General features: G+C 63.0%; 50 protein-coding genes and 3 pseudogenes (1 of these 53 only partly in view). 31 read left to right on the forward strand and 22 right to left on the reverse strand.

Translation table 11 applies throughout. The annotated features are described in order from the left end of the window. Positions 1-306: 306 nt before the first annotated feature. Positions 307-1527, reverse strand: a complete 1221-nt coding sequence (locus ACGLHT_RS00005; protein WP_274079005.1) for a CaiB/BaiF CoA-transferase family protein — start codon at positions 1525-1527, stop codon at positions 307-309. A 14-nt stretch (positions 1528-1541) separates the two neighbouring features. Beyond that, entirely contained in the window at positions 1542-2723 is a 1182-nt protein-coding gene (locus ACGLHT_RS00010; protein WP_003252907.1) for an acyl-CoA dehydrogenase, read from the reverse strand. A gap of 161 nt (positions 2724-2884) precedes the next feature. Between ACGLHT_RS00010 and ACGLHT_RS00015 the strand changes: the two genes are divergently transcribed. The 10 genes and pseudogenes from ACGLHT_RS00015 (at position 2885) to ACGLHT_RS00060 (ending at position 12712) form a co-directional block, all read left to right on the forward strand. Next, entirely contained in the window at positions 2885-3784 is a 900-nt protein-coding gene (locus tag ACGLHT_RS00015; protein ID WP_274119900.1) for a LysR family transcriptional regulator, read from the forward strand. Between the two features lie 437 nt (positions 3785-4221). Next, positions 4222-5343 (forward strand): Re/Si-specific NAD(P)(+) transhydrogenase subunit alpha, encoded by a 1122-nt coding sequence (locus ACGLHT_RS00020; protein WP_015268506.1) that lies wholly within the window; start codon positions 4222-4224, stop codon positions 5341-5343. Between the two features lie 11 nt (positions 5344-5354). After that, the gene (locus tag ACGLHT_RS00025; protein ID WP_003256966.1) at positions 5355-5669 is read left to right on the forward strand and encodes an NAD(P) transhydrogenase subunit alpha; all 315 of its coding nucleotides are present in this window, start codon (positions 5355-5357) and stop codon (positions 5667-5669) included. Between the two features lie 2 nt (positions 5670-5671). Then, positions 5672-7108, forward strand: coding sequence for an NAD(P)(+) transhydrogenase (Re/Si-specific) subunit beta (locus ACGLHT_RS00030; protein WP_015268505.1), 1437 nt, complete (start codon positions 5672-5674; stop codon positions 7106-7108). Between the two features lie 186 nt (positions 7109-7294). Then, positions 7295-8788 (forward strand): acetyl-CoA hydrolase/transferase family protein, encoded by a 1494-nt coding sequence (locus ACGLHT_RS00035; RefSeq protein ID WP_013970344.1) that lies wholly within the window; start codon positions 7295-7297, stop codon positions 8786-8788. A gap of 392 nt (positions 8789-9180) precedes the next feature. Further along, positions 9181-9396 (forward strand): DUF1127 domain-containing protein, encoded by a 216-nt coding sequence (locus ACGLHT_RS00040; protein WP_003256968.1) that lies wholly within the window; start codon positions 9181-9183, stop codon positions 9394-9396. 307 nt (positions 9397-9703) lie between these two features. Next, positions 9704-10021 (forward strand): annotated as a pseudogene (locus tag ACGLHT_RS00045) (DUF2388 domain-containing protein). An 88-nt stretch (positions 10022-10109) separates the two neighbouring features. Continuing rightward, positions 10110-10403: a DUF2388 domain-containing protein gene (locus ACGLHT_RS00050; RefSeq protein WP_137162728.1), complete on the forward strand. Its 294-nt coding sequence runs from the start codon at positions 10110-10112 to the stop codon at positions 10401-10403. A gap of 36 nt (positions 10404-10439) precedes the next feature. Next, entirely contained in the window at positions 10440-10760 is a 321-nt protein-coding gene (locus ACGLHT_RS00055) for a DUF2388 domain-containing protein (RefSeq protein ID WP_003256970.1), read from the forward strand. Next, a complete protein-coding gene (locus ACGLHT_RS00060) occupies positions 10757-12712 on the forward strand; it encodes a DUF4105 domain-containing protein (RefSeq protein WP_025337245.1) in 1956 nt (651 codons plus the stop codon). Before ACGLHT_RS00055 ends, ACGLHT_RS00060 begins: the two co-directional genes overlap by 4 nt. A gap of 126 nt (positions 12713-12838) precedes the next feature. Here ACGLHT_RS00060 and ACGLHT_RS00065 read toward each other — a convergent pair whose 3' ends face one another. Beyond that, complete coding sequence (locus tag ACGLHT_RS00065) at positions 12839-13240, reverse strand: GFA family protein (protein ID WP_085619023.1); 402 nt, start codon at positions 13238-13240, stop codon at positions 12839-12841. 267 nt (positions 13241-13507) lie between these two features. Here ACGLHT_RS00065 and ACGLHT_RS00070 point away from each other — a divergent pair, with 267 nt between their 5' ends. The 9 genes from ACGLHT_RS00070 (at position 13508) to ACGLHT_RS00110 (ending at position 23939) form a co-directional block, all read left to right on the forward strand. Beyond that, positions 13508-14815: a CitMHS family transporter gene (locus tag ACGLHT_RS00070; protein ID WP_015268498.1), complete on the forward strand. Its 1308-nt coding sequence runs from the start codon at positions 13508-13510 to the stop codon at positions 14813-14815. Positions 14816-14886: 71 nt separating this feature from the next. Further along, entirely contained in the window at positions 14887-15657 is a 771-nt protein-coding gene (locus ACGLHT_RS00075; protein ID WP_137162727.1) for a TerC family protein, read from the forward strand. 345 nt (positions 15658-16002) lie between these two features. Continuing rightward, positions 16003-17661 (forward strand): Na/Pi cotransporter family protein, encoded by a 1659-nt coding sequence (locus ACGLHT_RS00080; protein ID WP_274079001.1) that lies wholly within the window; start codon positions 16003-16005, stop codon positions 17659-17661. A 30-nt stretch (positions 17662-17691) separates the two neighbouring features. Further along, complete coding sequence (locus ACGLHT_RS00085) at positions 17692-19098, forward strand: pitrilysin family protein (protein WP_274079000.1); 1407 nt, start codon at positions 17692-17694, stop codon at positions 19096-19098. 123 nt (positions 19099-19221) lie between these two features. Next, positions 19222-20244: a DUF5924 family protein gene (locus ACGLHT_RS00090; protein ID WP_015268494.1), complete on the forward strand. Its 1023-nt coding sequence runs from the start codon at positions 19222-19224 to the stop codon at positions 20242-20244. A gap of 217 nt (positions 20245-20461) precedes the next feature. Continuing rightward, the gene (locus tag ACGLHT_RS00095; protein ID WP_137162723.1) at positions 20462-21595 is read left to right on the forward strand and encodes an ABC transporter permease; all 1134 of its coding nucleotides are present in this window, start codon (positions 20462-20464) and stop codon (positions 21593-21595) included. After that, on the forward strand, positions 21592-22383 hold the full coding sequence (locus ACGLHT_RS00100) for an ABC transporter ATP-binding protein (protein WP_015268492.1): 792 nt from the start codon (positions 21592-21594) through the stop codon (positions 22381-22383). The genes ACGLHT_RS00095 and ACGLHT_RS00100 overlap by 4 nt, the downstream gene beginning before the upstream one ends. A gap of 3 nt (positions 22384-22386) precedes the next feature. Further along, positions 22387-23325, forward strand: a complete 939-nt coding sequence (locus ACGLHT_RS00105) for an MlaD family protein (RefSeq protein WP_025337238.1) — start codon at positions 22387-22389, stop codon at positions 23323-23325. After that, on the forward strand, positions 23322-23939 hold the full coding sequence (locus ACGLHT_RS00110; RefSeq protein WP_137162722.1) for an ABC-type transport auxiliary lipoprotein family protein: 618 nt from the start codon (positions 23322-23324) through the stop codon (positions 23937-23939). The genes ACGLHT_RS00105 and ACGLHT_RS00110 overlap by 4 nt, the downstream gene beginning before the upstream one ends. Before the next feature lie 142 nt (positions 23940-24081). On the opposite strand, the gene ACGLHT_RS00115 is transcribed toward ACGLHT_RS00110, so the two are convergent. The 6 genes from ACGLHT_RS00115 to ACGLHT_RS00140 form a co-directional block, all read right to left on the reverse strand. Further along, a complete protein-coding gene (locus ACGLHT_RS00115; protein ID WP_085619011.1) occupies positions 24082-25311 on the reverse strand; it encodes a nucleoside recognition domain-containing protein in 1230 nt (409 codons plus the stop codon). 270 nt (positions 25312-25581) lie between these two features. Continuing rightward, the gene (gltP, locus tag ACGLHT_RS00120; RefSeq protein WP_025337235.1) at positions 25582-26910 is read right to left on the reverse strand and encodes a glutamate/aspartate:proton symporter GltP; all 1329 of its coding nucleotides are present in this window, start codon (positions 26908-26910) and stop codon (positions 25582-25584) included. Positions 26911-27655: 745 nt separating this feature from the next. After that, on the reverse strand, positions 27656-28126 hold the full coding sequence (locus tag ACGLHT_RS00125) for an inhibitor of vertebrate lysozyme family protein (protein WP_025337234.1): 471 nt from the start codon (positions 28124-28126) through the stop codon (positions 27656-27658). Positions 28127-28128: 2 nt separating this feature from the next. Then, entirely contained in the window at positions 28129-28290 is a 162-nt protein-coding gene (locus ACGLHT_RS00130) for a DUF1328 domain-containing protein (RefSeq protein ID WP_003252966.1), read from the reverse strand. 41 nt (positions 28291-28331) lie between these two features. Continuing rightward, positions 28332-28622 carry a hypothetical protein gene (locus tag ACGLHT_RS00135; RefSeq protein ID WP_025337233.1) on the reverse strand — a complete coding sequence of 97 codons (291 nt, stop codon included), beginning with the start codon at positions 28620-28622 and terminating at the stop codon, positions 28332-28334. 174 nt (positions 28623-28796) lie between these two features. Then, positions 28797-29618 carry a BON domain-containing protein gene (locus ACGLHT_RS00140; RefSeq protein ID WP_137162721.1) on the reverse strand — a complete coding sequence of 274 codons (822 nt, stop codon included), beginning with the start codon at positions 29616-29618 and terminating at the stop codon, positions 28797-28799. 213 nt (positions 29619-29831) lie between these two features. On the opposite strand from ACGLHT_RS00140, the gene algB reads away from it, so the two are divergent. Beyond that, complete coding sequence (algB, locus tag ACGLHT_RS00145) at positions 29832-31178, forward strand: sigma-54-dependent response regulator transcription factor AlgB (RefSeq protein ID WP_025337231.1); 1347 nt, start codon at positions 29832-29834, stop codon at positions 31176-31178. Further along, positions 31175-32956 carry a KinB sensor domain-containing domain gene (locus ACGLHT_RS00150; protein WP_137162720.1) on the forward strand — a complete coding sequence of 594 codons (1782 nt, stop codon included), beginning with the start codon at positions 31175-31177 and terminating at the stop codon, positions 32954-32956. Before algB ends, ACGLHT_RS00150 begins: the two co-directional genes overlap by 4 nt. 161 nt (positions 32957-33117) lie before the next feature. Here the strand turns inward: ACGLHT_RS00150 and ACGLHT_RS00155 are convergent, their stop codons facing one another. The 7 genes and pseudogenes from ACGLHT_RS00155 to ACGLHT_RS00185 form a co-directional block, all read right to left on the reverse strand. After that, positions 33118-34722, reverse strand: a complete 1605-nt coding sequence (locus ACGLHT_RS00155) for an EAL domain-containing protein (RefSeq protein ID WP_084785317.1) — start codon at positions 34720-34722, stop codon at positions 33118-33120. Positions 34723-35107: 385 nt separating this feature from the next. Further along, positions 35108-35896 carry an N-acetylmuramoyl-L-alanine amidase gene (locus ACGLHT_RS00160; RefSeq protein WP_025337228.1) on the reverse strand — a complete coding sequence of 263 codons (789 nt, stop codon included), beginning with the start codon at positions 35894-35896 and terminating at the stop codon, positions 35108-35110. 80 nt (positions 35897-35976) lie between these two features. Further along, positions 35977-37920, reverse strand: a pseudogene (locus tag ACGLHT_RS00165) (diguanylate cyclase). Between the two features lie 27 nt (positions 37921-37947). Then, a pseudogene (locus ACGLHT_RS00170) lies at positions 37948-38780 on the reverse strand (endonuclease/exonuclease/phosphatase family protein). A 34-nt stretch (positions 38781-38814) separates the two neighbouring features. After that, positions 38815-39447: a thiol:disulfide interchange protein DsbA gene (dsbA, locus tag ACGLHT_RS00175; RefSeq protein ID WP_025337225.1), complete on the reverse strand. Its 633-nt coding sequence runs from the start codon at positions 39445-39447 to the stop codon at positions 38815-38817. A gap of 284 nt (positions 39448-39731) precedes the next feature. Continuing rightward, positions 39732-40349 carry a cytochrome c gene (locus tag ACGLHT_RS00180; RefSeq protein ID WP_003256951.1) on the reverse strand — a complete coding sequence of 206 codons (618 nt, stop codon included), beginning with the start codon at positions 40347-40349 and terminating at the stop codon, positions 39732-39734. 31 nt (positions 40350-40380) lie between these two features. After that, complete coding sequence (locus tag ACGLHT_RS00185) at positions 40381-40683, reverse strand: cytochrome c5 family protein (RefSeq protein ID WP_015268479.1); 303 nt, start codon at positions 40681-40683, stop codon at positions 40381-40383. A gap of 201 nt (positions 40684-40884) precedes the next feature. On the opposite strand from ACGLHT_RS00185, the gene yihA reads away from it, so the two are divergent. Further along, positions 40885-41517, forward strand: coding sequence for a ribosome biogenesis GTP-binding protein YihA/YsxC (gene yihA / locus ACGLHT_RS00190; RefSeq protein ID WP_015268478.1), 633 nt, complete (start codon positions 40885-40887; stop codon positions 41515-41517). Between the two features lie 422 nt (positions 41518-41939). Here the strand turns inward: yihA and polA are convergent, their stop codons facing one another. Then, on the reverse strand, positions 41940-44687 hold the full coding sequence (gene polA, locus ACGLHT_RS00195) for a DNA polymerase I (protein ID WP_085588937.1): 2748 nt from the start codon (positions 44685-44687) through the stop codon (positions 41940-41942). A gap of 75 nt (positions 44688-44762) precedes the next feature. Between polA and ACGLHT_RS00200 the strand changes: the two genes are divergently transcribed. Together ACGLHT_RS00200 and ACGLHT_RS00205 are read left to right on the forward strand one after the other, a co-directional pair. Then, a complete protein-coding gene (locus ACGLHT_RS00200) occupies positions 44763-45050 on the forward strand; it encodes a DUF2782 domain-containing protein (RefSeq protein ID WP_013970316.1) in 288 nt (95 codons plus the stop codon). Between the two features lie 69 nt (positions 45051-45119). Then, positions 45120-46070, forward strand: coding sequence for a homoserine kinase (locus ACGLHT_RS00205; protein WP_137162717.1), 951 nt, complete (start codon positions 45120-45122; stop codon positions 46068-46070). A gap of 101 nt (positions 46071-46171) precedes the next feature. Here the strand turns inward: ACGLHT_RS00205 and ACGLHT_RS00210 are convergent, their stop codons facing one another. Next, a complete protein-coding gene (locus ACGLHT_RS00210) occupies positions 46172-47128 on the reverse strand; it encodes a zinc ABC transporter substrate-binding protein (RefSeq protein WP_137162716.1) in 957 nt (318 codons plus the stop codon). Positions 47129-47146: 18 nt separating this feature from the next. On the opposite strand from ACGLHT_RS00210, the gene zur reads away from it, so the two are divergent. The 4 genes from zur to ACGLHT_RS00230 all read left to right on the forward strand — a co-directional run bounded on the left by zur (position 47147) and on the right by ACGLHT_RS00230 (position 50015). After that, positions 47147-47632: a zinc uptake transcriptional repressor Zur gene (gene zur / locus ACGLHT_RS00215; protein ID WP_025337220.1), complete on the forward strand. Its 486-nt coding sequence runs from the start codon at positions 47147-47149 to the stop codon at positions 47630-47632. Continuing rightward, positions 47629-48405: a zinc ABC transporter ATP-binding protein ZnuC gene (gene znuC / locus ACGLHT_RS00220; RefSeq protein ID WP_025337219.1), complete on the forward strand. Its 777-nt coding sequence runs from the start codon at positions 47629-47631 to the stop codon at positions 48403-48405. Before zur ends, znuC begins: the two co-directional genes overlap by 4 nt. Further along, positions 48398-49180, forward strand: a complete 783-nt coding sequence (gene znuB / locus ACGLHT_RS00225; RefSeq protein ID WP_003253007.1) for a zinc ABC transporter permease subunit ZnuB — start codon at positions 48398-48400, stop codon at positions 49178-49180. The genes znuC and znuB overlap by 8 nt, the downstream gene beginning before the upstream one ends. A gap of 127 nt (positions 49181-49307) precedes the next feature. Then, positions 49308-50015, forward strand: coding sequence for a PA5502 family lipoprotein (locus tag ACGLHT_RS00230; protein ID WP_274078994.1), 708 nt, complete (start codon positions 49308-49310; stop codon positions 50013-50015). A 109-nt stretch (positions 50016-50124) separates the two neighbouring features. Here the strand turns inward: ACGLHT_RS00230 and katE are convergent, their stop codons facing one another. After that, positions 50125-52260, reverse strand: a complete 2136-nt coding sequence (gene katE / locus ACGLHT_RS00235) for a catalase HPII (protein WP_137162714.1) — start codon at positions 52258-52260, stop codon at positions 50125-50127. A 226-nt stretch (positions 52261-52486) separates the two neighbouring features. On the opposite strand from katE, the gene ACGLHT_RS00240 reads away from it, so the two are divergent. From ACGLHT_RS00240 to ACGLHT_RS00250, 3 genes are all read left to right on the forward strand, one after another. After that, a complete protein-coding gene (locus ACGLHT_RS00240; RefSeq protein ID WP_003256960.1) occupies positions 52487-53494 on the forward strand; it encodes a methionine ABC transporter ATP-binding protein in 1008 nt (335 codons plus the stop codon). Further along, entirely contained in the window at positions 53494-54165 is a 672-nt protein-coding gene (locus ACGLHT_RS00245) for a methionine ABC transporter permease (protein ID WP_013970307.1), read from the forward strand. The genes ACGLHT_RS00240 and ACGLHT_RS00245 overlap by 1 nt, the downstream gene beginning before the upstream one ends. 64 nt (positions 54166-54229) lie before the next feature. After that, positions 54230-55000, forward strand: coding sequence for a MetQ/NlpA family ABC transporter substrate-binding protein (locus tag ACGLHT_RS00250; RefSeq protein WP_085588927.1), 771 nt, complete (start codon positions 54230-54232; stop codon positions 54998-55000). 123 nt (positions 55001-55123) lie between these two features. On the opposite strand, the gene ACGLHT_RS00255 is transcribed toward ACGLHT_RS00250, so the two are convergent. The 3 genes in view from ACGLHT_RS00255 to ACGLHT_RS00265 are tightly spaced (each overlapping or abutting the next) and all read right to left on the reverse strand, a layout consistent with a single transcriptional unit that may run on beyond the window. Further along, positions 55124-55756, reverse strand: a complete 633-nt coding sequence (locus ACGLHT_RS00255) for an SCO family protein (protein ID WP_013970305.1) — start codon at positions 55754-55756, stop codon at positions 55124-55126. Then, positions 55753-56646, reverse strand: a complete 894-nt coding sequence (gene cyoE, locus ACGLHT_RS00260) for a heme o synthase (RefSeq protein WP_025337214.1) — start codon at positions 56644-56646, stop codon at positions 55753-55755. The genes ACGLHT_RS00255 and cyoE overlap by 4 nt, the downstream gene beginning before the upstream one ends. Next, positions 56631-56811, reverse strand: partial view of a heme A synthase gene (locus ACGLHT_RS00265; protein ID WP_274119899.1) — the end only. It continues 899 nt past the right edge of the window; 181 of the gene's 1080 nt are visible here — the last part of the coding sequence; its start codon lies off the right edge, out of view; its stop codon occupies positions 56631-56633. Before ACGLHT_RS00265 ends, cyoE begins: the two co-directional genes overlap by 16 nt.

A 56811-nucleotide genomic window follows, 5' to 3' on the forward strand; every position in this document is an offset into this window, starting at 1 on the left:
AGCTTCAAACACTTGACTCGCTGCGATCTCTCGTAGCGGGAGGCGAATCATACAGCGTTTAGAAGCGCTGTCAACCACCATTTCAACCGCTGCCGATCATTCGACCGAAGCACTCCTGATACTACCTGAACCGCTTAACTAATTGATTTTCAACAAGTTTTGCGCTTCGACCACGTCAGAAGTGGGGCGCATTATAAGGGGATTCGAAACCGCGTCAACCCTTAATTTCAAGAAACCTTGATATCGCTGAAAAGCTAAGCGGGGAGGCCTGACGGCCTCCCCGCTTTTCACCAAGGCCAAACGCCCTTAAAGCACACCGGTACTGCGCAGCCGCTGCACCTCACCGGCATCCAGCCCCAATACATCCTCCAGCACCACCTCGGTATGTTCACCCAGCAACGGCGGCGCCCGACGGTACTCAACCGGCGTCTCCGACAACCGTATCGGGCTCGCCACCTGCGGCACACTCCCCGCCAACGGATGCGGAATGCTCACCGCCAATCCGCGCGCCAGCACCTGCGGGTCCTGGAACATCTGCGCCAGGTCATTGATAGGCCCGCACGGCACCCCTGCAGCCTCCAACTGACTCACCCACTGCGCTGTGGTCTTGAACACCGTGGCCTGGCGAATCAGAGGAATCAGCTCGGCCCGGTTGGCAACCCGCAGCTTGTTGGTAACGAAACGCGGGTCGTCCGCCCACTGCGGCTGCCCGGCCACCTCGGCGAACTTGCGGAACTGGCTATCGTTGCCCACGGTAAGGATGAAGTCGCCATCCGCCGTTGGAAAATCCTGATAAGGCACGATATTAGGGTGCGCATTACCCAGGCGACGAGGCGGGTTGCCCGTGGTCAGGTAGTTCATCGCCTGGTTCGCCAGGCAGGCCACCTGCACATCGAGCAACGCCATGTCGACATGCTGGCCCACTCCGGTCTGCTCTCGATGGGCGAGGGCAGCGAGGATCGCCACCGTGGAATACAACCCGGTAAGGATGTCGGTCAGCGCCACCCCTACCTTGACCGGCCCCGCACCTTCTTCACCTTCCGGGCGGCCGGTCAGGCTCATCAGCCCGCCCAACCCCTGGATCATGAAGTCATAACCCGCGCGCCTTGCATAAGGCCCGGTCTGGCCGAACCCGGTGATGGAACAATAGATAAGCCGCGGGTTGATCGCCTTCAGGCTCTGGTAGTCCAGGCCGTAGGCAGCCAACCCACCTACCTTGAAGTTTTCGATGACGATATCGGACTTCGCCGCCAACTCACGTACCAGGCGCTGCCCCTCGGCCTGGGTGAAGTCGATGGTAACCGAGCGCTTGTTGCGGTTGGCCGACAGGTAATAGGCCGCCTCACTGGTGTTCTCACCCTCGGGATCCTTGAGGAAGGGCGGCCCCCACGAGCGGGTATCGTCACCACTGCCAGGGCGCTCGACCTTGATCACATCAGCACCAAGGTCAGCGAGAATCTGGCCAGACCATGGGCCGGCCAACACGCGAGAAAGGTCCAGCACCCGCAGATGTGATAGCGCGCCCATGGGCTGGCTCCTTATCAATAGAAGGCCTGGATGCCGGTCTGCGCACGCCCCAGGATCAGTGCATGCACATCGTGAGTACCTTCATAGGTGTTGACCACCTCCAGGTTGACCAGGTGACGAGCCACGCCGAACTCATCGGAAATGCCATTGCCACCCAGCATGTCGCGCGCCATGCGGGCAATATCCAGCGCCTTGCCACAGGAGTTGCGCTTCATGATCGACGTGATCTCCACTGCAGCCGTGCCTTCGTCCTTCATCCGCCCCAGACGCAGGCAGCCCTGCAGCGCCAGGGTGATTTCGGTCTGCATGTCGGCCAGCTTTTTCTGGATCAACTGGTTGGCAGCCAACGGGCGACCGAATTGCTGACGGTCCAGGGTGTACTGACGCGCGGTGTGCCAGCAGGCTTCCGCAGCGCCCAGCGCCCCCCACGAGATGCCATAGCGGGCGGAGTTCAGGCAGGTGAACGGGCCTTTGAGGCCGCGTACATCCGGGAAGATGTTTTCCTCCGGCACGAACACGTTGTCCATGACGATTTCGCCAGTGATCGAGGCGCGCAGGCCAACCTTGCCGTGAATCGCCGGCGCACTGAGACCTTGCCAACCCTTTTCCAGAACAAAGCCGCGGATATCACCCGCATCGTCCTTGGCCCAGACCACGAATACATCGGCGATCGGGCTGTTGGTGATCCACATCTTGCTGCCGGTCAGGCGGTAGCCGCCGTCGACCTTCCGGGCACGGGTGATCATCGAACCCGGGTCGGAACCATGGTTGGGCTCGGTCAGGCCGAAGCAACCGATCCACTCGCCGCTGGCCAGCTTGGGCAGGTACTTCTGCTTTTGTGCCTCGGTACCGAATTCGTTGATTGGCACCATCACCAGCGACGACTGCACGCTCATCATCGAGCGGTAACCCGAGTCGATGCGCTCTACCTCGCGAGCAATCAGGCCGTAGCACACATAGTTCAGGCCACTGCCACCGTATTGCTCGGGAATGGTGGCGCCCAGCAACCCGACCTCACCCATTTCACGGAAGATTGCCGGGTCGGTCTGTTCATGACGGAAGGCCTCGAGCACACGCGGGGCCAGCTTGTCCTGGGCGAACTGATAAGCGCTGTCACGCACCATGCGCTCTTCTTCAGTGAGCTGCTGATCGAGCAGCAGCGGGTCGATCCAGTTGAAGCTTGCTTTACCGGCCATGAGAGAAATCCTCGAAATAGGGGGCAGTTTCTTGTGCCTTTGAGCCTAGGCCTGATCGGCCGCCGGGACAAACGAGGATTGCGCACCAATTAGTGATAATTTGTCACTTCGTAAATCGGCAAAACGCCATATTGACAGCCTTACGAGTGAGGTTGACGTACATGCGCCGCAAGATCCCCAGTACCGCCGCCCTGGTTTGCTTCGAGGCGGCGGCGCGCCACGAGAGCTTTACCAAGGCCGCCCAGGAACTCGCCCTGACCCAGGGTGCCGTCTGTCGGCAGATAGGCGGCCTGGAAGCCTTCCTTAATGTGGAACTGTTCCGCCGCTCGCGCCGCGGCGTGAAACTGACCGAAGCCGGCCTTTCCTACAGCCGCCAGGTGGCCGCCCAACTGGACGCGGTAGAGCGCGACACCTTGTCGGTAATGCGCCAACAGGGCGCCAACGTGATCGAGTTGGCCGTGGTGCCCACCTTCGGCACCCAATGGCTGCTACCGCGACTCAAGGACTTCCAGCAGCGCCACCCGGAGGTCACGGTCAACCTCACCAACCGCACCCGGCCATTCCTGTTTGCCGACACCACCTTCGATGCCGCTATCTACTTCGGCGATGCCGACTGGTCCGGCACCCAGTCGCACCGGCTGATGGGGGAAAACCCGGTACCGGTGTGCAGCCCGGCGCTGCTGGGCGGGCAGGGCACACTCGACGCGCAGCGTATTGCCCAACTGCCACTGCTGCAGCAGAGCACGCGCCCCTATGCCTGGCGGCAATGGTTCGGCAGCGTCGGCATGAATGTGGAACGCGACATGACAGGCCCGCGCTATGAACTATTCTCGATGCTCGCCCAGGCGGCCATGCATGAGATGGGCATCGCCCTGATTCCACCGTTCCTGATCCAGCGCGAGTTGGAGGAGGGTAGGTTGGTGGTCGCTAACAGGCATGCCCTGAGTAGTGACAAGGCCTACTATCTGATGATTCCGGAGCGCAAGGTGGAGTCGGCTTCGCTGCGCGCCTTCCGCGACTGGCTGGTGAGCCAGGCCCAGGCGTATACGGCGAAGACGTAGGCAAGCGCGACAAATTGACTCCGTAGTCAATTATTTTGAACACCTACAGATATATGTATTTGTCGCATCTACATAAACTGTTATGCAGGGTGCAAAAATCTGCTTTAACCCTGCTTACGGCGCGGCTTTGCGGGTTATTTTGCGACATTCACCAAGCCGTAAGCGAATTGACCGCAAAATTTTTGTTTTTTTCTCATAATCTGCCAATAGCCTATGTTTGACAGGCTGCAGCCTGACCGTTGCGACATACGGTCACAGGGTGACTTGTAGTTTTGACTTCGTTTCGCTCCAGAACCGGTTGAAGGCCTCTGGCTTCGTCTGCAAAATGCTTCGCCCGCCCGGGATTCGGCGGGTCGGCGCTCCACAGCCGCCCCAGCGCACCATCCGAAGTACGCTGGCTTTTAAAAAGACAAAAGGTCACCGCAGGAGAAATAGTCGTGCACATTGGTGTTCCTCTCGAGACGCAGACCGGTGAGACAAGGGTCGCTGCGACCCCGGAAACCATCAAGAAACTGATTGGCCAGGGCCATCAGGTCACCGTCCAACGGGGGGCAGGGCTCAATGCCAGCATTCCGGACAGTGCCTATGAGGCCGTGGGTGCTTCCCTGGGGAGTGCAGCCGATGCCTACGGCGCCCAATTGGTGCTCAAAGTGGTCGCCCCCAACGACCAGGAACTGGCCCTGATCAACAGTGGCAGCCTCCTGGTGGGCATGCTCAACCCCTTCAACAGCGAGCTGATCGGCAAGATGGCCGAGCGCGGCATTACCGCGTTCGCCCTGGAAGCCGCGCCGCGCACCTCGCGGGCGCAGAGCCTGGACGTGCTGTCGTCGCAGGCCAACATCGCCGGTTACAAGGCGGTGTTGCTGGCTGCCCATCACTACCCACGCTTCATGCCCATGCTCATGACCGCCGCCGGTACCGTCAAGGCCGCGCGCGTGCTGATCCTGGGCGCGGGCGTTGCCGGCCTGCAGGCCATTGCCACGGCCAAGCGCCTGGGCGCAGTGATCGAGGCGTCCGACGTACGCCCGGCCGTGAAGGAGCAGATCGAGTCGCTGGGCGCCAAGTTCATCGACGTACCCTACGAAACCGATGAAGAGCGCGAGTGCGCCGAAGGTGTCGGCGGTTACGCCCGGCCGATGCCGGCCAGCTGGATGCAACGCCAGGCCCAGGCCGTGCACGAGCGCGCCAAGCAGGCGGATATCGTCATTACCACTGCGCTTATCCCGGGGCGCAAGGCGCCGACCCTGCTCAGCGCCGAAACCGTCGCGCAGATGAAGCCCGGCTCGGTGGTCATCGACCTCGCAGCAGCCCAAGGCGGCAACTGCCCACTGACTGTCGCCGACCAGGTGGTACAGGAGAACGGGGTGATCATCGTCGGCCCGACCAACCTGCCGGCCCAGGTGGGCGCCGATGCCTCGGCACTGTATGCACGCAACCTGCTGGACTTCATGAAGCTGCTGTTCGACAAGGACGGCGCGCTGGTCATCAACCTCGAAGACGACATCGTCGCGGCCTGCCTGATGTGCCGTGATGGTCAGGTCGTCCGCAAGAACGGCTAAGGAGCACGACAATGGAAGACATGCTGATTTCCCATGGCATCTACAACCTGATCATCTTCGTGCTGGCCATTTATGTGGGCTACCACGTGGTGTGGAACGTCACCCCGGCGCTGCACACGCCGCTGATGGCCGTGACCAACGCCATCTCCGCGATCGTCATCGTCGGCGCCATGCTGGCCGCCGCCCTGACGGTGACCCCGGCCGGCAAGCTGATGGGCACCCTGGCGGTGGCCCTGGCCGCGGTCAACGTGTTCGGTGGCTTCCTGGTCACCCGTCGCATGCTTGAGATGTTCAAGAAGAAAACCAAGAACGAGGCGCAGAAGTAAGCATGAGCATGAATCTGGTAACGCTCCTCTACCTCGTCGCCTCGGTGTGCTTCATCCAGGCGCTCAAGGGCCTGTCGCACCCGACTACCTCGCGGCGCGGCAACCTGTTCGGCATGATCGGCATGGGGATCGCCATCGTCACTACGGTCGGCCTCATATATAAGCTCGGGGCCGAGCTTGCTACCGCTGGCATCGGCTACGTCCTCGTTGGCCTGCTGGTCGGCGGCACCGCCGGTTCGATCATGGCCAAGCGCGTCGAGATGACCAAGATGCCGGAACTGGTCGCCTTCATGCACAGCATGATCGGCCTGGCAGCGGTGTTCATCGCCATCGCCGCGGTGCTGGAACCGCAATCGATGGGCATCGTTGCCGCCATGAGCGACCCGATCCCCACCGGCAACCGCCTGGAACTGTTCCTCGGCGCAGCCATCGGTGCCATTACCTTCTCCGGCTCGGTGATCGCCTTCGGTAAGCTGTCGGGCAAGTACAAGTTCCGCCTGTTCCAGGGCGCACCGGTACAGTTCGCCGGCCAGCACAAGCTGAACCTGATCCTCGGCCTGACCACCATTGCCCTGGGCCTGCTGTTCACCTTCACTGGCCACTACAGTGCCTTCACCCTGATGCTGGTCTTGGCCTTCATCATGGGCGTGCTGATCATTATTCCGATCGGGGGCGCCGACATGCCGGTGGTGGTGTCGATGCTCAACAGCTATTCGGGCTGGGCAGCGGCCGGTATCGGCTTCTCGCTGAACAACTCGATGCTGATCATTGCAGGGTCCCTTGTCGGCTCGTCCGGTGCCATTCTCTCGTACATCATGTGCAAGGCAATGAACCGTTCGTTCTTCAACGTCATCCTCGGTGGCTTCGGTGGTGATACCGATGCCGGCGCGGCGCAAGGCTCCAAAGAGCAGCGCCCGGTGAAGTCCGGCTCTGCCGACGATGCCACCTTCCTGCTCAGCAACGCCGACAGCGTGATCATCGTCCCGGGTTACGGTCTGGCGGTGGCTCGCGCCCAGCACGCGCTGAAGGAGCTGACCGAGAAGCTGAGCCACAACGGCGTGACCGTGAAGTACGCGATCCACCCGGTGGCGGGCCGTATGCCCGGGCACATGAACGTGCTGTTGGCCGAGGCCGAAGTGCCATACGACCAGGTATTCGAGATGGAAGACATCAACGCCGAGTTCGGCCAGGCCGATGTGGTGCTGGTGCTGGGCGCCAACGACGTGGTCAACCCGGCGGCGAAGAACGATCCCAAGTCGCCGATCGCCGGCATGCCGATCCTCGAAGCGTTCAAGGCCAAGACCATCATCGTCAACAAGCGCTCCATGGCCAGCGGCTATGCCGGCCTGGACAACGAACTGTTCTATCTCGACAAGACCATGATGGTGTTCGGCGACGCCAAGAAGGTCATCGAAGACATGGTCAAGGCGGTGGAGTGACAACGGCCGCTGCAAACCAGCTGATATAAAGGAAGCCCCGGTCAGAATCTGCCGGGGCTTTTCTTTTATTGATCCGGATCAACGGCTCTATTCCAAGGCTTCTCATACGACCATGGTCGTGGGACGGCAAGGGGCGAAGTCTCTAGACTGCGCTGCAGTAGTTTCAGTAGCCCGAGATAACAATCCATGTACCGTGATCGTATCCGCTTGTCCTCCCTGCACAGCAAGGTAATGAGTGCGGCTGATGCCGCTGGTCTGATCGAGGACGGCATGACCGTCGGCATGAGCGGTTTCACCCGCGCCGGCGAAGCCAAGGCCGTACCACATGCACTGGCCGAACGTGCCAAGCAGTCGCCACTGAAAATCAGCCTGATGACCGGCGCCAGCCTGGGCAACGACCTGGACAAGCAACTGACCGAGGCCGGCGTGCTGGCTCGCCGCATGCCGTTCCAGGTCGACAGCACCCTGCGCAAGGCCATCAACGACGGCCAGGTGATGTTCATCGACCAGCACCTGTCGGAAACCGTCGAGCAGCTGCGCAACCAGCAGCTGAAGCTGCCGGACATCGCGGTCATCGAAGCCGTGGCCATCACCGAGCAGGGCCACATCGTGCCAACCACCTCGGTGGGCAACTCGGCCAGCTTCGCGATCTTCGCCAAACAGGTGATTGTCGAGATCAACCTCTCGCACAACACCAACCTCGAAGGCCTGCACGACATCTATATCCCGACCTACCGCCCGACCCGCACGCCAATCCCGCTGGTCAAGGTCGACGACCGTATTGGCAGCACCGCCATCCCGATCGACCCGGCCAAGATCGTCGGCATCGTCATCAGCGACCAGCCGGACTCGCCGTCCACGGTATTGCCGCCGGATGACGAAACCCAGGGCATCGCCGACCACCTGATCAACTTCCTCAAGAAAGAAGTCGAAGCTGGCCGCATGACCAACAAGCTTGGCCCGCTGCAGGCCGGTATCGGCAGCATCGCCAACGCAGTGATGTGCGGCCTGATCGAGTCGCCGTTCGAAGACCTGACCATGTACTCCGAAGTACTGCAGGATTCGACCTTCGACCTGATCGACGCCGGCAAGCTGAGCTTCGCCTCGGGCAGCTCGATCACCTTGTCGACCCGCCGCAACGCCGACGTGTTCGGCAACCTGGAGCGTTACAAGGACAAACTGGTTCTGCGCCCGCAAGAAATTTCCAACCACCCGGAAGTGGTCCGTCGCCTGGGCATCATCGGTATCAATACCGCGCTGGAGTTCGACATCTACGGCAACGTCAACTCCACCCATGTCTGCGGCACCAAGATGATGAACGGCATCGGCGGCTCGGGTGACTTCGCCCGTAACGCCCACCTGGCCGTGTTCGTCACCAAGTCGATTGCCAAGGGTGGCGCGATTTCCAGCGTGGTGCCGATGGTCAGCCATGTCGACCATACCGAGCACGACGTTGACATCCTGGTCACCGAGCAAGGCCTGGCCGACCTGCGTGGCCTGGCGCCACGTGAGCGCGCCCGGGCGATCATCGACAACTGTGTGCACCCGGACTACCGCGCAGCGCTGAACGACTACTTCGATCGCGCCTGCCAGCGTGGCGGCCACACCCCGCACATCCTGCGCGAAGCCCTGAGCTGGCATGAGAACCTGGAAGAAACCGGGCGCATGCTGGCTAGCTGATCCAGATGTGGTACGGAACGGCGGCCCTGCTTCCGCTGTTCCGGTCTGTATTCTGTAATCCTGGGGCCGCTTTGCGGCCCTTTCGCGACACAAGGCCGCTCCTACAGGGGCAAGCATTACAGCCATCACTTATTTTTGAACAAAACTGTACTACTGTACTGGTAATTTTCAGCGCTTCCGCCTGAAAAAACCCTTCTCCGAAGCCAGAGCGCACCAAAAAAGGGCGTACCAGTACAGTTACGCCAGTTTCGAGTGCAACAGTAGGCTTACACAGTTAACTGGACCATCGTCTTTCAACCGAACTGTATCTACTGTTATGGACGACAGAGGAGGATCATTGGCATCAGTTAAATCACTACCTAATCCCGCCATAAGCGGAAGGATGAAACATCATGGAACGTACCCTCAGTTCCGGTCTGGTTTTTGAAAGCAACGCCCAACAATCCAACGCTTCGCTGCCTCTGCGCGCTCTGTCCACCTTGCTGCTGTGGCAGCGCCGCATGGCCAGCCGCCGTCAACTGGCTCGCCTGGACGCCCGCCTGCTGGCCGACGCCGGTATCAGCGAGTCGCAGCGTTACGAAGAGCTGAGCAAGCCTTTCTGGCGCTAAGCTCCGGCTTGCCGGCTTCGGCCGGCACCGCGAATTCCCGAAACCCGTTGCAGGTGACTGCGACGGGTTTTTTGTTTGCAGGCGGCATGGTAGAGCCTTTTGCAAGCACACCTGTACAGTTTAAAAAATCCAAAAACTAACCATAACAGTTTATTGGCACGCCGTTCATTAACATCCAGAAACACCGGCGCGTGATACGCTTGCCGTAACAGTCTGGTAGAACGCACTGTTGAAAAAGTACCGCGACGAGCTGTGCGAGCGTCCGATAAAGCAGAACCACCCGACCCTAGTCCAGGAGTCCACGATCATGTCCCGTAAATACCTGATTGGCGCCGCCCTGATGCTGAGCCTGGCCGGCACCGCAAACGCCACCAGCTTCGTTGTCACCACCGACGCCGTCGTTGGCGCAGTGGCCGCGTCCACCGATGCCACTTCCGATATTTCCTCCTCGTTCCGTGACGACAAGATTGTCTAGGCCGCCCGTGACGACGCCGCCAGCTTCGTTGGCAGCCAGGGCGACATCCGCGGTGCCAAGCTGGAAAGCGCTTTCCTGCACATCCGCTCGCAGATGCCAGCCCTGCAGGCCAGCGACGCGCAACTGGCCCAGGCCATCCTGGCGCTCTGACCCCGGCTGAGCCGTTCAGCTGTGCTGGTCACCACCAGCACAGCCGTACTCACCATTGCCGCCCACGTTTCCAGCTGTTGTAGAGCCCATGCGTTATCTGTTGCCGTTGCTGTTCTGCGTTGTTGGCATGGCCAGCGCCCATGCCATGGATACCACTACGCAAAGCCTGGTCATCACCGGCTATGTCACCAGCCAGGTCACCACCGCACCGTTCGACCGCAAACTGGTCCGCCAGGCCCAGGACGATGCCGCTGCCTTCGTCGCCAGCGACGGCCAGATCCGCGGTGCGCGGCTGGAGGCAGCACTGGAATCACTACGCCACAATTGCGCACGGCATACCGTCGGCGATCTGGAACTGGCGCAGGCAATTCTCGTCCAATAATTACATCTGACTCCCTGTATTTTTCGGAGATGCTCCATGCGTAAACCGCTGATTGCCGCTACCCTCGGCATGCTGCTGCTGGCCGACCTGGCCCAGGCACAGACCCTGGTGGCCACCAGCAATATCATCGTGCGAGCCTTTGGCCGTTCGATCGATTTCACCTCTGACACCACCACCTCGATCCGCGATTCCAAAGTGGTGCGCGAAGCCCATGACGACGCCGCCAGCTTTGTCGCCAGCAACGGTGACATCCGCGGCGCCCAGCTCGAGGCCGCCTTCAACACCCTGCGCGAGCGCGTGCCGCAAGCGCGCGACGCCAGCGACCAGGTACTGGCTGAAGCCATCCTCGCGCTGTGAACCGCGTGCGCGCCTGGCTGCTCGGCTGCGCCCTGACGCTGCTCGGCACGCCCGCCCTGGCCGACCTGCAGCTCGAGCTGCAGGCGTCCGGCCTTGACTCGCAGCAGGCCCAAGCCACTCAGGCTCTGCTCGACGAAGCCATGGGCAAGCTGCCCCCTCGCTTCAAGCAACAGCTGAATCGCCGGGTGCGGGTCAGCTGGAGCGACAACATGCAGGCCGACGCCTATGGCCAGGCATCGCTGGTATCTACCCTCGAACTCAATCGCCGCCTGCTGCCCAGCCTCACCGATGGCAGTGCTGCCACCGAGCGCACCAACCGCCCGCATGGCACGGTGCGAGAAGAACTGCTGGCCACCGTGCTGCACGAACTCACCCATATCTACGACCGCGCCCGGCTGTGGCCCAGCGCCGAGAACGCGCTGATCGCCCGTTGCAAGCGCCAGCAAGGTACGTTGGGCAAGGTCGGCCTGCCCGAAGCATGCCGTGGCCAGGCCGAGCGCCGCTTCACCCTCAGCGACGACCCGCGCCTGCTCGACCTGGCCGGCTGGCAGCAGTACGTGGGCCGACGCGGCGAGCGCGAGCAGCACAACGGCCAGTTCGTGCGCAGCCCCGACAGCTATGAACTGAGCAGCCCCAAGGAGTACATCGCGGTCAACATGGAGTACTTCCTCCTCGACCCGAGCTACGGCTGCCGCCGTCCGGCGCTGAACCAGTACCTGCGCGAACACTTCGGCTGGGCACCGCAGCAGGACAGCTGCGCCAAGGGCCTGCCGTTCATCAATGCCGGCAGCGACTTCGCCCGCCAACCGCTGGGCGAAATCGACCCCGAGCGGGTCTATGAGGTGGACTACCTGCTGGCCGAAGCCAACCAGAACCTGGTCAGCCGCTGGGGCCACAGCATGCTGCGCCTGGTGATCTGCAAGCCGGGCCGCCCACGCGGGCCGGACTGCCGCCTGGACCTCGACCAGAGCCTGGTGCTGTCGTACCGCGCCTTCGTCAACGATGTGCAGCTTTCCAGCTGGGACGGCCTGGTCGGTGCCTACCCCTCGCGCCTGTTCGTGCTGCCGCTGGGCCAGGTGATCGACGAGTACACCAAGACCGAACTGCGCAGCCTGGCCTCGGTGCCCTTGCGGCTCGACCGCGACGAGATCGAGAACCTGGTGCGTCAGGCCGCCGAAATGCACTGGAGCTACGATGGCAACTACTGGTTCCTGTCCAACAACTGCGCAGTAGAGTCGTTGAAGCTGCTGCGCAGCGGCACCGCCAACCCACGCCTGAACGACCTCGACAGCATCATGCCCAATGGCTTGCTGGCTGTGCTCAAGGGCAGGGGGCTGGCCGACACCAGCGTGCTCGACGACCCCCGCGAGGCGCTGCGCCTGGGTTATCGCTTCGACTCCTACCGCGACCGTTACCAGGCCATGTTCGAGGTGTTGAAGAAGCAGTTGCCAATCAAGCAGGACAAGGTCGAGGACTGGCTGGCCCTGGACGCCGAGCAACGGCGGGGCTGGTTCGCCCAGGCCGACCTGCGCACCAGCGCCGCCTTGCTGCTGCTTGAACAGGCCAGCTTGCGCCGGCAACTGCTGCTGGCCCAGGACGAAGTCAAGCAGCGCTACCTTAACGCCGCCGCGCTGAACGATGGCAGCGTCAGCAAGGCCGATGCGACCCTCAGGCAGATGCTTGCCAACAGTGGCTTCCTCAGCCGCCCGGCAGAATTGCTCGATAGCAAGGGCTACGGGCTGCCGCAGCCGCAGGAGCGCAAGCACCTGGAGCAAGTCAGCAGCGAGCGGCAAGCGCAATTGCTGCGCTTGAGCACGAGCCTGGACAAAGAGGTGAGGGCGCTGCTGGAGCCGTCGCGGGCCAGGGAGATTGCGGCGGTGGAAGCCAATGTGAAGCAGGTGGGCGAGCATCTGCGGGCATTGCACAAGGCTGCAGGTGGCCTGCAGTTGTAAGTACGGCTGTACCGGCCCTATCGCCGGCAAGCCAGCTCCCACAAGATCCCCACAGGTCTGAAGGTGGTGGGGTACCTGTGGGAGCTGGCTTGCCGGCGATAGGGCCAGCAGCACCAACACAATCTCTTACAGGTTCTCCTCCGCCTCCGAAGGCAAATCCTCGTCCAGATGCAACCAAGGCAACCGGCTACCCACCCAGATATGCCGGTTGGCCCTGACGCGTTCCGGGTGGTCCAGCGTCGCCACCGTCACATCCACCGTCTCCGGGCTATGTGTAGTCACCAACGCCACATGCGCCCCGCAATGCCCGCAGAAGTACCGGCTGCAACTGGCCGGCGCCACATAGCAGTTCGGCTCGCCCGCAAGCCACCGGAACCCCGAGCGGGGCACGGTGAGCCAGGTCACCACCAGCCCGCCGCTGACCCGCCGGCAGATCGAGCAATGGCAATGGGCAATGTCCGTCAGGTCGCCCTCCAACCGATAACGTAAGGCGCCACAATGGCAGCCACCCTCGGTCACATCCTGCATCACCTACCTCTCGTCGCCTTTGCTTCGGCGAAAGCTGGCTGAAAGCTTGCCCTCATAGGATAGCCCCCACTACCGGCACAAGACCGGTCAGCCAGGGCACCCGGTATCCACCGCGCCCGGCCCAATCAACAACAACAATGGTGATTCTGATGTATTCCTGTGCCCGACTTTCCGTAGCCCCCCTCCGCATGCTCCCAGCACAGCGCCAAACGCGCTGATCCGCCCGAATCGACGTTCCTTTCGCCGCGCCACGCCTGGAGTATTGCCATGCTGACCTTCCTCGGCTTTGCCATGGTCATCACCTTCATGTACCTGATCATGACCAAGCGCCTGTCGGCCTTGATCGCGCTGATCCTGGTACCGATCCTGTTCGCCCTGTTCGGCGGTTTTTCCGCCAAGATTGGCCCGATGATGCTCGAGGGCATCAGCAAGCTCGCACCTACCGGCGTGATGCTGATGTTCGCCATCCTCTATTTCGCCCTGATGATCGACTCCGGCCTGTTCGACCCGGCCGTGCGCAAGATCCTCAAGCTGGTCAAGGGTGACCCGCTGAAAGTCTCCGTCGGCACCGCAGTACTGGCCCTGGTGGTCTCGCTCGACGGTGACGGCGCCACCACCTACATGATCTGCTGCGCCGCCATGCTGCCGATGTACAGCCGCCTGGGCATGAGCCCGCGGATCATGGCCGGCCTGATCATTCTCGCCGGCGGGGTGATGAACATGACCCCCTGGGGTGGCCCGACCGCCCGCGCCGCCAGCGCCCTGCACGTGGACCCGTCGGACATCTTCGTGCCGATGATCCCGGCCATGCTGTTCGGCGTGCTGGCGATCCTGGCCATCGCCTACATGTACGGCAAGCGCGAACGTGCCCGCCTGGGCGAGTTGCACCTGCCCACCGACGACATCGACCACAGCGAAATCACTGTTTCGCAGTACCCGGACGCGCGCCGGCCAAAACTGCTGTACTTCAACGGCGCCCTGACCGCTGCCCTGATGGTCGCGCTGATTGCCGGCGTGCTGCCGCTGCCAGTACTGTTCATGATCGCCTTCAGCATCGCCATGATCGTCAACTACCCGTGCCTGCAGCAGCAGAAAGACCGCATCGCCGCCCACGCCGGCAGCGTGCTGGCGGTCACCGGGCTGATCTTTGCCGCCGGCATCTTCACCGGCATCCTGTCGGGCACCGGTATGGTCGACGCCATGTCCAAGAGCCTGCTGTCGGTCATCCCCGAGGCGCTGGGCCCATACCTGGCGGTGATCACCGCGATCGTGAGCATGCCGTTCACCTTCTTCATGTCCAACGACGCGTTCTACTACGGCGTGCTCCCGGTGCTGGCCGAAGCTGCCAGCCACTACGGCATCAGCCCGGTGGAAATGGCCCGTGCGTCGATCGTCGGGCAGCCGGTGCACCTGCTCAGCCCCTTGGTACCCTCCACCTACCTGCTGGTGGCCCTGGCCGGCATCGAGTTCGGCGATCATCAGCGCTTCACCTTGAAGTGGGCAGTGCTGGTGTGCCTGTGCATAATGCTCGCCGCGCTGCTGATGGGCATTTTCCCGCTGTTCAGTAGTCTTTAATAAACGCGTATTTCCCTAACGCGACGCGCCCTGATCCGGGCGCGTCGCCTTTACCGTTCGAAGGAAAACACATGGAATGGCTGACCAGCCCGGAAATCTGGGTTGCCTTTTTCACCCTTACCGCGCTTGAGATCGTCCTCGGTATCGACAACATCATCATGATCTCGATTCTGGTCAGCCGCATGCCCAAGCACATGCAGCCGCGCACCCGGATCTTCGGTCTGGCCCTGGCCATGGTCACCCGTATCATGCTGCTGCTGTCGATCACCTGGGTCATGCGCCTTACCGCCGACCTGTTCGTGGTCCTGGGCCAGGGCATCTCCGGCCGAGACCTGATCCTGTTCTTTGGTGGCCTGTTCCTGCTGTGGAAAAGCTCGCAAGAGATCTACCACGGCCTGGAAGGCGAAGACGAGAACCCGGAAGAGCCGAAAGGCGCGGGTGGCAAGTTCTTCTACACCATCATCCAGATCGCCATCATCGACATCGTGTTCTCGCTGGACTCGGTGATCACTGCGGTGGGCATGGTGTCCCACGTACCGGTGATGATCGCCGCGATCATCGTCGCCGTGCTGGTGATGATGCTGTGCGCCGGCACCATCAGCGACTTCATCGACAAGCACCCGTCGCTGAAGATGCTCGCACTGTCGTTCCTGATCGTGGTCGGTACCGTGCTGATCGCCGAAGCTTTCGACGTGCATGTACCAAAGGGCTACGTCTACTTCGCCATGGCGTTCTCGCTGGCGGTGGAAGCCATCAACATCCGCATGCGCACTGCCTTGGCCCGCAAGAACGGCAAAGACCATGAACCGGTGAAACTGCGCAAGGACATTCCGGGTCAATAAGATCAGGAAGTGCAGGACACAAAGGGCCCTTCGCTGGGCCCTTTTTCATGCCCGGATTACTGAATTCTGCCATTTGCTGTACTGGCCTCTTCGCGGGCACGCCCGCTCCCACAGGGATATCACAGGCCCTGAGGGTGGTGTGGTATCTGTGGGAGCGGGCGTGCCCGCGAAGAGGCCGGCACAGGCAATCATTCATTTCCAGTGTGTTTCAAATAAATGGCAGCCATGCGAAGCTGGCGACAGCTCCGCAAAACAACTAAAGCTTTGAGTGAGCACTGAAAATTCTTCAAACGCTCACGCTTCGTCTCTTGGCCCTCTGGGCCAATGCAACAGGGGGCCGTCGCCATGCTGACCCTGCTCAACCTGCTCTCGGCCGTTACGCTTCTGGTCTGGGGCACCCACATCGTGCGTACCGGCATCCTTCGGGTATTCGGCTCGAGCCTGCGGCGCATCATCAGCCACAACATGAGCAAACGCCCGCTGGCGTTCGTCGCCGGCATTCTGGTCACGGCCATGGTGCAAAGCAGCAACGCCACCGCCATGCTCGTCACCTCGTTCGTCGGCCAGGGCCTGATGGCCATGACCCCGGCCTTGGCAATCATGCTCGGCGCCGACGTGGGTACCGCGCTGATGGCCCGGGTGCTGACCCTGGACCTGTCCTGGCTGTCGCCGCTGCTGATCTTCCTGGGTGTTATCTTCTTCCTCTCACGCAAACAGACGAGGGCCGGCCAGCTGGGCAGGGTAGGCATCGGGCTTGGCCTGATCATCCTGGCATTGGAGCTGATCGTGCAGGCAGCTACGCCGATTACCCACGCCCAAGGCGTGAAGGTGCTGTTCGCCTCGCTGACCGGTGACATCATGCTCGACGCCTTGGTCGGCGCTCTGTTCGCCATGATTTCCTATTCCAGCCTGGCGGCCGTGCTGCTCACCGCAACGCTGGCCGGTGCCGAAGTGATCAGCCTGCCGGTGGCCATCGGCCTGGTGGTGGGCGCCAACATCGGTAGCGGGCTGCTGGCCTTCATCAGCACCAGCATGCAAAACGCCGCCGGACGCCGGGTGGCTTTGGGCAGCCTGCTGTACAAGCTGATCGGTCTGCTGCTGATCATCCCCGTGTTGCACCCGCTGGTGGGCTGGATGGACTCACTGAGCTTCAGCCCACAGGAGCTGGTCATCGGCTTCCACCTGCTCTACAACACGCTGCGTTGCCTGATCATGCTGCCCACGGTCAAACCCATGGGCCGGCTGTGCAACACCCTGCTGCCCGAACGGGAAAACGGCAACGGCCAGATTCGCCCGCGCCATCTCGACACCTCGGCGCTGGAAACACCCAGCCTGGCCCTGGCCAACGCCTCCCGCGAAACCCTGCGCCTGGGCGATATCGTCGACAGCCTGCTCGAAGCCATGCTCGGTGCCCTGCGCGGTACCCAGGCCGCCTTGCCGCAGCAGGTTCGCGCCCTCGGCGAGGACGCCGAAGCCTTGTACAGTGCGATCAAGCTGTATCTGGCGCAGATGTCGCGTGAAGACCTCAGCGAACAAGACAACCGCCGCTGGGCAGAAATCATCGAACTGGCGATCAACCTCAAGCTGGCCTGCGACCTGATCGAGCGCATGCTGCGCAAGGTCCAACAGCAGAAAACCAGCCAACGCCGGGAGTTCTCCCAGGTGGGCCTGGAAGAGCTGACCGGCTTGCAGGAACAGCTGCTGGCCAACCTGCGCCTGGGCTTGTCGGTGTTCCTCAGTGCCGACCCGGAAAGCGCCCGCTTGCTGCTGCGGGAAAAACGCCGTTTTCGCGCCCAGGAACGGCGCCTTGCCCACGCCCATGTCAGCCGCTTGCAGCGCAAGGTAGTGCAAAGTATCGAGACCAGTTCGCTACACTTGGAGCTGATCGCCGACATGAAACGGTTGAACTCTTTGTTCTGTAGCAGTGCCTATGTGGTACTGGGCGGCTCGGACACGGGCGGGCTGATGCTCGACAGCGTGCCGGACGAAGCCCGTCTGCCGTGATTTCGCCTACCTGAGGACCCAAGCTCGCCCATGCGTTGCCTGATGTTCGTTTGCCTGCTGATCTGCAGCCTGCCCTCATTCGCCCTCGACCGCTCGCGGGTTGAAGGTTACCTGTTGCCCAACGGCCTGCAGGTCATCCTGAAAAACGGTTATGAACGTGACCATGTGGCGATTCGCCTGGTGGTCGGCGTCGGCCTGGATGACTTCAATTGCGAGCAGAAAGAGCTGCCGCACCTGCTCGAACACCTGCTGTTCAGCGGCATCGACGAAACCGGCGAGGGCGGCCTGGAAGAGCGCCTGCAATCGCTGGGCGGCGAGTGGAATGCCTACACCAGCAGCGCCGACACCACCTTCGTCATCGAAGCCCCGGCGCGCAATCAGCGCAAAATCCTCGACCTGCTGCTGGCGGTGATCCACGACACCCGCATCGATGCCAAGGCCCTGGCCACCGCCAAGCGCATCATCGAGCGCGAGGATGGCGGCCACTATGGCCACCTGCAGCGCTGGCTCGACCGGCAGGACATCGGCCACCCCGCCAGTGACCAGCTGGCCACCGAGCTGGGCCTGAAATGCCCGGAGCGCTCCAACCTTGACGACATGACCCTGGAGCAGGTGAACACCTTGCGTGACCGCTGGTACGCGGCTAACAACATGACCCTGATCGTGGTCGGCGGCCTCGACCGCCTGCTGCCGGCCTACCTGGAGCGCACCTTTGGCGAACTGCCCGCCACCGAGCCGGAGGAGCGCCGCACCCTGGAAAGCATTGGCCAGCAAGCTGCACAGCGCCGCGACCTGACCCGCGGCTGGCTGGGCGACAGCGTCAAGCTGCACTGGCTGTTCGTCGAGCCGGTGCTGGACAACGACCACCAGGCCACCCTCGACCTGCTGTCGCACTACCTGGACTGGGCGCTGTACGACCAGCTGCGCCTGCGCAACGGGTTGTCCTACGGCCCTTCGGCAAAACGCGAAAGCTTCGGCGACACCGGCCTGCTAAGCCTCAATGCCGACCTGGAGCGCGATGATATCGACCAGGCGGTCGAGGTGATGCAGAAATTGTTCGACCACCTGCGCAAGGAAGGCCTCGACCCGGATACCTTCGAGCGCATCAAGTACGCCAGCGTCGCCAAGGAAAGCTGGAGCACCCAGGGCAACAGTGCCTTGGCCGACTACTACTGGGGCGCGCTGAACGACTATAGCGACGGGCGTTTCGTCAACCCGGTGCGCAAGCTGCGCCAGGTCAGCCTGGCGCAGGCCAACGAGGCGCTGAAGGAACTGCTCAAGGAAGATGGCTATGTGCGTATCGAGAAACCATTGCTTGGCTATGATGAGCTCTACGGGCTGGTTGCCTTGCTGTTGGGGCTGATCCTGGCAGCGGGGCTGTTGCGCTGGCGTCGGCATGGTCCGGAAAAACCGAGCGGTGCTACACGCGAGCAGTGAAACGACGGTATCCTTTTGCCAGTACCGGCCCCTTCAAGGGTATCGCAACGCGGTCCCTGTAGGAGCGGGTTCACCCGCGAAGAGGCCGGCACAGCCACCATATCCTTTCTGTTGTAGCCCCCAATGCCCCAAATCCCCCACATCGTCCAGCGCATCATCGAACTGCTCAAACGCTACCCCGGCATCATCGCGCTCGGTGGTTTCCTCTCCGGCATCGGCAGTTTCATCTTGGTCGATCGTCAGGCTGGCCTGGCCAGCTGGGTAGCTGTGCTCATGCTGGTCAGCTGGCTCTGGCTGATGCTGGAAAACACCCTCACCGGCCTGTTCGCGCGCACCTTCAACCGCGAAATACCGCAGCCATTGCTGCGCTACGCGACGCAGATGATCCACCAGGAATCACTGTTCTTCGTACTGCCGTTCTTCTTCATCACCACCACCTGGAACAGCGGCCAACTGGTGTTCACCGGCCTGCTCGGTGCCGCTGGGCTGATTTCGATCATCGACCCGCTGTACTACAAGTGGCTGGCACCGCGGCGCTGGCTGTTCCTGGCGCTGCATACCCTGACCCTGTTCGCCGCCCTGCTGACCGCGCTGCCGATCATCCTGCACCTGACCACAGCGCAAAGCTTCAAGCTGGCCCTGATTGCAGCCATGGCCCTGTCGTTCCCCAGCCTGGCCAGCAGCTTCCCGATCAACAACTGGCGCCGCGCCGTGGCCCTGGTGCTGGTCACCCTGTCGGTCGGCGGCGGGGGCTGGCTGCTGCGTTCCTGGGTGCCGCCAGCGACCCTGTGGATGACCGAAGTGGCGGTCAGCACCGAAGTGCTGAACCGCCAGCCGGGCGATTCGCTGCACGAAATTGCCGCCAGCCGCATCCGTAGCAGCGGCCTGTACGCCTACACCGCGATCAACGCGCCACGCGGCCTGAACGAGCGGATCTACCATGTGTGGCAAAAGGACGGCCAGGAAGTCGACCGCATTGCCTTGGACATCCACGGCGGGCGCAAGGAAGGCTACCGGGCCTGGACCCACAAGCAGAACTTCCCGCCGAACCCGGTGGGCAAGTGGCAGGTGAGGGTACTGACCGAAGATGGGCAGGTCATCGGCGTGCTGCGCTTCAAGGTGGTCGATGACGCGCCGGCTGGGTAGTTATCCCTGCCTTGCGCAATCCCTGTGTAGGAGCAGCCTTGTGCTGCGAAAGGGCCGGTACAGCCAGACCATTCCAGTCGGCGCTTGCGGCCCCTTCGCAGCACAAGGCTGCTCCTACAGGTCCCTGCTGCAGATACGCACACAGCACATAATCACCAAACAGCCCATGCACGCTGCGCTATGATCAGGCCCTAAGCCTTAGCGCCGAGTCAGTAGCATGGAGCCGATGACCACCCCCAGCGCCACCCTGGACACCAGTAGCCAACCAGCCTGCCTGCGCATTACCGGTGACTGGACCCTGGCGCACTACGCCAGCCTCAAGCGTGAGAGCGAGCACCTGCGCGCCCAATACGCTGCCGATACCGTCGCCGACCTCAGCCAACTGGGCCGCCTGGATACCGCCGGTGCCTCGCTGCTGGCCGAACTGCTCGGCTCCGAGCGCCTGTCGCGCTGCACCCACGGCCTGCCCGAAGCCAGCCGCGCCCTGCTCAAGAACGTCTACTGCTCGGTGCAGGACTACTGCATCCCGGTCAAGGAGCCCGAGCGTAACGTGCTGCTGTTGCTGCTGGAACGCATCGGCTGCGCCGTCGGTACCTTGTGGCAAGACACCATGCAGGTGCTCGGCTTCGTTGGCCTCATCCTCGAAACCCTGCTGCGCCGCGCCCTGCAACCTCATCGTTGGCGCTTCACCCCGGTCGTGGCGCACATCGAACAGACCGGCCTGGACGCCGCGCCCATCGTCGCCCTGCTGACCTTCCTGGTGGGCGCGGTGGTGGCCTTCCTCGGCGCCACGGTGCTGGCAGATTTCGGCGCGACCATCTTCACCGTCGACCTGGTGGCATTCTCGTTCCTGCGCGAGTTCGCCGTGCTGCTGACCGCTATCCTCATGGCCGGCCGCACCGCCAGCGCGTTCACCGCGCAGATCGGCTCGATGAAGGCCAACGAGGAAATCGATGCCATCCGCACCCTTGGCCTGAACCCCATGGAGATGCTGGTGGTGCCGCGCGTGCTGGCGCTGTTGATTTCGCTGCCCTTGCTGACCTTCATCGCGATGATTTGTGGCATCGTCGGCGGTGCGGTGGTGTGCGCGCTGTCACTGGATATCTCGCCAGCCATGTTCCTGTCGCTGCTGCAAAGCGACATCGGCGTGCAGCACTTCCTGGTCGGCCTGGCCAAGGCACCGTTCTTCGCCTTCCTGATCGCCGCCATCGGCTGCCTGGAAGGCTTCAAGGTCAGCGGTAGCGCCGAATCGGTGGGCACACACACCACCTCGGCGGTGGTGCAGTCGATATTCGTGGTCATCGTGCTGGATGCGGTGGCCGCACTGTTCTTCATGGAGATGGGCTGGTGAGTGGCCAGGAACGCGTGATCGAGGCCCGCGGCATCTGCAACCGCTTCGGCCGCCAGAGCGTGCACGAAAACCTCGACCTCGACCTGTATCGCGGCGAGATCCTCGCCGTGGTCGGCGGGTCGGGCAGCGGCAAGTCGGTGCTGCTGCGCAGCATCGTCGGCCTGCGGCGGCCCGACGAAGGGCAGATCAAGGTGTTCGGCCAGGACCTGGCCGGCCTGCGCGAAGAGCAGCGCTCACTGGTCGAGCGGCGCTTCGGCGTGCTGTTCCAGAAGGGCGCGCTGTTCTCTTCGCTGACCGTCACCGAAAACGTGGCGTTGCCGCTGATCGAGCACGCCGGGCTGTCCCGCGCCGATGCCGAGCACCTGGCCGGAGTGAAGCTGGCCCTGGCCGGGCTGCCGATCTCGGCCGCCGACAAGTACCCGGCCTCGCTGTCGGGGGGCATGATCAAGCGCGCCGCGCTGGCCCGTGCCCTGGCACTTGACCCGGACATCCTGTTCCTCGACGAACCCACCGCTGGCCTGGACCCGATCGGCGCCGCCGCCTTCGACCAGTTGATCCTGACCCTGCGTGACGCCCTGGGCCTGTCGGTGTTCCTCATCACCCACGACCTCGACACCCTGTACACCATTACCGACCGCATCGCCGTGCTGTCGCAGAAGAAGGTCCTGGTGGCCGGCCCACTGGCCGAGGTCGAGCAGACCAACGACGCCTGGATTCAAGAATACTTTCATGGCCCACGCGGGCGCGCAGCCGAGCAGGCCGCCACCCGTGCCGGGCAGGAGCGCTGAGCAATGGAAACCCGAGCCCATCACGTTCTTATCGGCCTGGTCACCGTCCTGGTGGTGGCCGGTGCCATGCTGTTCGGCCTGTGGCTGGCCAAGTCCAGTGTCGACGACGCCTTCAAGGACTACGAAGTGGTATTCAACGAAGCCGTCTCCGGCCTGTCCCGTGGCAGCCCGGTGCAGTACAACGGCATCAAGGTAGGCGACGTGTCCACCCTGCGCCTGGACCCGAAAGACCCGCGCCGGGTACTGGCACGGGTGCGCCTGAGCGCTGACACCCCGGTGAAGGAAGACACCCAGGCCAAGCTGACCCTGGCCGGCGTGACCGGCAACTCGTTCATCCAGCTCAGCGGGGGCACCCCACAAAGCCCCGAGCTGAAAGGCAAGGACGGCAAGCTGCCGGTGATCATCGCATCGCCCTCGCCAATCTCGCGCCTGCTCAATGACAGCAGCGACCTGGTGACCAACATCAACCTGCTGCTGCACAACGCCAACCAGATGTTTTCCGAGGACAACATCGACCACCTCAGCAACACCCTGTCCAACCTCGACAAGACCACCGGCGCCTTCGCTGGCCAGCACGGCAGCATCACCCAGGCCATCGAACAACTGGTGCAGGTGGGCAAGCAGGCCAGCGCCACCCTGGCCGAAACCCAGGCACTGATGCGCAATGCCAACGGCCTGCTGGGCAGCGAAGGCAAGCAGGCAATCGGCAGCGCCGAGCAGGCCATGCAGTCACTGGCCGAGAGCACCGCCACCATCAACCGCCTGCTCGAGGACAACCGCGAAGCCATCGGCGACGGTGCCCAGGGCCTGAACCAGCTGACCCCGGCGATTCGCGAGCTGCGCGAAACCCTCAACGCACTCAAAGGCATTTCCCGGCAACTGGAGGCCGACCCTAGCGGCTACCTGCTCGGCCGCGACAACAACAAGGAGTTCCAACCATGAAACCGTCGCTGCGCCTGCTGGCCCTGGCGGCCGCACTGAGCCTGGCCAGTGCCTGCTCGATCCTGCCGCAGAGCGAGCCCGTCGACCTGTACCGTCTGCCGGTGAACCAGCCCGGCCGAACGGCGCCGGCGCTGGACTGGTCATTACGCCTGAACAAGCCGCTGGCCAGCGAAGTGTTGGCCGGGCCGCGGATTGCCGTAATTCCCCAGGGCGATGTGGTCAGCAGCTACAAAGGCGCGCGCTGGAGCGACGCAGTACCGGTGCTGCTGCGCAACCGCCTGCTCGACGGTTTCCAGCGTGACGGCCAGGTACAGCGCCTTAGCGCCGACGATAGCAACCTGCAGGCCGACTACGAGCTGGCTGGCGAGCTGCAGGCGTTCCAGACCGAATACCGCGCGGGTGGGGCGGTGGAGGTGGTGATCCGCTATGACGCACGTCTGGTTCAGGGCCGCAGCCAACGCATTCTGGCCAGCAAACGCTTCGAAATCCGCCAGCCGCTGGCCGACAAGCAGGTGTCAGCGGTGGTTGCCGGCTTCGGGAAGGCCTGCGACCAGCTGACCGGGCAGGTGGTGAGTTGGACCATTGCGCAAGCAGCCAGCGTTCCTGCTCACTGAACCCTGCCTGCTTTTTGTGGGAGCGGCCTTGTGTCGCGAAAGGGCCGCGAAGCGGCCCCGGGCATTCTTGCATGAGCGCCGAAATCCTGGGGCCGCTGTGCGGCCCTTTCGCGACGCAAGGCCGCTCCCACAACGGTCCGCGTCAGGCGAAGAACCAGTAGCAGACGAAGATCGCCGCGATCACACCGGACAACTCCGCCAGCAATGCGCAACCGACGGCATGGCGCACACGCTGGATACCCACCGCACCAAAGTAAACCGCCAGCACGTAGAAGGTGGTTTCGGTACTCCCCTGAATCGTCGCCGCTACCAGCGCCGGGAAGCTGTCCACACCGTGGGTCTGCATGGTCTCGATCAGCATCGCCCGCGCCGCACTGCCGGAGAACGGCTTGACCAGTGCCGTGGGCAGGCCTTCGACGAAGCGGGTGTCCAGGCCCAGCCAGGTCACCGCATGGCGAATGCCGTCCAAGGCCAGCTCCAGGGCGCCTGAGGCCCGCAATACACCCACCGCCACCAGCATCGCCACCAGGTAAGGCAACAGGCCCTTGGCCACATCGAAGCCTTCCTTGGCGCCTTCGACAAAGGCTTCATACACCTTCACCCGCTTCAAGGCGCCGATCACCAGGAACAGGATGATCACGCCAAACAACGTGAGGTTGCCCAGGATCGACGACAGGCTGGCCAGCGCGGCTGCCGAGAGGGTGCCGAGAAAGGCCATGAAGCCGCCCAGCAGCAATGCACCGGGGATCAGGTAGGCGAGAACTACCGGGTCCCACAGGCGCAGGCGCTGCATCACCGCCACCGACAGCAGGCCGACCAGGGTCGAGACGCTGGTGGCCAACAGGATGGGCAGGAACACCATGGTCGGGTCCGCCGCGCCTTGCTGGGCCCGGTACATGAAGATGGTCACCGGCAGCAGCGTCAGCGACGAGGCGTTGAGCACCAGGAACAGGATCTGCGCGTTGCTCGCCGTGGTGCTGCTGGGGTTCAGCTCCTGCAGTGCGCGCATGGCCTTCAGGCCGATCGGCGTGGCGGCGTTGTCCAGGCCCAGGCCGTTGGCGGCGAAGTTCATGGTGATCAGGCCCAGGGCCGGGTGGCCGGGCGGAACTTCCGGCATCAGCCGGGCAAACAGCGGGCCGAGCACCTTGGCCAGCCACTCGACGATGCCAGCCTTCTCGGCGATCTTGAGAAAGCCCAGCCACAGGGTCAGCGTGCCGAACAGCAGCACCATCACCTCGACCGACAGCTTGGCCATGGCAAAGATGCTCTCGACCATCGCCGCGAAGATGCCGGCGTTGCCGCCTACCAGCCATTGGGCCAGGGCGGACACTGCCGCCACCAGGAAAAAGCCAAGCCAAAGGCCGTTGAGCATCCGTGTGTTCCCCCTGAAAAATGCCCGAATGATAGCGTATCGGGGCGTAAGGCTGGAGACCGCAGACCTGACACAGGACACTGTGGGAGCGGGCGTGCCCGCGAAGTAGGCAACGCGGTGGATGGCACCGGCTTCGCCGGTGTTCGCGGGCAAGCCCGCTCCCACAGGGATCGCGCAGGCCTCGAGAAAAGGGTCCGCGAGCAGCCTGGAATCTCACAGGCAACAAAAAGCCCCGACAAGTCGGGGCTTTGGGTCAAACAGCAGTCAGGCTCAGCGCTTGGCAGCTTCGCCAACCATGGCCGCTTCCTGTTTGCCGGCCATCAGCGAGGCGTAGTACTTCTCGCCCTTGGCGGCGTCGTACATACCCTCCCAGCGGGCGATGACCAGGGCTGCCAGGGCGTTGCCCACAACGTTCAAGGCGGTACGGGCCATGTCCATGATGCGGTCGACACCGGCGATGAAGGCCAGGCCTTCCAGCGGGATACCCACGCTGCCCAGGGTGGCCAGCAGCACCACGAAGGAAACACCCGGTACGCCAGCGATACCCTTGGAAGTGACCATCAGGGTCAGCACCAGCAGCAGCTGCTGGCTCCAGGACAGGTCGATACCATACAGCTGGGCAATGAAGATGGCCGCGATGCTCTGGTACAGGGTCGAGCCGTCGAGGTTGAACGAGTAGCCGGTCGGTACCACGAACGAGCAGATCGACTTCGGTGCACCGTACTTCTCCATCTTCTCGATCACGCGCGGCAGCACGGTCTCCGAGCTGGAGGTGGAGTAGGCGAGGATCAGCTCATCTTTCATGATGCGCATGATCTTGATCACCGAGAAACCGAACAGGCGGGCAACCAGGCCCAGCACCATGAAGGCGAAGAAGGCGATGGCGAAGTACACCAGCAGCACCAGCTTGGCCAGCGGCAGCAGCGAGCTGAAACCGAAGTTGGCGACGGTCACGGCGATCAGGGCGAACACGCCGATAGGGGCGTAGTTCATGATCATGTGGGTGACCTTGAACATGGTCTCGGAAACCGCCTGGAAGGTACGCACCAGCGGGTCGCGCAGCTCTGCCTGCAGGCTCGACAGGCCCAGGCCGAACATCACCGAGAAGAAGATGATCGGCAGCATTTCGCCACGCATCAGCGCTGCGAAGATGTTCGACGGGATCAGGTTCAGCAGGGTTTCGATGAACGCGTGCTCATGCTGCACTTCGGCCGCGGTAGCCTGGTACTTGGAGATGTCCACGGTACCCAGGGTGCTCATGTCGATGCCGGCGCCCGGGTGGAACAGGTTGGCCAACACCAGGCCCACGACGATGGCGATGGTGGTCACCACTTCGAAGTAGATGATGGTCTTCAGGCCGATGCTGCCCAGTTTCTTCGCGTCGCCAACCCCGGCGATACCCACGATCAGCGACGAAATCACGATCGGGACGACGATCATCTTGATCAGGCGAATGAAGATGTCACCAGCGGGCTGGAGGACGTTGCTGATCCACCATGCCTTTTCTGCACTGAAATGATTCAGTAGCGCGCCGATTGCAACACCCAGGACCAGACCGATGACGATCTGCCAGGCGAGGCTCAGTTTTGCCTTCTTCATGTCTTTACCCTTTGTTCTAGTGGTCATGGGCACCCAACGGAAACGCGCGTAACAGAGCCGTTGGCTAGGTCACGAGCAGCAGATGCTTCCGTCCGGCACCTTCATGTAAGGACACCGCAGGCGAGCGACAGGGCGCTCGGGCCGGCGAAAAAGGCGGCAACTATTGCGATGGCAAAGGGGGAAATCTAATGCCGGAAGCGCATACCCCATGCCGTTTATGCATAACATTTTTGACCACAACGGGAGGTTCGCAAGTGCTTGATTTACAACGTTCGGAATCCCGAACAAGACCAAACCGCCATATTTAGGCAGATTTGGCAGGGTAAAAAGGACAGGGGCGATGGCTTGTTCGACAATCCGAATGGCCGAAATGTCACTTGAACAAGCGCCAGGCTGATCGAAAAAAAATTGATGTACGGTCGAGACAAAATGTGTCTCGAAGAGAAAATCGCGCAGGGAAGAGACGTTTCCTACATGGCTCCTCGGAAGTCAGGTCTGGTCAGATGCCCCTATGGCATCGCCGACCTGAAACTTCCGATTCCGCCTTTCCTGACCCGGCCCATTGCTGGAGGCACTCCCTGTACCCCTAGGCCACTCCGATCCTGCAACAATCAGAACAGCCCGGCCCCTTGGTCATGTGCAGCCCCTCCTCGGGGCGGCGCATCATAGAAGGCTGAAATATAGAAAGGTTCAGCTTCTATTTCGTGACAGTGCATGACCTTTCCTCCGTACCGGGTGCAAATGCTCAGTACCAGTTCGGGTCACGCTTGAGCTGCTCCTGCAGCATCGCCTTCATGCCGTCGTCCGGCTTACCCAGCCAGCGGTACTGCGCGTGACGGGTGGGCGACTTGTCGCTCGGCAAACCTTCGGGTACCTCCACGAGCATCCCGTAGGCATCGTCCTTGTCCCAGCTGAACGCCACGATCAGGCGCTTGTAGGTGCAGTTGTCCTGGCGTTCACACAATGGGCCGACCAGGTACTTGTCGCCGTCCTCGGTAACGGCAGACATCTGCTGCTGGGCACTGCCGGTCAGATTGACCACCCAATCAGGCAGACGTTCCTCGCCTTCAATCGTGTCCTGCCAGGTTTCCCGGTACTCAGGGTCCGAGCCGAGCAGCTGGTCGACCCGGACCTGGCCGTCATTGGCCGCCATCGCCGCCGCACTGCCGCCCAGTAACAGGGCGGCAGCCAGGGATGTCCAACGCTTCCTGCCCATCTTCAACCTCGTCCACGTCCAAAGAAGAAGGAGGCTACGAACAGCACCAGGAAGACAATGAACAGAATCTTCGCGATACCGGTGGCAGCGCCCGCGATACCACCGAAGCCCAGTACGGCGGCGACAATGGCGATGATGAGGAAAGTGATAGCCCAACTCAGCATGGTGGTTCTCCTTTCTTTTTTGAAATCGTTAAGGCCAGCGGTCAGAACACCCAGCGGTCCTGGGGTACGACCCTTTCCAGGGTGGCCGGTGACGCGGTGGCCTGGCCAGTTGGAAGCGGGTCGGCGGCCTTGACCAAGGTATTGGCACGGGTTGCCTGAATCTGCGTCAACAGGGCGGTCTGCGCCGCCACTTGCTCGGTCAGGCGCGCGGTCTGCCAGCTGTAATAGAAGAGGCCAGCGGCCAAGGTCAGCAACAGCGCCAGGCCGAGTGAAAGCACCTGGCTCAGGGGCAGTGCAGCGCTCTGCAAGCGGTTGACGGATTGGCGGGTCATGCCGGCTCCTCCTGCTGTAATTCTTGTTCAAACCTGAACAGGTAATTGCAGCCTGCATGCCAGCCTTACGAATCAAATAAAATTCATTTAAATCATATAGTTATGTGAATCCTGCAAAACCGGCAAGGACGTATCCTGCACGATGCCGCCCGGGCCGTCGTGCGAATTGCACGATCAGCCCTCGACCTTGGTCGCCACCTTGAGCAGGTCGGCATCCACCCCGCGCACGCCGATGATCTGCCGGGCGATTTCCACGGCAATGGTTTTCTGCTCGCTGCTGACCACCTCGCCCGATAGCCGCACCAAACCCTCCTCGCTGGCCACTTTCAGGTTCAGGCCATCGAGGTTACGGCTGAAGCGGTAGCTGTTCTGAATCTTGTCGATGATCCAGCTGTCGCTCGGTTGCGGCCCAGTCGGCGTCCCCACCGGGGTTTCCCGGGCCTTGGCCATAGCGGCGCTATCGAGGCTGACCAGGTTGTTGACCAGGTGCACACCCTCGGTGGTACGCGCCACCACGCCGGCCAGCTCCTTGGCCTCGGCACTGTCGACCTTGCCGCGCAGGGTCACCACACCTTCGCTGCTCTGTACATCTATAGGCGCCTTCTCGGTGGTGCGGCTCCATAGCAGCCGCGCACGGATCACCGCGGCCAGGGTGGCATCCTCCAGGCGCTGGGCATAGGCACGCAGCGCCAGCGGGCGCTCCACCAGCTGGGCATTGACCCGCAGCTGGTTGTCGACTTGCTCGATGCCACGGGTAGCCAGCGCCACATGCTCGGCCAACTGGCGCTCGACGTCGTTCTCCACCTCACCGGAAAGCCGCGCCTGCTTGCCGTCCACCTCGACCTGGATACGGAACGGGTCGAGCATGCGGTTCAGCGACAGGGCTGTTTGCAGGGCCCCCTCCAGGCGGGCGTCCTGCACCGGGCCGGCGAATGCCGGGGTGAACATCGGCAGCAGGGTGGTTGCCAACACGGCGATGCGAATGGAAAAGGACATGGCAGTGCCTCCTTTTGTAGAGCAAAAGCTAAAAATCCTCGCAACCAATGTGCCACCGCGGACCTCTAAGGAAATCATCGGGATATCGCGGCCTTCCAGGCGTTGATTGGCCATTGGCTAGCATGCAAAGGACAGGTTCCTTCACAATGGACCATGCAACTTGCCCGATTTTTCCCACACTAAATGAAGATCTTTCCTAAAGGAGCGCAGCACATGGAGTCAGCCCAGGACAACCAAGGCCGCATTCTGCTGGTGGATGACGAGTCCGCGATCCTGCGCACCTTCCGCTACTGCCTGGAGGACGAGGGCTATAGCGTGGCGACGGCCAACAGCGCCGCCCAGGCCGAAGCCCTGCTGCAGCGCCAGGTATTCGACCTGTGCTTCCTCGATTTGCGCCTGGGCGAGGACAACGGCCTCGATGTGCTGGCGCAGATGCGTATCCAGGCCCCCTGGATGCGGGTGGTGATCGTCACCGCACACTCGGCGATCGATACGGCGGTAGACGCGATCCAGGCCGGCGCCGCCGATTACCTGGTCAAACCGTGCAGCCCCGACCAGCTGCGCCTGGCTACCTCCAAGCAGTTGGAAGTGCGCCAGCTTTCCGCGCGCCTGGAGGCCCTGGAAGGTGAAGTACGCAAACCCAAGGACGGCCTCGACTCGCACAGCCCGGCCATGATGGCGGTACTGGAAACCGCCCGCCAGGTCGCTACCACCGACGCCAACATCCTCATCCTTGGCGAGTCGGGCACAGGTAAAGGTGAGCTGGCCCGGGCCATCCACGGCTGGAGCAAGCGCGCGCGCAAATCCTGCGTGACCATCAACTGCCCGTCACTGAACGCCGAGCTGATGGAAAGCGAGCTATTCGGTCACACCCGCGGCGCCTTCACCGGCGCCAGCGAAAGCACCCTGGGGCGAGTCAACCAGGCGGATGGGGGCACGCTGTTCCTCGACGAGATCGGCGATTTCCCACTGACCTTGCAGCCCAAACTGCTGCGCTTCATCCAGGACAAGGAATACGAGCGCGTCGGCGACCCGGTCACCCGTCGCGCCGATGTGCGGATTCTCGCCGCCACCAACCTCAACCTCGAAGAGATGGTGCGTGAAAGCCGCTTCCGCGAAGACCTACTGTATCGCCTGAACGTCATCACCCTGCACCTGCCGCCCCTGCGCGAGCGCAGTGAAGACATCCTGACCTTGGCCGACCGCTTTCTCGCCCGCTTCGTCAAGGAATACTCCCGGCCTGCCCGCGGCTTCAGTGACGAAGCCCGTACGGCTCTGCTCAACTACCGCTGGCCCGGCAACATTCGCGAATTACGCAACGTGGTGGAGCGGGCCAGCATCATCTGCCCGCAGGAACGCGTGGAAATCAGCCACCTGGGCATGGGCGAGCAGCCCGCAGGCAATGCCCCGCGGGTTGGCGCCGCGCTGAGCCTGGATGAGCTGGAACGCGCCCACATCGGTGCGGTGCTGGCCGCAAGCGACACCCTGGACCAAGCCGCCAAGACCCTGGGGATCGATGCCTCCACCCTGTACCGCAAGCGCAAGCAGTACAACTTATGAGGTGGCCGCCCATGAAGCTGCGCACGCGGCTTTTCCTCAGCATTTCGGCGCTGGTCACCGTGGCCCTGCTCGGGCTGCTGCTGGGCCTGGTCAGCGTGCTGCAGATGGCCACGGTGCAACAGCGACTGGTGCGCGATACCACCCACGCCCTGGAAATCGGGCTGAAGTTGCGCCAGAACCTTGGTGAACAGTTGACCCTGATCCTCGATGACGAGACCGCCCCGGAAAACCTGCGGCTGCTGCAGGACAACTTCCAGGCCCTGCTGAACCAAGGGCTGGACCAAGGTGGCGAGCGCACCGGCTTCAGCAAGGCCAGCAGCAATTACCAGGCTTTTCTCCAGGCCTACCGCGACAGCCCGGCGCCTTCGCGCAGCATGGGGGTTGAACAACCACTGGGGGCCGCGTTCAACCAGGTCCGCACCGACCTGATCGATTCCCACAAGCAGGCCTTGGAGCACATCACCCGCAGCGAGGAGCACACCCGCGACCACGCCTTGCTGGTCAGCGGCGTACTTGGCCTGATGGGCTTGGTGGTGCTGGTGCTGGGCTTCATCACCGCGCACAACATTGCCCGGCGCTTCGGCCAGCCGATCGAAGCCTTGGCCATAGCGGCCGACCAACTCGGCAAGGGTAATTTCGACGTAACCCTGCCGGTCACCCAGGCCACCGAACTTAACCAACTGACCCGCCGCTTCGGCCTGATGGCCGATGCCTTGCGCAAGCACCAGGCCACCAACGTCGATGAACTGCTGGCCGGCCAGCAACGCTTGCAGGCGGTACTGGACAGCATTGACGATGGCCTGCTGATCATCGACCGCCAAGGCCGGCTGGAGCACCTCAACCCGGTGGCGCAGCGCCAGCTGGGCTGGACCGATAGCCGCGTGGGCAGCAGCCTGGCCGAAGCCCTGCAACGCCCGGAGCTGGAACAGCAGCTACGCCAGGTACTGCGCGGCGGCAACCTCGACCGCCAGCCGGACGACCTGAACATGGAGGTCGATGACGAAACGCGCCTGCTCGCCTACAGCCTGACTCCGGTCAGCCACCCGCAAGGGCCGATCCTGGGCGCGGTGATGGTGCTGCACGATGTAACCGAGCAGCGAGCCTTCGAACGCGTGCGCAGCGAATTCGTGCTGCGTGCTTCCCACGAGCTGCGCACCCCGGTGACCGGCATGCACATGGCCTTCGGCCTGTTGCGCGAGCGGCTCAAGTTTCCACCCGAGGCTCGCGAACATGACCTGCTGGAAACCATCGGCGAGGAAATGCAGCGCCTGACCCAGTTGATCAACGATCTGCTCAACTTCAGCCGCTACCAGAGCGGGATGCAGAAGCTCGAGCTGGCTCCCTGCGCCATCGACGAATTGCTAGAGCGTGCACAACAGCGCTTTGCCGAGCCGGCGGTAAACAAGCAGATCGAGCTGATCACGGAGCTGGAGCCGCCGCTGCCGCGTATCCAGGCCGACGTCTCCCAACTCGACCGGGTGCTGGACAACCTGTTGCACAACGCCATCCGCCATACCGCCAGCGGCGGGCGTATCCGCTTGCATGCACGACGGCATGCGGAGCGGGTGATCATCAGTGTCGAGGACAACGGAGAGGGCATTGCCTATGGGCAACAGGGGCGCATCTTCGAGCCCTTCGTGCAGGTAGGGCGCAAGAAAGGCGGCGCGGGGCTGGGGCTGGCATTGTGCAAAGAAATCGTGCAGTTGCACGGCGGGCGCATGGGCGTGTTTTCCCGACCGGGGCAGGGGACCCAGTTCTACATGGCACTGCCGGTCTGAGGCCTGTGACTGCCCTCTGTAGGAGCGGCCTTGTGTCGCGATAGGGCCGCAAAGCGGCCCCAGGATTTCAGCACCAGTGCACAAATTGCTGGGGCTGCTCCGCAGCCCTATCGCGACACAAGGCCGCTCCTACAGAGATCTCGCAGTCCAGCAGCAATCACTCAATGCTCAACCCGCCGCGGCAGCCGTCCGCGGGTCACCAGTTCGGCAAACTGCCGGGCATTCAGTGGCCGGGCAAACAGCCAGCCCTGGCCATAATTGACCCCTTCGCTGTTCAGCAGCACCGCCTGGTCTTCACACTCGATGCCTTCGGCAATCACCCGCAGGTGCAGGTCGTGGGCCATGCGGATGATATGCGGGGCAACACCGCTGCTGGCGGCGTCATGCCCCAGGGCATCGATAAAGGCCTTGTCGATCTTCAGGCAGTCCACCGGCAGGGTCTGCAGGTAGGCCAGGCTGCAATAACCCGTACCAAAATCGTCGATCAGCACCTGATGCCCTACCGCGCGCAACGCCTGCAGGTTGTCGCGCGCCACCACCACGTCGATCAGGCCGCGCTCGGTCACTTCGAAGGCAATCTGGCTGGCCGCCACCCGGTGCAAGGCGAGCAAACGCGCCGCCACCCGGCCAATGCGCGGCACCATCACATCGCAGGCTGCCAGGTTCACCGAAATGTACAAGTTGGGGTGCGAGCGCAGCAGTTGCCCTAACTGTTCCAGCACACGCTGCAGGACAAAGTCGGTGATCTGGCGAATCTGCCCGGTGTTTTCCGCCAGCGGGATGAACAGGTCCGGGCTGGTCAGGGTGCCGTCCGGGCGACGCCAGCGCACCAGGGCCTCGGCCCCGACACAGCGCCGGCTGTCGAGTTCGAAGATCGGCTGGTAGAGCACCTGCAGTTCGCCGCGGCGCAAGGCATTCTGCAACTCCGAGCTCATCGACCGCCGCTGCAGGATCAGTTGCAGCACCAGCCAGCCGATACAACAGGCCGCCAGCACACTGCCGGGGAACAGCAGCCAGAGCATGCCGTTCATCCTCAACGGCAGGCTCGCCCGCGGGGCAATCAGCACCAGCTGGTAGTCCGGTGACTTGGTCGGCATGCGGTAGATCAGGCGGTCGCTGAGCTCGAGCAGCGACTTGTGGCTGGTCGACCAGGCCGAGGGTGGCGGCCATACCTGTGGTGGGCCCAGCACAGGGATGGCCCGGGTACCGTTGTCCAGCACCACCACAAGGCTGCCGCCCGGGGGCAGGTCGACCACATCGGTCAGGTGCCCACGAGAGGTGGATACCACGAACTTGCCCCTCCCCAGCATCAACGCGGCCAGGTTTTCGTTCGGCTCGGTCGTTGTGTTCAGCCAGTAGCTGTAGGTCGGTCCCTGGATGTCGGGGACCCGCAAGGGTTCGAACGCCCGCTCATCACCGCGGTTCGAACAGGCGATATCCCCATCCACGTATGCCGCTTCATAAATGAAGCGTGAACTCAGGCCTACCTGCTGCAACGCCGTCAGCATCGCCGGGCTGCAGCCGCGCAAGGGCTGCGCCTGCAGCAGGTCGACCCCTTCGCGCAACTGGCCGAACACCTGCTCGAGGCGCTCGAGAAAGCGCTCGCCCTGGGCATTCATCTGTGCGCTCTCGCTTTGCTTCATCTGTTGCAGGGCAATGCCGATGCTGGCTGAAAGCAACAGTGCCGCGCTGGCCAGTGCTGCCAATGTGGCCAGCATCCAGGGACGGTAAAAAATTTGGCGCATCAAGGCGATGAAGGCTGACATCGAGGGCATCCAGTTGATAACTAAGGTATAGCAACTGAATCAGGAATCACCTCGCCGTTTGGCGTTTCGTTCGCTTGTTGGGAGATCGCCATCTCCCAAGGCTGCGCTGTCGCGCAGAGAACTCGATTTGCAGGCGCTACACGGACTCTGTGGGAGCGGGCGCGCCCGCTCTCATAGAACTGCACATAACTCATTGAGTTAGCAGGGACCCTGTGGGAGCGGCTTTAGCCGCGAACACCGGCGCAGCCGGTGCCATGCACCGCGTTGGATTCTTCGCGGCTAAAGCCGCTCCCACAGGGTACGAGGATCGCTTGCGAATTCAGTTATCTGTGCGACAGCGCAGCCCAAAGGGCTGGGCAATCTCCCACAGAGCCTCGCTGGCGGCTCAACGCATCCGGTTGAGCACCTGCAGCATCGCCGCCGTCTGCGCATCCGGCATGCCATCGAAGCGCTGCGGGCGGAAACGCATCTGGAACGCGGCGATCACATGGCGGGTGGCAACATCCAGTACCCCGGTCTGCTCGATCGCATAGCCAAACCGCGCCAGCTCCTGCTGATACCAGCCAACGCTCGGCGGGTTGACGCTGAAATAGGCTTGCTGCCGTGCCACGGCATTTGCATCCGGCCAGACACCCAATCCGGCATCGGCCAGGCGCTTCCACGGGAACAGCGGCCCCGGGTCAAGCTTGCGCAGCGGCGCGATATCGCTGTGGCCAATGATGTGCCGTGGCTCGATGTTGTTGCGTTTGACGATGTCCTTGAGCAGCGCGATCAGCGACTGGACCTGCGCTTCGCTGTAAGGGTGCCAGACCCGGCCATTAGGCGTGTCGGTGAAGCCCGGGTTGACAATTTCGATACCGATGGACGAGGAGTTCAGCCAGGTCCGCCCCTGCCACTGGCTATCACCGGCATGCCAGGCGCGGCGGTTTTCATCCACCAGCTGATACACCGTCGCCGGGCCGTCGCCAATCAGGTAGTGGCTGCTGACTTCGCCATGGGTCAGCAACGCCAGGGAACGCTCCAGCGAAGCATTGGTGTAATGCAAGACCACGAACTGGATGCGGTTGTCCTGGTTGACCGAAGGGTGGCTACGGTCGATGCGCAGGCCTGTCGAGCAACCGGCGACAGACAATAGCAGGAAGGAAATAAGGGTTTTTTTAAGCGTGGAAAGCACGTCAGTAGCCTCAGCGTATGAGCGCTACAGTATAACGTGCTCCCCAAGGGCCGTGCTTGCCGCGAGTCAGCGGCTGCCGGCTATGCCTGCTCGACGCGGTTGCGCCCCGACTCCTTGGCCCGGTACAGCGCCGCATCGGCGCGCTTGAGTACCTGGTCGCCGCGCTCGCCGGAACGGAATGCACCCAGGCCGATGGACGTGGTGATCACCACCCGTTCGCCCTTGAAGTGGAACGGGCACGCCTCGACCGTGGCCCGTAGCACCTCGGCTATCTGGGCAGCGGCGGCCGGCGAGGTCTGCGGCAGCAACAGGACAAACTCCTCGCCGCCGAAGCGGGCGATGAAGTCACCGCTGCGCAGGCGCTTGCGCAACTGGTCGGCGACAATCTTCAGTACCTTGTCCCCGGCCAGGTGCCCATAGCTGTCGTTGATACGCTTGAAATGGTCCAGGTCGAGGATCGCCATCGCCAGATGGCCGCCGTGTGCCTGCCATTCGAGCATTTCGCGCTCGACCCGCTCGCTCCAGGCCGCACGGTTGGGCAAACCGGTGAGGGGGTCGAGCAAGGCCTTCTGGCGCTGCTCTTCCAGGTGCTCGCGGTAGCCGAGCGCCTCGTGCTCCATGTTCGCCACCCGCTCCGACAGCCCTTGCAGGCGCCCAGCCAGCTCCTGCTCGCGGCGATCACGCTCATGCTTGTGCTCGTCCATGGTCACCAACAGGCCTTCCAGGCGGTTTTCCAGGATGTGCTTGAGGCTGTCGACGTCGGCGGCACCTTGCACACTGCTCTGCAGCCCGTCGACATGCTCACGCAGCTGGGTATCCAGCTCGCGGGCAGCCGAGCTGTTGTCGGCGTGACCGGCGCTGGCCTCGTGCAGGTGGCTCTGGAAACCCTCCAGGCGTTCGTTGAGCTGCTGCAGGTAGGTTTCGAATTCGTGCTGGCCGCTGTCGGTGATCGCCAGCATGAGCACAGCCAGGTCATCCAGCACCGGGATCAGCTCATACCAATTCAAGCCGCGGGCGACCCGTTCACGCATCTCGAGCGCCTGGGCCTTGTGTCGCTCCGGCAGGCTGAGGTCATCGAGCAGGCCGATCAGGGTGTGCTCGATGTGCTCGGCAACCTGGCTGTAGGGCGGCTCCACCGCGTAGGGCAGGGCATAGGGGCCGTCTTCGCCGAAGGTTTCTTCGAGTGTTTGCGCCGGTCCTGCTTCAGCCGGAGGCTAGCTGGCGACAGTTTCCGGTGCCGACACATCGTCCGGTAGCGGCTGCGGCAGCGGGGCTGGTGACAGTTCGGCCGTTTCGATCAGCGCCGGGCCAGGTGTCTCCAGCGCGGGCTCTGGCACTACGGGCGCCTCGACAACAGATGCTGAAGAGGCTGGCAGCGGCTGCAGCGCATCCACATCGTCGGGCTGCGGAGCACCGACATTGGCCGGTGCCGCCAAGGGCTGCGCCCCGGCAACCGGCAGCGCCAGCGGCACAAGCGCTGGCTCGCCTTGCGCATTATCCTCGCGGCTGCCGAACAAGCGCTGCAAGAAGCCGGGGCGGGCATCCTCCGCCGACTTGCCCAGGGCTGACAGCGCGCGGCCCTGCAAGCCGCTCAACTCGCCCAGCAACGGTGGCAGGTCGCGTGACTGGGCCACGCCACCGTCGAGCTTCTTCGCCAGCTTTTTCAACGGCCGCGACACATCGTTCGGCAATGGCAGGTCTTGCAGTTGGTCGACCAGCGCGGTCAGCGCATCGCTAACCTGATTCATGCGAGCTTCCCGGCGCTGTTCGGAGTCCAGCACCGCCTTCTCAAGACGCGGAATCAGCCCGGCAAGGCCAGCGTCCATGTTGTCGCTGCGGATGACCTCGCGCATTTCTTTCATGCACTGGTCCACCACCTTGTCACTGCCTTCGGCAGCCAGGGTGCTGCGTACCAGGCCGCGACGCAGCAGGTCGAGACGGGCGTCCCAACGGCGCTCGAGCTTTTCCTGCTGCTCGATGCTTTTCAGGTATTTTTCTTTCCAGCGCTCAGCGTCTTCAGTCATGCCCAGGTCCGCAAACGGTGATGGCAATTAGCTCAGGACCGGCAGCGTATCCACAGTCAATGCATCAGGCAATCGAATCTCGACAGCAACGGGAAGGTGGTCGGAAATTGGCTGCGCCAGCACCTCGACACGCTCCAGCGTGAGGCTTGGGCTGAGCAGGATGTGGTCCAGGCAACGCTGTGGACGCCAGCTGGGGAAGGTGGCCTCGACTTGTGGGGCAATCAGGCCCAGGTCGCGCAACGGTGAGTGCTCCAGCAGGTCGGTGGCATGGGTATTCATGTCGCCCATCAGCACCTGGTGGCGGTAACCGCCAATCAGCTCGCGGATGTAACCCAGTTGCAGGGCGCGGGTCTTGGCGCCGAGGGCCAGGTGCATCATCACCACGATCAGCGCATCTTCGCCCTCGCCAAAGCGCACCAGGATCGCACCACGCCCAGCCGGGCCGGGCAATGGGTGATCCTCGAGCAGTTGTGGCTTCAGGCGGCTGAGCACGCCATTGCTGTGCTGGGCAAAACGCCCAAGGTTGCGGTTGAGTTGCTGGTACCAGTAGGGGAAGGCACCCAGGTGGGCAAGGTGCTCGACCTGGTTGACATAGCCCGAGCGCAGGCTACCGCCATCGGCCTCCTGCAAGGCCACCAGGTCGAAGTCGCCCAGCAGTTGGCCAATCTTCTGCAGGTTGCCGGCACGCCCGTTGTGCGGCAGCAGGTGCTGCCAGCTGCGGGTCACGTAATGCCGGTAGCGCTCGGTGCTGATGCCCACCTGAATGTTGAAACTGAGCAGCCGCAGACGACCATCCTCGGGCAGGCCAGGGGCCTGCAGGTGATGCTCGTTGACCTGCGGCTGGTGCAGGCCAATGCCACGCGCGGTTCTGAAGCGGCGCATGGGTTACGCCGCTTACTTAGCGGCGCGCTCCTTGGCGATCAGCTGGTCGGCAACGTTCAGTACGCCTTCCGGCCCGCCGGCAGTACCCAGGTCGAAGCGGTACTTGCCGTTGACCACCATGCTCGGTACGCCGGTGATCTCGTACTTTTTCGCCAGTTCCTTGGCCTGGTTGACCTGGCCCTTGATGGCGAACGAATTGAAGGTGGCGAGGAACTTGTCCTTGTCCACGCCCTGGGTGGCGAGGAAGTCGGCCATGTCCTGCGGGTCGGTCAGGCGCTTTTTCTGGTTCTGGATGGCATCGAACACCGCGGCGTGTACCTTCTGCTCGACGCCCATGGCTTCGAGGGTCAGGAACATCTGGCCGTGGGCGTCCCATGGGCCACCGAACATGGCTGGTACGCGCTTGAAGTTGACGTCCTTGGGCAGCTTTTCAACCCACGGGTTGATGGTCGGCTCGAAGTGGTAGCAGTGTGGGCAGCCGTACCAGAACAGCTCGACCACTTCGATCTTGCCAGGCACGGAAACCGGAACAGGGTTGCTCAGCTCGAGGTATTCCTTGCCGGCGACAGGCTCGGCGGCCTGGACGGCAGTCATACCGAATACGCTGGCAGCGACCAGCGCGGCGCTGAGAATCAGTTTACGCATGCTTTACTCCTGGGCAGTCATTGGTCGCCACGACGCGACCTGCACTGAGACAGGCCGGGAAGGGGCCGAGTTCTGTAGTGTAACGGCTGCGGACGGAAAAAAGGGCGGTCCGGCCGCCCTTTCATCATTGGCCTACAACATTAACTGAAAGTTAATGCGCCGCCTGCGATGGCCCTATCGCCGGCAAGCCGGCTCCCACCTCGAGCGCATCGACCTCAAGCCATTGCAGCATCTGTGGGAGCTGGCTTGCCGGCGATAGGGCCATTACAGGCGGCCGAATGGCCTCAGTGCAGGCCCTGGATGTAGCTGGCCAGCGCCTCGATGTCGTGGTTGCTCAGCTTGCCGGCGATGGTGCGCATGGTCATGGCATCGCCATCGTTGGTGCGGTTGCCTTCGCGGAAGTCGGTGAGCTGCTTGGTCACGTACTGTGCATGCTGCCCGCCCAGGTGCGGGAAGCCGGCCAGGGCGATACCCGCGCCGTTCGGCGAGTGGCAGCCGGTGCAGGCAGGCATGCCCTTTTCCAGGTCGCCGCCGTTGAACAGCGCCCGGCCACGTTCGACCAGCTTGGGATCGGCCGCCCCCACGCTGCCTTTCTGGCTGGAGAAGTAGGCGGCGATATCGGCCAGGTCCTGGTCGCTGAATGCGGCCAGCATGCCGGTCATCTCCAGCACGGTACGCTTGCCCGACTTGATATCGTGCAATTGTTTTTCGAGATAGCGCTGGCCTTGGCCGGCCAGTTTCGGGAAGTTCGGTGCCAGGCTGTTGCCGTCGGGGTTGTGGCAGGCGCCACAGACGGCCGTCTTGGCCTGGCCGGCGGCGGCATCGCCTTTGACGGGTTGCGCAGCAGTGGCCGCACCTGCGACACCCAAGGTCAACAGCAGACTCACGACTAGTTTGTTCATCAGCTAATCCAACACGGCTAAGGGTGAAATGTTATGTATCGGGACTGCCACTCATCCAAAGGATGACCAAACGGTAGTCCTCGGCACTGCAGTCCATGCACAATCCACGCGGCGGCATAGCCTTGAAACCCTGGGTCACGTGCTTCACCAGTACATCCATGCCTTGCGCCAGCCTTGGCTCCCATGCTGCCCGGTCACCCTGCCTGGGTGCCTGTGGCAACTGCCCGGTGTGACAGGCCGCACACGTGCGGTTGTACAACACCTCGGGATCCTGTGTAGCCTGTGCGCTGAAAAACGGCAGGAACATACCGACAGCAAGCAGCCATTTCGCCATGCGGAACGACCTTCAGGGTTGGGGGCCGCGCTGCGTTCTGTTGCGCGAGCTATTGTTCGACACCCCATGCCCGTTCTCCTTCGCCGGGAGAATGAGCACACAAAAACTGGGGCATTATATACTTCCGCCATCCAAACGGAAACGACACCGCTTGCCAGGCTCGGGCCTATAGAGTCAGGCAACACCCACATCGGATATCCCATGCAAGTCAAGAACCCCATCCTCGGCCTCTGCCAGAAAGCCAAATTCGCCCTCAGCGCTGCCAAGGTCGAACAATGCCCGGACGACCAGGGTTACGAGGTGGCTTTCGCCGGCCGCTCCAACGCCGGCAAATCCAGCGCCCTCAACACCCTGACTCATGCCAGCCTGGCGCGCACCTCGAAAACCCCCGGGCGCACCCAGCTGTTGAATTTCTTCAGTCTGGACGATGAACGGCGTTTGGTCGACCTGCCAGGCTACGGTTATGCAAAAGTCCCGATTCCGCTCAAGCAGCATTGGCAGAAACACCTGGAAGCCTACCTGGGCAGCCGCGAGTGCCTGCGTGGCGTGATCCTGATGATGGACGTGCGCCACCCGATGACCGACTTCGACAAGATGATGCTCGACTGGGCCAAGGCCAGCAGCATGCCGATGCACATCCTGCTGACCAAGGCCGACAAGCTGACCCACGGCGCGGGCAAGAACACTCTGCTCAAGGTGCAGTCGGAAATCCGCAAGGGTTGGGGCGACGGCGTGACCATCCAGCTGTTCTCGGCGCCCAAGCGCCTGGGCGTGGAAGAGGCCTACCGAGTGCTGGCAGACTGGATGGAACTGGAAGACAAGCCGGTAGCCTGAGGCCTGCACCGCTCGTTGTAGGAGCAGCCTTGTGCTGCGAAGAGGCCATGACAGGCTGTATAGGTCTGTTGGCTGTACCGGCCCTTTCGCAGCACAAGGCTGCTCCTACAGGGGTAGCTGCGCCATCAGGTCAAATTCCGGGCAAAAAAAACCCCGGACTTCGTATGGGGAGGGGGAAGTTCGGGGTCCAAGTCCGGACCGCTAGGGCGGGGTCCAGATATCTGCCAACACTTAACACAACATAGGAGCATCGAAAGGCTTCACCAGCCATTCAGTTACTCTGAGTTCCGCTTCACCGGTTTAGTTCCAAAGCCCTGAAAACTATTTGCGATAGTTTCATGAAACCTCAGCACCACTGGCACTGAGCAGTGCCAGGATCCGCATCCCTACGTCACGGATCCTACACAGCTTTCCCCGCCCGATCAGTGAGCTTCGTCCCAATTCGCACCAATTCCTGCCTCGACCAGCAGCGGTACATCCAGCTGCGCGGCCTTGCTCATGTGCTGGCGAATTTCATCTTTCACCTGCTCCACCAGGTCCTCGCGCACTTCCAGCACCAGTTCGTCGTGTACCTGCAGGATCACCCGGGCGTCCAGCCCGCTCTCGCTCAGCCAGTTATCCACATTGACCATGGCCCGCTTGATGATGTCGGCCGCAGTGCCCTGCATCGGGGCGTTGATCGCCGTGCGCTCGGCGCCTTTGCGCAGGGCCGGGTTCTTGGCATTGATATCCGGCAGGTACAGGCGGCGGCCGAACAGGGTTTCGACAAAGCCTTGCTCCGCAGCCTGGGCGCGGGTGCGCTCCATGTAGGCCAGCACGCCCGGGTAGCGGGCGAAGTAGCGGTCGATGTAATCCTGCGACTGCTTGCGGTCGACGCCGATCTGCTTGGCCAGGCCAAAGGCGCTCATGCCGTAGATCAGGCCGAAGTTGATGGCCTTGGCACTGCGGCGCTGGTCGGTGGTGACGTCTTCCAGGGCTACGCCGAATACTTCCGCCGCCGTGGCGCGGTGCACGTCCAGGTCGTTGCGGAAGGCATGCAGCAAGCCTTCGTCCTTGGCCAGGTGGGCCATGATGCGCAACTCGATCTGCGAGTAGTCCGCCGCCAGCAGCTTGTAGCCCGGGCTGGCGACGAAGGCCTGACGGATGCGCCGGCCTTCGGCAGTGCGGATCGGGATGTTCTGCAGGTTCGGGTCGCTGGACGACAGCCGGCCGGTGGCCGCTACCGCCTGCTGGTAGGAGGTGTGGATACGCCCGGTGCGCGGGTTGATCTGCCCCGGCAGCTTGTCGGTGTAGGTGCTCTTGAGCTTGCTCAGGCTGCGGTACTGCATCAGTACCTCCGGCAGCGGGTAGCCTTGCTCGGCCAGTTCGTCGAGCACCGCCTCTGCCGTGGATGGCTGGCCCTTGGTGGTCTTGCTCAGCACCGGCATGCCCAGCTTGTCGTAAAGGATCGCGCCCAGCTGCTTGGGCGAGCCGAGGTTGAACTCCTCACCGGCCAACTCATAGGCGCGCTGCTCCAGCTCCGCCATCTTCACCCCCAGCTCACCGCTCTGCACCTGCAGCAGCGCGGCATCGACCAGCGCCCCCTGGCGCTCAATCTTGGCCAGTACCGGCACCAGCGGCATCTCGATGTCCATCAGCACCGGCTGCACGCTCGGCGTCTGCGCCAGGCGCGCCTGCAGCGCCTGGTGCAGGCGCAGGGTGATGTCGGCGTCTTCGGCAGCGTAGGGGCCGGCCTTGTCCAGGTGGATCTGGTTGAAGGTCAGCTGCTTGGCGCCCTTGCCGGCGATGTCCTCGAAGGCGATGGTGGTGTGGTCGAGGTACTTCAGCGCCAGGCTGTCCATGTCGTGACGGGTGGCGGTGGAGTTCAGCACGTACGACTCGAGCATGGTGTCGTAGGCAACGCCGCGCATTTCGATGGCGGGCGAGCCATTGGCGAGGATGTTGATGTCGTACTTGGCGTTCTGCCCGACCTTGGCCTTGGCCGGGTCTTCCAGCAGAGGCTTCAGCGCCAGCAGCACGGCGGCGCGGTCCAGCTGGACCGGCGCGCCTTCATAGTCGTGGGCCAGCGGCACATAGGCCGCTTCATGCGGCTCGACGGCGAACGACAGGCCGACAAGCTGCGCCTGCTGTGCGTCCAGGCCAGTGGTCTCGGTGTCGAAGGCGAACAGTGGCGCCTGACGCAGCTTCTCCAGCCAGAAGTCGAAACGTTCCTGGTCGAGAATGGTTTCGTACCTGGGCTCGGTCTTGGCCACCGGCTCCGCGATCGGCGCGATGTCGTCACCGGCCTTGGCAGCGTCACGCTGCACCTCGGCGACCCAGCTCTTGAATTCCATCTCGGTGTACAGCGCCAGCAACGCGTCGCGATCAGGCTCGCCGCACACCAGGGCATCTACTTCGATATCCAGGGGCACGTCGACCTTGATGGTAGCCAGCTCATAAGACAGGAACGCCGCGTCGCGGTGCTCTTCCAGCTTGGCCGGCAGGGTCTTGGCGCCGCGAATGGCCAGCGTCGGGACCTTGTCCAGGTTGGCGTACAGGTCGCTGAGGCCGCCGCCGATACCGGTCAGCAGGCCCACCGCGGTTTTTTCGCCCACGCCCGGCACACCGGGGATGTTGTCGACCTTGTCGCCCATCAGCGCCAGGAAGTCGATGATATGTTCCGGGCCGACGCCAAATTTCTCGTGCACGCCAGCCACGTCCAGCACGCTTCCGGTCATGGTGTTGACCAAGGTAATGTGCCCGTCCACCAGCTGCGCCATGTCCTTGTCACCGGTCGAGATGATCACCGGGCGGCCCAGCGCGGCGCTGCTGCGCGCCAGGGTGCCGATCACGTCGTCGGCCTCGACCCCCTCGACGCACAGCAGCGGGTAGCCCAGCGCCTTGACGCTGGCGTGCAGCGGCTCGATCTGCACCCGCAGGTCGTCCGGCATGCTTGGGCGGTTGGCCTTGTATTCGGCGAACATGGCATCGCGGAAGGTGCCACCCTTGGCGTCGAACACCACCGCAAACAGGCTGTCGGGGTATTGCTTGCGCAGGCTCTTGAGCATGTTCAGCACCCCCTTCACCGCGCCGGTCGGCATGCCTTTGGAGGTAGTCAACGGCGGCAGCGCGTGGAAGGCGCGGTACAGGTAGGAGGAACCGTCCACCAGGACGAGGGGCGCTTGGCTCATGAGCAGAATCAACCTTTTCGACGGGTCCGGCGCTAGAATAGCCAGAATCATTGACGACAAAGGGACAAGGTTATCATGCGTACACTCAATCGCCTGTTACTGCTCGGTCTGTTGGCCACCATGCCTGTCGTCACCCTGGCGGCGGATGACGCCCCCTCGGCCGATCCCGAGGTGACCATTCGCACGGAAGGCGACAAAACCATCCAGGAGTACCGGCAGAACGGGTTCCTGTATGCGATCAAGATCACGCCGAAAAACGGCAAGCCTTATTTCCTGGTACGCGCCGATGGCTCTGATGGCAATTTCATTCGATCCGACCAGCCGGACATGCTGATTCCGTCCTGGAAGATCTTCGAGTGGTAATCTGACGCGCACCGTTCACATCAACCCGGCACTTCCCGGCGGAAGTGCCCGTATGGGCAAATTTTCATCATGTCAGTCTTCACCCCCGTGACCCGGCCTGAGCTGGAAACCTTTCTGGCGCCGTACGCGCTGGGTCGTCTGCTCGATTTCCAGGGCATCGCCGCCGGCACCGAGAACAGCAATTTCTTCGTCAGCCTCGAACAGGGGGAGTTCGTCCTGACGCTGATCGAGCGCGGGCCCAGCGAGGACATGCCGTTCTTCATCGAGCTGCTGGACACTTTGCACGCAGCCGACATGCCGGTGCCCTATGCCATACGCGACCGCGACGGCCATGGCCTGCGCGAGCTGTGCGGCAAGCCGGCGCTGCTGCAGCCACGGCTGTCGGGCAAGCACATCAAGGCACCGAACGCCCAGCACTGCGCCCAGGTCGGCGAGCTGCTGGCGCACATTCACCTGGCTACCCGCGAACACATCATCGAGCGCCGCACCGACCGCGGCCTGGACTGGATGCTGGCCTCGGGTGCCGAGCTGCTGCCGCGCCTTACCGCCGAGCAAGCCGCGCTGCTGCAGCCGGCGCTGGATGAAATCAGTGCGCACAAGGCACAGATCCTGGCCCTGCCACGGGCCAACCTGCACGCCGACCTGTTCCGCGACAATGTGATGTTCGAAGGCACTCACCTGACCGGTGTGATCGACTTCTACAACGCCTGTTCCGGGCCGATGCTGTATGACATCGCCATCACCGTGAACGACTGGTGCCTGGATGAACACGGCGCGATCGATGTGCCACGCGCCCAGGCATTGCTGGCGGCCTATGCGGCGCTGCGGCCGTTCACCGCCGCCGAAGCCGAGCTGTGGCCGGAGATGTTGCGGGTAGGCTGCGTGCGCTTCTGGCTGTCGCGCCTGATTGCAGCGGAATCGTTTGCCGGGATGGACGTGATGATCCACGACCCGAGCGAGTTCGAAGTGCGTTTGGCGCAGCGTCAGCAGGTGGCCTTGCACCTGCCCTTCGCCCTCTAGAGCGTGTCTGCTTCTTCGCGGGTAAACCCGCTCCCACACAGGCGTGAGGCTGGCGCTATCCCTGTGGGAGCGGGTTTAACCGCGAAGAGGCCGGTACAGGCTTACAACTGCTCCAGGCACCCAACCAGGTCGCCACCCAGCTTCTCCAGCAAGCGCTCATAGCCCTTGCCATCCACCGGGTCGGTACCGCCCAGGGCATCCAGCTCGGCCAGGCGCACCGGCAGCCCGGCGGTCAAGGTCTCGGCCAGCCGCGGCCGCAGCGGCGGTTCGCTGAACACACAGGTTTTGCCCACTTCCTGCAGGCGCTTGCGCATGGCTGCCACGTGCTGCGCACCCGGCTGCACCTCGGACGCCACGCTGAACACCCCGGTGTGCTTCAGGCCATACTCGGCCTCGAAATAGTCGAACGCTTCGTGGAACACGAAGTAAGGCTTGCCGGCAATCCCGGCCACCCGCGCCTTGATCCGCCCATCCAGTGCGTCCAGGCGTTCGTCGAAGGCCTTGAGGTTGCTCTGATAGCGCGCCGCATTGGCCGGATCGATCTGCGCCAGGTCAGCCGCCATTTTCGCTGCAATCACCCGCGCGTTGACCGACGATAGCCACAAGTGCGCGTCCAGGCTGCCCGGGCGGTGGTCATGATCATGGTCGTCGTGGTCTTCTTCCTCGTGGGAATGGCTGTCCTCGCCAAAATGCCGCAGCTTCATGCCCGGTAGCGCCTGCACGGCCACCGTGGCCTTGCTGCGATTGCCCAGTACCCGCGGCAGGAAGCCCTCCATGTCCGGACCGATCCAGTACAGCAGGTCGGCATCGCCCACCCGCCGCACGTCGGACGGGCGTAGCGCGTAGTGGTGCGGCGAAGCACCCGGCGGCAGCAATACCTCGGGGTTGCCAACACCATCCTGCACGGCGGCGGCAATCTGCTGCAGCGGTTTGATACTGGTCAGCACGCGCACGTCGGCCTGGGCGGAAAATGCGATGAAAGCGACAAAAAGGACTAGGAATCGGGACACGGTGAATACTCGAGTCGTCAGAAACAGGTAACATAATAACGTCTCCATCCAGAACCGTCGCTGCCCATGTCCATCACGCCGCTGGCCAACCGTCCTCACGATCATTCCCATTGCGTACACAGCGCACTGGCTGAAGCCGACGCCTTGTGCACCCGCCAGGGCCTGCGCCTGACCGCGCTGCGCCGTCGAGTGCTGGAACTGGTGTGGCAAAGCCACAAGCCGCTGGGCGCCTACGATATCCTCGCCGTGCTCAGTGAGCAGGACGGCCGCCGCGCCGCGCCCCCCACGGTGTACCGTGCGCTGGACTTCCTGCTGGAAAACGGCCTGGTGCACCGCATCGCCTCGCTCAACGCCTTCATCGGCTGCAGCCACCCGGAACACCTGCACCAGGGGCAGTTCCTGATCTGCCGGGCCTGCCATGTGGCCATCGAACTGGAACAGGACAGTATCAGCGATGCCATCATCAGCAGCGCCAAGGGCGTGGGCTTCACGGTCGAGACCCAGACGGTGGAAGTGGTCGGCCTGTGCAGCAATTGCCGGAGCGCGGCATGAGCGATGCACTGATTCGCCTGGAGCAGGTCGGCGTCACCTTCGGTGGCGAGGCGGTGCTCGACAGCATCGACCTGTCGGTCGCACCTGGCCAGATCGTCACCCTGATCGGCCCGAACGGCGCGGGCAAGACCACCTTGGTGCGCGCCGTGCTCGGCCTGCTCAAGCCGCACCGCGGCAAGGTATGGCGCAAGCCGAAACTGCGCATTGGCTACATGCCGCAAAAGATCCAGGTCGATGCCACGCTGCCGCTGTCGGTGTTGCGCTTCCTGCGCCTGGTGCCCGGTGTAGACCGCGCGGCAGCCTTGTCGGCGTTGCAGGAAGTGGGTGCCGAGCAGGTCATCGACAGCCCGATCCAGACCATTTCCGGCGGCGAGATGCAGCGCGTGCTGCTGGCCCGCGCCCTGCTGCGCGAACCCCAGCTACTGGTGCTCGACGAGCCGGTGCAGGGCGTAGACGTGGTCGGCCAGACCGAGCTGTACAACCTCATTACCCGCCTGCGCGACCGCCACGGCTGCGGCGTGCTGATGGTTTCCCACGACTTGCACCTGGTGATGAGCGCCACCGACCAGGTGGTGTGCCTGAACCGCCACGTGTGCTGCTCGGGCCACCCCGAGCAGGTCAGCGGCGACCCGGCGTTCGTCGAGCTGTTCGGCCAGACCGCCGCACCCAGCCTGGCCATCTACCACCACCATCACGACCACAGCCACGACCTGCACGGCTCGGTGGTCGCCCCTGGCACCCATGTTCACGGAGCGCACTGCAAGCATGGCTGATTTTCTTCTCTACGCCCTGCTTGCCGGTTTGTCCCTGGCGCTGGTGGCCGGCCCACTGGGATCCTTCGTGGTGTGGCGGCGCATGGCCTATTTTGGCGACACCCTGTCCCACGCCGCCCTGCTCGGCGTGGCCCTGGGCTTTGCCCTGGACGTCAGCCCGGCGCTGGCGGTAACCGTGGGCTGCCTGTTGCTGGCGATCTTGCTGGTGACCTTGCAGCAACGCCAGCCGCTGGCCTCCGATACCCTGCTCGGCATACTCGCCCCCAGCACCTTGTCGCTGGGCCTGGTGGTGCTGAGCTTCATGCATGATGTACGCATCGACCTGATGGCCTACCTGTTCGGCGACCTGCTGGCCATCAGCACCACCGACCTGGCCTGGATCCTCGGCGGCAGCGCGCTGGTGTTGCTGCTGCTCGCTGCGCTGTGGCGGCCGTTGCTGGCAGTCACCGTGCACGAAGAGCTGGCCATGGTCGAAGGCCTGCCGGTGGCCGGGCTGCGCATGGCGCTGATGCTGCTGATCGCGGTGGTGATTGCCGTGGCCATGAAGATCGTCGGCGTGCTGCTGATCACCTCGCTGCTGATCATTCCTGCCGCTGCGGCGCAACGTCACGCCCGCTCTCCCGAGCAGATGGCCCTGGGCGCCAGCCTGCTCGGCGTGACCGCGGTATGCGGTGGCCTGGCCATGTCCTGGTTCAAGGACACCCCCGCCGGCCCGTCGATCGTGGTCTGCGCGGCGGTGCTATTCTTGCTGAGCCTGGCCCTGCCAAAACGCTGAAAAACAGGGCGCGTGAAGGCGCGCCCTGCAACCTTTTCGCACGTAAAGGGTCTGTAAGACTTGTTTTCGAGCGTGCGCACCTGGGTGTAGACTTGCTCGCTTTTTGCGCAAATAGAGAGTCGCAGGAATGAAGCCGTTCGCCTCCCGTTATCTGCTTGTTGCCGCGTTTTCCCTGTTCCTGGCTGCGTGTTCCAGCGCGCCGGTCGAACAGGCCACCGCACCTGCCCAAGCCGATGCCTGGCAGCAGTTGCAACAGAACATCGCCAGCAACGAGCTGGCCACCGCCGAAGACCAGCTGGCAGCCCTGCAGGCCCAGGCGCTGGATGACGCGCGCCTGGAGCAATACCAGCGCCAGCTTGCCGAAGCCTACCTGCAACGCAGCCAGATCTTCCTGCAAAAGGGTGATGTGAACGGTGCCGCCACCGCCCTGTCCCGTGCCCGCGCGCTGATGCCGCAGGCCCCGGCGGTGACTGGTGGCGACGCCGTGACCCAGGCGCGCAAGGCCGAACTGGAGAAGGCTGAAGCGGCGCTGAAAGCGGCCGAGGCCAAGCCCAAGGCGCGCATCATCGACCCGGCTGCACCGAGCACCGTCGTGGCCTTGAAGACTACCGACAGCCGCGCCATGCGTCGCCAGCTGGATGACATTGCCGCCGATGTGGTGAGCTACCAGTGCGACGTAGTGTTCCAGGTGCCGCGCACCGAGGATGCGCCTTGGCTGAAGACCTTGCTGGAGAAGCGCGTGCGCAAGATCGACAGCGGGTTCGAGCTGAAGCAGAAGCACGAGATTCAGCGGTCGTTGCCGGCGCAGGTAGTTCTGGTTCCGCATCAGCGTTAAGAATCTGGGGGCGCTGCGCGCCCCTTTCGCGACACAAGGCCGCTCCTACAAGGGAATGCGATCTCCTGTAGGAGCGGCCTTGTGTCGCGATGGGCTGCAAAGCAGCCCCTTAGGCAGGCACAGCCTCCGCAGCCGCCTCCCGCTCCCACACCCGATGCCCCTCTACCGCTTTGACGAAGGCATCCACGGTCTTCTGCTCATCTCCCAGCAGCAACCCCTTGTCTTCCTTCAGCCCCAAGCTGCCCAAAAGCTCTTTGGTCAACACCATCGCCTTCAGGTGCTTGTAGCCCTCCAGCAGAAAATGCTTGGCCAACCCGCTGGCCGCCAGCGCATCGGTCGAAGCCTTGCCACCCGGCACGACAATTCCGTCGAACATGATCGATGGCATCCCCTCCATGGAAGCATCCACCGGCAGTTGCTTGCCGTCCGCAGCCTTCACCGGTGCTGAGGTCGGCCCCAGGAGCAGTGGCCGGGCACTCTGTGCTTCCAGGGCCTTGACCAACTTGTCCACGCTGGCAGCGTCTACGCCATCTGCTACCAGCACGGCAATCTTGCGCCCCTTGATGCCAACCGAACCCGGGTGGTTCATCTGGCTCAGGGCAGGCGACTGCGCAAGCTGGCTTCCCTTCACTTGAACAGTGCCCGCGCTCGGAGCAGGCAAACCGAGGTTGGCAGCAACCGCAGCCGCCAGCTTCAGGTCGATATTGGCGAGAATCTCATTCACTTCCCGAGCACGGATCGTCTCCCGCTCCACCTTGCCCAGTTCAAAGCTGTAAGCCTTGATGATGTGCTGCTGCTCGGTCGGGCTCATGCTCTGGAAGAACAACCGCGCCTGCGAAAAATGGTCGCCGAACGAATCGCTGCGTTGGCGGATCTTGTGTGCGTCGATACGCTCCTGGTAGCTCTCGAAGCCGCCATCCTGCGGGGCTGGTGGCGTTTCCTTCGGCCAGCCACCGTCGATGGAATTGGGCTCGTAGGATGCGCGACCTTTGTGAACCACATGCTGATGCAAGGCGTCACGCTGGTTGTTGTGGTTAGGAGCGACGGGGCGGTTGACGGGGATCTGGTGGAAGTTGGGCCCGCCCAGGCGGCTAAGCTGCGTGTCGGTGTAGGAGAACAGCCGCCCCTGCAGCAAGGGGTCGTTGGTAAAGTCGATACCAGGCACGATATGACCCGGGCAGAACGCCACCTGTTCCACTTCAGCAAAGAAGTTGTCCGGGTTGCGATTCAGGATCATCTTGCCCAAAGGTGTAACCGGCACCAGTTCTTCCGGGATGATCTTGGTCGGGTCCAGCAGGTCGAAATCAAATTTGTGCTCGTCGGCTTCCGGCACAATCTGCACACCCAATTCCCATTCAGGGTAATCGCCCGTCTCGATAGACTCCCACAAGTCGCGACGCTGGAAATCAGCGTCCTTGCCTGCCAGCTTCTGCGCTTCGTCCCATAGCAAGGAGTGCACACCCTGGCGCGGCTTCCAGTGGAATTTGACGAAACTGGCTACGCCCTGGGCGTTGATCAGGCGGAAGGTATGCACCCCGAAACCTTCCATCATCCGCAAGCTGCGCGGGATAGCACGGTCCGACATCGCCCACATGACCATATGGGCCGACTCCGGTACCAGCGAGACGAAATCCCAAAAGGTGTCATGAGCCGAAGCGCCGGTCGGGATCTCGTTGTGCGGCTCTGGCTTTACGGCGTGGACGAAATCCGGGAATTTGATCGCATCCTGGATGAAAAACACCGGCATGTTGTTGCCCACCAGGTCGAAGTTGCCTTCATCGGTGTAGAACTTGACCGCAAAGCCCCTCACGTCACGCACGGTGTCGGCTGAGCCACGCGGGCCCTGTACCGTGGAAAATCGCACGAACACGGGCGTGATTTTCTCCGGGTCCTGCAGGAAGCCCGCCTTGGTCAGCTCTGCGTGGTTGCCATAGCTCTGGAAATAGCCATGTGCCCCCGTCCCTCGCGCATGCACGATGCGCTCAGGGATGCGTTCGTGGTCAAAGTGCGTGATCTTCTCGCGCATGATGAAATCTTCGAGAAGCGAGGGGCCTCGATCTCCGGCCTTCAGCGTGTTCTGGTTGTCAGCGATGCGCACCCCCTGGTTGGTGCGCAGCGCATGACCCGTCGCATCGCTACGGTCAGCCTCCAGGCTCTGTAACTTGGCGTTGGTGTTGGCCCGGTCCGGGGTCTGGGTGCCAGCGGCTTCGCTGTGCTTCGGCGCGTCCGTGTTCTTGCTGGGCATGGTCGGCTCTCCTCGTCAGTCTTCAGGCTTACCCGTTTCGGGCTTGTGCAAGTAGTGACCGGGAGGCTTTGCCGAGCGTTCAATCAGGATTACCGGTTGTCGCCATATGCCCGAAGGATTGGTGCATTACGAAATAAATGCTAAGAACAGCTATGGGAAAAGGCTAAAATGCGCGACCCCAGCCAACCGCTGACCCAAATTCCATGCGCCCCACAAGGTTCGCTACGTGATCGAGTTCCAACAGGTACACAAGACCTACCGCGTCGCCGGTAGGGAAATCCCCGCACTGAATCCGACCAGCCTGACCATCGAAGATGGCCAGGTGTTCGGCCTGATCGGCCATTCCGGCGCCGGCAAGAGCACCATGCTGCGCCTGATCAACCGCCTGGAAGAGCCTTCCGGCGGCAAGATCATCGTCGACGGCGAAGACGTTACCGCGTTCAACGCCAGCCAGCTGCGCGGTTTCCGCCAGCAGGTCGGGATGATTTTCCAGCACTTCAACCTGCTGGCCTCCAAGACCGTCGCCGACAACGTCGCCCTGCCACTGACCCTGGCCGGCGAGCTGTCGCGCAGCGAAATCGACAAGCGCGTGACCGAGCTGCTGGCCCGCGTCGGCCTTTCCGACCACGCCAGAAAGTACCCGGCGCAGCTGTCCGGTGGCCAGAAGCAGCGCGTCGGCATCGCCCGCGCCCTGTCCACCAACCCCAAGATCCTGCTGTGCGACGAGGCCACCAGCGCCCTCGACCCGCAAACCACCGCCTCGGTCCTGCAATTGCTGGCCGAAATCAACCGTGAGTTGAAGCTGACCATCGTGCTGATCACTCACGAAATGGACGTGATCCGCCGGGTCTGCGACCGCGTGGCAGTGATGGACGCCGGCCAGATCGTCGAGCAGGGCTCGGTGGCCGAGGTGTTCCTGCACCCGCAGCACCCCACCACCAAGCGCTTCGTCCAGGAAGACGAGCAGGTCGACGAAGGCGAGCAGCGGGACGACTTCGCCCATGTGCCGGGCCGTATCGTGCGCCTGACCTTCCAGGGCGACGCCACCTACGCGCCGCTGCTGGGCACCGTGGCCCGCGAAACCGGCGTGGACTACAGCATCCTCGCCGGGCGTATCGACCGCATCAAGGATGTCCCCTATGGCCAGCTCACCCTCGCCCTGATCGGCGGTGACATGGAAGCGGCGTTCGCCCGCTTCAAGGCAGCTGACGTACATATGGAGGTACTGCGTTGATGGACGCCCTGAATTTCTTTGCCAACGTCGACTGGGCCGAAATCTGGCTGGCCAGCGTCGACACCATGATCATGCTGTTCGGCTCGCTGTTCTTCACCGTGCTGCTCGGCCTGCCGCTGGGCGTGCTGCTGTTCCTGTGCGGGCCGAAACAGATGTTCGAGCAGAAGGGTGTGTATGCGCTGCTGTCGCTGATCGTCAACATCCTGCGCTCGCTGCCGTTCATCATCCTGCTGATCGTGATGATCCCGATCACCGTGCTGATCACCGGCACTTCGCTGGGCGTTGCCGGCGCCATTCCGCCGCTGGTGGTAGGTGCCACGCCGTTCTTCGCGCGCCTGGTGGAAACCGCCCTGCGTGAAGTGGACCGCGGCATCATCGAAGCCACCCAGTCGATGGGCGCCACCACCCGCCAGATCATCACCAGCGCACTGCTGCCGGAGGCCCGCCCGGGCATCTTCGCCGCCATTACCGTCACCGCCATCACCCTGGTGTCGTACACCGCCATGGCCGGTGTGGTCGGTGCCGGCGGCCTGGGCGACCTGGCTATCCGCTTCGGCTACCAGCGTTTCCAGACCGACGTGATGGTCGTCACCGTGGTGCTGTTGCTGGTACTGGTTCAAGTCCTGCAGAGCGTGGGCGACAAACTGGTCGTGCATTTTTCCCGTAAGTAACCCCAATGGGGTCGGCCCGGCCGACCCGTTCGGGGGCCGTCGCGGCCCTCACAAGGAGTGATCAATGAAGAAGCTGCTTGCTGTTGTCGCCGCTGTCGCGGCCTTCTCGGCCCACGCCGAGTCCCTGACCGTTGCTGCTACCCCGGTACCGCACGCCGAGATCCTCAACTTCGTCAAACCTGCACTGGCGAAAGAGGGCGTGGAGCTGAAGGTCAAGGAATTCACCGACTACATCCAGCCGAACGTGCAGGTGGCCGAAAAGCGCCTGGACGCCAACTTCTTCCAGCACCAGCCGTACCTGGATGAGTTCAACAAGGCCAAGGGCACCAACCTGGTGAGCGTTGCCGGCGTGCACATCGAACCGCTGGGCGTGTACTCGGCCAAGATCAAGAAGCTGGACGAGCTGTCCTCCGGCGCCACCGTGGTCATCCCCAACGACGCCACCAACGGCGGCCGCGCGCTGCTGCTGCTGGACAAGGCCGGCGTGATCAAGCTGAAGGACAACAAGAACATCCTGTCCACCGTGAAGGATGTTGCCGAGAACCCGAAAAGCCTGAAGTTCCGTGAGCTGGAAGCAGCCACCATCCCGCGCGTGCTGACCCAGGTCGATGCTGCCCTGATCAACACCAACTACGCGCTGGAAGCCAAGCTGAACCCGGAGAAAGACGCCCTGGTCATCGAAGGCAGCGACTCGCCTTACGTGAACATCCTGGTTGCCCGCCCGGACAACAAGGACTCGGACGCCATGAAAAAGCTGGCTGCTGCGCTGCACTCGCCTGAGGTGAAGCAGTTCATCAACGAGAAGTACAAAGGCGCTGTGGTTCCGGCGTTCTGATCCGAAATCCCCGGGGCCGCTTCGCGGCCCATTCGCGACGCAAGGCCGCTCCTACATGGGATCGCATTCCCCTGTAGGAGCGGCCTTGTGTCGCGATAGGCCTGCGCAGCAGGCCCAAAAATCTCAATCCCGCTTCACAAGCCCGGGCAACTGCGCCACCAGCTTCTGGTTGTTGAACGGCGCCCGAATGAACCCGCGCTGACGCCCATCCGGCCCCACAACCGCCAGGTTGCCGCTGTGATCCACGGTATACCCCGGCTTGCTGGTATCGGCCGGAATGAACGGAATGCTCAAGGCATTGGCCAGCTTCTGGGTATCCTCGATCGACCCCGCCACCCCGACGAAATCCTTGTCGAAATAACCCAGGTACTGCTTCAGCTGGTTCGGCGTGTCGCGGTTCGGGTCAACACTCACCAGCACCACCTGCAGCCGGTCGACGGCCTCCTTGGGCAGCTCGCTCTTCACCTGGCGCAGCTGGGCCAGGGTGGTCGGGCAGATGTCCGGGCAGTAGGTGTAGCCGAAGAACAGCAGCGACCATTTGCCCTTCAGGTCATCCAGTTGCACCGGCTGGCCGTCCTGGTTGGTCATGGTCACATCGGCCACGGTACGGCTCTGCGGCAGCAGGATGATGCCGGCATCGATCAGCTCGGTGGGGTTGGGCTGGTCGCGGCCATTGAGCACCTTGTTGACGGTCAGGCCCAGGATCAACGCGACCAGGGCAACGAGGATGAAGACGGTTTTCTGGGTTCGGGTCATAGGTTCAGCAACAGGTAGTGGTCGAGGAGCAACGCGATGAACAGCGCGAACAGGTAGCCGATAGAGTACTTGAAGGTGCCGATCGCTGCGTGCGGCCGGCTGCCACGGTACAACACCCAGGCCCATTGCAGGAAGCGCAGGCCCAGCACCAGGGCGCAGGCCAGGTACAGCGGGCCGCTCATGTGGATGGCGTACGGCAGCAGGCTTACCGCCAGCAATACCAGGGTGTACAGCAGGATATGCAGCTTGGTGTAGCGCTCGCCGTGGGTCACCGGCAGCATCGGGATATCGGCCTTGGCGTATTCCTCCTTGCGGTGGATGGCCAAGGCCCAGAAGTGTGGTGGGGTCCAGGCGAAGATGATCAGCACCAGCAACAGGGGCTCGGCGCTGACATGGCCGCTGACCGCCACCCAGCCCAGCAACGGCGGGGCGGCGCCAGCCAAGCCACCGATGACGATGTTCTGCGGCGTGGCGCGCTTGAGAAAGCCGGTGTAGAGCACCGCATAGCCGAGCAGGGAAGCCAGTGTCAGCCAGGCTGTGAGGGCGTTGGTGAACACCAGCAGCAGGGCCATGCCAAGTAGCGCCAGCGCCAGGGCGAACAGCAGCGCCGGCAGCGGCTCGACCCGGCCTTGGGCCAGCGGCCGCTTGTGGGTACGCGCCATCAGCGCGTCAATGCGCCGGTCCACCACATGGTTGACCACCGCCGCGCCGCCTGCACAAAAGCCGATGCCCAGGTTGCCGAACAGCAGCACGCTCCAGCTGACCCCCGCACGGGTGGCAAGGAACATACCCGCCAGCGAGGTGATCAGCATCAGCACCACCACCTTGGGCTTGGTCAGCTCCAGGTAATCACGCCAACTGGCCCTCTGTGTGCTCAGAAGCGTCGCCACGAATCATTCCTCATGTGGTGGGAAATGCCCACGCCAGCCACGGGCCGCAGGCGCCAGCCATGGCCGACACCCACGCGAACCTTGTCGACCACACGGATGCGGTAGTTCACCAGCACCATGCTCAGCAGCAACAGCGCCCCACCAGCGTTGTGCGCCACGGCTACG

Origin of the sequence: Pseudomonas sp. PsB (assembly GCF_043658375.1) — a bacterium.
GTDB classification, from domain to species: Bacteria; Pseudomonadota; Gammaproteobacteria; order Pseudomonadales; family Pseudomonadaceae; genus Aquipseudomonas; species Aquipseudomonas putida_Z.

What these genes read in the sequence shown, in the direction of transcription:
- dsbA (WP_025337225.1), bottom strand. Translation starts at nt 39,447, where the DNA reads ATGCGTAAACTGATTCTCAGCGCCGCGCTGGTCGCTGCCAGCGTATTC.
- polA (WP_085588937.1), bottom strand. Translation starts at nt 44,687, where the DNA reads ATGAGCCAAGCGCCCCTCGTCCTGGTGGACGGTTCCTCCTACCTGTAC.
- ACGLHT_RS00115 (WP_085619011.1), bottom strand. Translation starts at nt 25,311, where the DNA reads ATGCTCAACGGCCTTTGGCTTGGCTTTTTCCTGGTGGCGGCAGTGTCC.
- algB (WP_025337231.1), top strand. Translation starts at nt 29,832, where the DNA reads ATGGAGTCAGCCCAGGACAACCAAGGCCGCATTCTGCTGGTGGATGAC.
- ACGLHT_RS00180 (WP_003256951.1), bottom strand. Translation starts at nt 40,349, where the DNA reads ATGAACAAACTAGTCGTGAGTCTGCTGTTGACCTTGGGTGTCGCAGGT.
- ACGLHT_RS00200 (WP_013970316.1), top strand. Translation starts at nt 44,763, where the DNA reads ATGCGTACACTCAATCGCCTGTTACTGCTCGGTCTGTTGGCCACCATG.
- ACGLHT_RS00070 (WP_015268498.1), top strand. Translation starts at nt 13,508, where the DNA reads ATGCTGACCTTCCTCGGCTTTGCCATGGTCATCACCTTCATGTACCTG.
- ACGLHT_RS00185 (WP_015268479.1), bottom strand. Translation starts at nt 40,683, where the DNA reads ATGGCGAAATGGCTGCTTGCTGTCGGTATGTTCCTGCCGTTTTTCAGC.
- ACGLHT_RS00140 (WP_137162721.1), bottom strand. Translation starts at nt 29,618, where the DNA reads ATGTCCTTTTCCATTCGCATCGCCGTGTTGGCAACCACCCTGCTGCCG.
- ACGLHT_RS00085 (WP_274079000.1), top strand. Translation starts at nt 17,692, where the DNA reads ATGCGTTGCCTGATGTTCGTTTGCCTGCTGATCTGCAGCCTGCCCTCA.
- ACGLHT_RS00150 (WP_137162720.1), top strand. Translation starts at nt 31,175, where the DNA reads ATGAGGTGGCCGCCCATGAAGCTGCGCACGCGGCTTTTCCTCAGCATT.
- ACGLHT_RS00095 (WP_137162723.1), top strand. Translation starts at nt 20,462, where the DNA reads ATGGAGCCGATGACCACCCCCAGCGCCACCCTGGACACCAGTAGCCAA.
- ACGLHT_RS00025 (WP_003256966.1), top strand. Translation starts at nt 5,355, where the DNA reads ATGGAAGACATGCTGATTTCCCATGGCATCTACAACCTGATCATCTTC.
- katE (WP_137162714.1), bottom strand. Translation starts at nt 52,260, where the DNA reads ATGCCCAGCAAGAACACGGACGCGCCGAAGCACAGCGAAGCCGCTGGC.
- ACGLHT_RS00250 (WP_085588927.1), top strand. Translation starts at nt 54,230, where the DNA reads ATGAAGAAGCTGCTTGCTGTTGTCGCCGCTGTCGCGGCCTTCTCGGCC.
- ACGLHT_RS00005 (WP_274079005.1), bottom strand. Translation starts at nt 1,527, where the DNA reads ATGGGCGCGCTATCACATCTGCGGGTGCTGGACCTTTCTCGCGTGTTG.
- ACGLHT_RS00065 (WP_085619023.1), bottom strand. Translation starts at nt 13,240, where the DNA reads ATGCAGGATGTGACCGAGGGTGGCTGCCATTGTGGCGCCTTACGTTAT.
- znuB (WP_003253007.1), top strand. Translation starts at nt 48,398, where the DNA reads ATGGCTGATTTTCTTCTCTACGCCCTGCTTGCCGGTTTGTCCCTGGCG.
- ACGLHT_RS00205 (WP_137162717.1), top strand. Translation starts at nt 45,120, where the DNA reads ATGTCAGTCTTCACCCCCGTGACCCGGCCTGAGCTGGAAACCTTTCTG.
- ACGLHT_RS00080 (WP_274079001.1), top strand. Translation starts at nt 16,003, where the DNA reads ATGCTGACCCTGCTCAACCTGCTCTCGGCCGTTACGCTTCTGGTCTGG.
- ACGLHT_RS00130 (WP_003252966.1), bottom strand. Translation starts at nt 28,290, where the DNA reads ATGCTGAGTTGGGCTATCACTTTCCTCATCATCGCCATTGTCGCCGCC.
- ACGLHT_RS00210 (WP_137162716.1), bottom strand. Translation starts at nt 47,128, where the DNA reads ATGGAGACGTTATTATGTTACCTGTTTCTGACGACTCGAGTATTCACC.
- ACGLHT_RS00090 (WP_015268494.1), top strand. Translation starts at nt 19,222, where the DNA reads ATGCCCCAAATCCCCCACATCGTCCAGCGCATCATCGAACTGCTCAAA.
- gltP (WP_025337235.1), bottom strand. Translation starts at nt 26,910, where the DNA reads ATGAAGAAGGCAAAACTGAGCCTCGCCTGGCAGATCGTCATCGGTCTG.
- ACGLHT_RS00055 (WP_003256970.1), top strand. Translation starts at nt 10,440, where the DNA reads ATGCGTAAACCGCTGATTGCCGCTACCCTCGGCATGCTGCTGCTGGCC.
- ACGLHT_RS00050 (WP_137162728.1), top strand. Translation starts at nt 10,110, where the DNA reads ATGCGTTATCTGTTGCCGTTGCTGTTCTGCGTTGTTGGCATGGCCAGC.
- ACGLHT_RS00255 (WP_013970305.1), bottom strand. Translation starts at nt 55,756, where the DNA reads ATGACCCGAACCCAGAAAACCGTCTTCATCCTCGTTGCCCTGGTCGCG.
- ACGLHT_RS00105 (WP_025337238.1), top strand. Translation starts at nt 22,387, where the DNA reads ATGGAAACCCGAGCCCATCACGTTCTTATCGGCCTGGTCACCGTCCTG.
- yihA (WP_015268478.1), top strand. Translation starts at nt 40,885, where the DNA reads ATGCAAGTCAAGAACCCCATCCTCGGCCTCTGCCAGAAAGCCAAATTC.
- ACGLHT_RS00245 (WP_013970307.1), top strand. Translation starts at nt 53,494, where the DNA reads ATGGACGCCCTGAATTTCTTTGCCAACGTCGACTGGGCCGAAATCTGG.
- ACGLHT_RS00230 (WP_274078994.1), top strand. Translation starts at nt 49,308, where the DNA reads ATGAAGCCGTTCGCCTCCCGTTATCTGCTTGTTGCCGCGTTTTCCCTG.
- ACGLHT_RS00010 (WP_003252907.1), bottom strand. Translation starts at nt 2,723, where the DNA reads ATGGCCGGTAAAGCAAGCTTCAACTGGATCGACCCGCTGCTGCTCGAT.
- ACGLHT_RS00155 (WP_084785317.1), bottom strand. Translation starts at nt 34,722, where the DNA reads ATGTCAGCCTTCATCGCCTTGATGCGCCAAATTTTTTACCGTCCCTGG.
- zur (WP_025337220.1), top strand. Translation starts at nt 47,147, where the DNA reads ATGTCCATCACGCCGCTGGCCAACCGTCCTCACGATCATTCCCATTGC.
- ACGLHT_RS00135 (WP_025337233.1), bottom strand. Translation starts at nt 28,622, where the DNA reads ATGACCCGCCAATCCGTCAACCGCTTGCAGAGCGCTGCACTGCCCCTG.
- ACGLHT_RS00075 (WP_137162727.1), top strand. Translation starts at nt 14,887, where the DNA reads ATGGAATGGCTGACCAGCCCGGAAATCTGGGTTGCCTTTTTCACCCTT.
- ACGLHT_RS00110 (WP_137162722.1), top strand. Translation starts at nt 23,322, where the DNA reads ATGAAACCGTCGCTGCGCCTGCTGGCCCTGGCGGCCGCACTGAGCCTG.
- ACGLHT_RS00125 (WP_025337234.1), bottom strand. Translation starts at nt 28,126, where the DNA reads ATGGGCAGGAAGCGTTGGACATCCCTGGCTGCCGCCCTGTTACTGGGC.
- ACGLHT_RS00035 (WP_013970344.1), top strand. Translation starts at nt 7,295, where the DNA reads ATGTACCGTGATCGTATCCGCTTGTCCTCCCTGCACAGCAAGGTAATG.
- ACGLHT_RS00030 (WP_015268505.1), top strand. Translation starts at nt 5,672, where the DNA reads ATGAGCATGAATCTGGTAACGCTCCTCTACCTCGTCGCCTCGGTGTGC.
- znuC (WP_025337219.1), top strand. Translation starts at nt 47,629, where the DNA reads ATGAGCGATGCACTGATTCGCCTGGAGCAGGTCGGCGTCACCTTCGGT.
- ACGLHT_RS00015 (WP_274119900.1), top strand. Translation starts at nt 2,885, where the DNA reads ATGCGCCGCAAGATCCCCAGTACCGCCGCCCTGGTTTGCTTCGAGGCG.
- ACGLHT_RS00040 (WP_003256968.1), top strand. Translation starts at nt 9,181, where the DNA reads ATGGAACGTACCCTCAGTTCCGGTCTGGTTTTTGAAAGCAACGCCCAA.